Source organism: Saccharopolyspora sp. NPDC002578, assembly GCF_053592695.1.
This window is the reverse complement of record NZ_JBSFWJ010000006.1, coordinates 1-57,671: the sequence shown is the minus strand read 5'-3', so window position 1 is coordinate 57,671 and position 57,671 is coordinate 1. Positions and strand designations below refer to the sequence as shown.

General features: G+C 71.4%; 45 protein-coding genes, 1 tRNA gene and 1 riboswitch (1 of these 47 running past the window's edge). Of the genes, 29 read left to right on the top strand and 17 right to left on the bottom strand.

Annotation, left to right across the window (positions count from 1 at the left end):
• The 4 genes from ACWD38_RS05125 to ACWD38_RS05110 all read right to left on the bottom strand — a co-directional run.
• Positions 1–656 carry the 5' portion of a polysaccharide pyruvyl transferase family protein gene (locus tag ACWD38_RS05125; RefSeq protein ID WP_184477485.1) on the bottom strand. 478 nt of this gene lie to the left of the window's left edge, so the window shows 656 of its 1,134 coding nt (coding positions 1–656); its start codon is at positions 654–656; the stop codon falls past the left edge of the window.
• Positions 657–871: 215 nt separating this feature from the next.
• Positions 872–1,291, bottom strand: coding sequence for a hypothetical protein (locus ACWD38_RS05120; RefSeq protein ID WP_184477487.1), 420 nt, complete (start codon positions 1,289–1,291; stop codon positions 872–874).
• A 14-nt stretch (positions 1,292–1,305) separates the two neighbouring features.
• Complete coding sequence (locus tag ACWD38_RS05115; RefSeq protein WP_184477489.1) at positions 1,306–2,265, bottom strand: hypothetical protein; 960 nt, start codon at positions 2,263–2,265, stop codon at positions 1,306–1,308.
• Positions 2,266–2,401: 136 nt separating this feature from the next.
• Positions 2,402–3,334, bottom strand: coding sequence for an ABC transporter substrate-binding protein (locus ACWD38_RS05110; RefSeq protein WP_184477491.1), 933 nt, complete (start codon positions 3,332–3,334; stop codon positions 2,402–2,404).
• Between the two features lie 351 nt (positions 3,335–3,685).
• On the opposite strand from ACWD38_RS05110, the gene ACWD38_RS05105 reads away from it, so the two are divergent.
• The 11 genes from ACWD38_RS05105 (at position 3,686) to ACWD38_RS05055 (ending at position 21,856) form a co-directional block, all read left to right on the top strand.
• Positions 3,686–4,594 (top strand): amino acid ABC transporter permease, encoded by a 909-nt coding sequence (locus ACWD38_RS05105; RefSeq protein ID WP_184477493.1) that lies wholly within the window; start codon positions 3,686–3,688, stop codon positions 4,592–4,594.
• Positions 4,591–5,358, top strand: a complete 768-nt coding sequence (locus ACWD38_RS05100) for an amino acid ABC transporter ATP-binding protein (RefSeq protein ID WP_450123390.1) — start codon at positions 4,591–4,593, stop codon at positions 5,356–5,358. Before ACWD38_RS05105 ends, ACWD38_RS05100 begins: the two co-directional genes overlap by 4 nt.
• Positions 5,359–5,749: 391 nt before the next feature.
• Positions 5,750–7,066, top strand: coding sequence for a GNAT family N-acetyltransferase (locus ACWD38_RS05095; RefSeq protein ID WP_450123389.1), 1,317 nt, complete (start codon positions 5,750–5,752; stop codon positions 7,064–7,066).
• A gap of 526 nt (positions 7,067–7,592) precedes the next feature.
• The gene (locus ACWD38_RS05090) at positions 7,593–14,696 is read left to right on the top strand and encodes an amino acid adenylation domain-containing protein (protein ID WP_450123388.1); all 7,104 of its coding nucleotides are present in this window, start codon (positions 7,593–7,595) and stop codon (positions 14,694–14,696) included.
• On the top strand, positions 14,693–14,890 hold the full coding sequence (locus ACWD38_RS05085; RefSeq protein WP_184477497.1) for an MbtH family protein: 198 nt from the start codon (positions 14,693–14,695) through the stop codon (positions 14,888–14,890). Before ACWD38_RS05090 ends, ACWD38_RS05085 begins: the two co-directional genes overlap by 4 nt.
• Before the next feature lie 20 nt (positions 14,891–14,910).
• Positions 14,911–16,326, top strand: coding sequence for a DHA2 family efflux MFS transporter permease subunit (locus ACWD38_RS05080; RefSeq protein WP_343071216.1), 1,416 nt, complete (start codon positions 14,911–14,913; stop codon positions 16,324–16,326).
• Positions 16,327–16,460: 134 nt separating this feature from the next.
• Entirely contained in the window at positions 16,461–17,294 is an 834-nt protein-coding gene (locus tag ACWD38_RS05075; protein WP_184477499.1) for a siderophore-interacting protein, read from the top strand.
• A 63-nt stretch (positions 17,295–17,357) separates the two neighbouring features.
• The gene (locus tag ACWD38_RS05070) at positions 17,358–18,701 is read left to right on the top strand and encodes a lysine N(6)-hydroxylase/L-ornithine N(5)-oxygenase family protein (RefSeq protein WP_450123387.1); all 1,344 of its coding nucleotides are present in this window, start codon (positions 17,358–17,360) and stop codon (positions 18,699–18,701) included.
• A gap of 598 nt (positions 18,702–19,299) precedes the next feature.
• Positions 19,300–20,406 carry an LLM class flavin-dependent oxidoreductase gene (locus ACWD38_RS05065; protein ID WP_450123386.1) on the top strand — a complete coding sequence of 369 codons (1,107 nt, stop codon included), beginning with the start codon at positions 19,300–19,302 and terminating at the stop codon, positions 20,404–20,406.
• Between the two features lie 137 nt (positions 20,407–20,543).
• Positions 20,544–20,918 (top strand): DUF3817 domain-containing protein, encoded by a 375-nt coding sequence (locus tag ACWD38_RS05060; RefSeq protein WP_184477503.1) that lies wholly within the window; start codon positions 20,544–20,546, stop codon positions 20,916–20,918.
• On the top strand, positions 20,918–21,856 hold the full coding sequence (locus ACWD38_RS05055) for a heme o synthase (protein WP_450123385.1): 939 nt from the start codon (positions 20,918–20,920) through the stop codon (positions 21,854–21,856). Before ACWD38_RS05060 ends, ACWD38_RS05055 begins: the two co-directional genes overlap by 1 nt.
• Before the next feature lie 303 nt (positions 21,857–22,159).
• Here the strand turns inward: ACWD38_RS05055 and ACWD38_RS05050 are convergent, their stop codons facing one another.
• From ACWD38_RS05050 to ACWD38_RS05030, 5 genes are read right to left on the bottom strand one after another with little or no spacing between them, the layout of a single operon-like run.
• The gene (locus tag ACWD38_RS05050; RefSeq protein WP_184477507.1) at positions 22,160–22,579 is read right to left on the bottom strand and encodes a hypothetical protein; all 420 of its coding nucleotides are present in this window, start codon (positions 22,577–22,579) and stop codon (positions 22,160–22,162) included.
• Positions 22,576–23,670 carry a molybdopterin-dependent oxidoreductase gene (locus ACWD38_RS05045; protein ID WP_450123384.1) on the bottom strand — a complete coding sequence of 365 codons (1,095 nt, stop codon included), beginning with the start codon at positions 23,668–23,670 and terminating at the stop codon, positions 22,576–22,578. Before ACWD38_RS05045 ends, ACWD38_RS05050 begins: the two co-directional genes overlap by 4 nt.
• On the bottom strand, positions 23,667–24,284 hold the full coding sequence (locus ACWD38_RS05040; protein ID WP_450123383.1) for an SAM-dependent methyltransferase: 618 nt from the start codon (positions 24,282–24,284) through the stop codon (positions 23,667–23,669). Before ACWD38_RS05040 ends, ACWD38_RS05045 begins: the two co-directional genes overlap by 4 nt.
• Positions 24,281–24,979 (bottom strand): TIGR04282 family arsenosugar biosynthesis glycosyltransferase, encoded by a 699-nt coding sequence (locus ACWD38_RS05035; protein WP_184477511.1) that lies wholly within the window; start codon positions 24,977–24,979, stop codon positions 24,281–24,283. Before ACWD38_RS05035 ends, ACWD38_RS05040 begins: the two co-directional genes overlap by 4 nt.
• Positions 24,976–25,629, bottom strand: coding sequence for a glycosyltransferase family 2 protein (locus ACWD38_RS05030; protein WP_184477513.1), 654 nt, complete (start codon positions 25,627–25,629; stop codon positions 24,976–24,978). Before ACWD38_RS05030 ends, ACWD38_RS05035 begins: the two co-directional genes overlap by 4 nt.
• 205 nt (positions 25,630–25,834) lie before the next feature.
• Here ACWD38_RS05030 and ACWD38_RS05025 point away from each other — a divergent pair, with 205 nt between their 5' ends.
• Both ACWD38_RS05025 and ACWD38_RS05020 read left to right on the top strand, forming a co-directional pair.
• The gene (locus ACWD38_RS05025) at positions 25,835–26,545 is read left to right on the top strand and encodes a response regulator transcription factor (RefSeq protein WP_184477515.1); all 711 of its coding nucleotides are present in this window, start codon (positions 25,835–25,837) and stop codon (positions 26,543–26,545) included.
• Positions 26,546–26,548: 3 nt separating this feature from the next.
• A complete protein-coding gene (locus tag ACWD38_RS05020) occupies positions 26,549–27,568 on the top strand; it encodes a sensor histidine kinase (RefSeq protein WP_343071218.1) in 1,020 nt (339 codons plus the stop codon).
• 10 nt (positions 27,569–27,578) lie between these two features.
• Here the strand turns inward: ACWD38_RS05020 and ACWD38_RS05015 are convergent, their stop codons facing one another.
• The gene (locus ACWD38_RS05015) at positions 27,579–28,205 is read right to left on the bottom strand and encodes a maleylpyruvate isomerase N-terminal domain-containing protein (protein ID WP_450123382.1); all 627 of its coding nucleotides are present in this window, start codon (positions 28,203–28,205) and stop codon (positions 27,579–27,581) included.
• Positions 28,206–28,326: 121 nt separating this feature from the next.
• Here ACWD38_RS05015 and ACWD38_RS05010 point away from each other — a divergent pair, with 121 nt between their 5' ends.
• Positions 28,327–28,980 carry a Crp/Fnr family transcriptional regulator gene (locus ACWD38_RS05010; protein ID WP_184477519.1) on the top strand — a complete coding sequence of 218 codons (654 nt, stop codon included), beginning with the start codon at positions 28,327–28,329 and terminating at the stop codon, positions 28,978–28,980.
• 3 nt (positions 28,981–28,983) lie between these two features.
• Here the strand turns inward: ACWD38_RS05010 and ACWD38_RS05005 are convergent, their stop codons facing one another.
• Together ACWD38_RS05005 and ACWD38_RS05000 are read right to left on the bottom strand one after the other, a co-directional pair.
• Entirely contained in the window at positions 28,984–29,604 is a 621-nt protein-coding gene (locus tag ACWD38_RS05005) for a Pycsar system effector family protein (RefSeq protein WP_184477521.1), read from the bottom strand.
• 310 nt (positions 29,605–29,914) lie between these two features.
• Positions 29,915–30,505, bottom strand: coding sequence for a TetR/AcrR family transcriptional regulator (locus ACWD38_RS05000; RefSeq protein ID WP_450123381.1), 591 nt, complete (start codon positions 30,503–30,505; stop codon positions 29,915–29,917).
• 154 nt (positions 30,506–30,659) lie between these two features.
• On the opposite strand from ACWD38_RS05000, the gene ACWD38_RS04995 reads away from it, so the two are divergent.
• The gene (locus ACWD38_RS04995) at positions 30,660–31,595 is read left to right on the top strand and encodes an alpha/beta fold hydrolase (protein ID WP_450123380.1); all 936 of its coding nucleotides are present in this window, start codon (positions 30,660–30,662) and stop codon (positions 31,593–31,595) included.
• A 44-nt stretch (positions 31,596–31,639) separates the two neighbouring features.
• On the opposite strand, the gene ACWD38_RS04990 is transcribed toward ACWD38_RS04995, so the two are convergent.
• Entirely contained in the window at positions 31,640–32,428 is a 789-nt protein-coding gene (locus ACWD38_RS04990) for an SDR family NAD(P)-dependent oxidoreductase (protein WP_184477525.1), read from the bottom strand.
• 209 nt (positions 32,429–32,637) lie between these two features.
• On the opposite strand from ACWD38_RS04990, the gene ACWD38_RS04985 reads away from it, so the two are divergent.
• On the top strand, positions 32,638–33,087 hold the full coding sequence (locus tag ACWD38_RS04985; RefSeq protein ID WP_184477527.1) for a MarR family transcriptional regulator: 450 nt from the start codon (positions 32,638–32,640) through the stop codon (positions 33,085–33,087).
• Between the two features lie 345 nt (positions 33,088–33,432).
• On the opposite strand, the gene ACWD38_RS04980 is transcribed toward ACWD38_RS04985, so the two are convergent.
• From ACWD38_RS04980 to ACWD38_RS04970, 3 genes are all read right to left on the bottom strand, one after another.
• Positions 33,433–34,053, bottom strand: a complete 621-nt coding sequence (locus ACWD38_RS04980) for a methyltransferase domain-containing protein (protein ID WP_184477529.1) — start codon at positions 34,051–34,053, stop codon at positions 33,433–33,435.
• Between the two features lie 257 nt (positions 34,054–34,310).
• Entirely contained in the window at positions 34,311–35,537 is a 1,227-nt protein-coding gene (locus ACWD38_RS04975) for an NADH:flavin oxidoreductase (protein ID WP_450123379.1), read from the bottom strand.
• Between the two features lie 71 nt (positions 35,538–35,608).
• Positions 35,609–36,472: an SDR family oxidoreductase gene (locus tag ACWD38_RS04970; RefSeq protein WP_184477533.1), complete on the bottom strand. Its 864-nt coding sequence runs from the start codon at positions 36,470–36,472 to the stop codon at positions 35,609–35,611.
• A gap of 311 nt (positions 36,473–36,783) precedes the next feature.
• Between ACWD38_RS04970 and ACWD38_RS04965 the strand changes: the two genes are divergently transcribed.
• Complete coding sequence (locus ACWD38_RS04965) at positions 36,784–37,398, top strand: TetR/AcrR family transcriptional regulator (RefSeq protein WP_184477535.1); 615 nt, start codon at positions 36,784–36,786, stop codon at positions 37,396–37,398.
• Between the two features lie 118 nt (positions 37,399–37,516).
• On the opposite strand, the gene metE is transcribed toward ACWD38_RS04965, so the two are convergent.
• Positions 37,517–39,805 carry a 5-methyltetrahydropteroyltriglutamate--homocysteine S-methyltransferase gene (metE, locus tag ACWD38_RS04960; protein ID WP_184477537.1) on the bottom strand — a complete coding sequence of 763 codons (2,289 nt, stop codon included), beginning with the start codon at positions 39,803–39,805 and terminating at the stop codon, positions 37,517–37,519.
• A 127-nt stretch (positions 39,806–39,932) separates the two neighbouring features.
• Positions 39,933–40,171, bottom strand: a riboswitch (cobalamin riboswitch).
• 206 nt (positions 40,172–40,377) lie between these two features.
• On the opposite strand from metE, the gene ACWD38_RS04955 reads away from it, so the two are divergent.
• The 12 genes from ACWD38_RS04955 (at position 40,378) to ACWD38_RS04900 (ending at position 57,414) form a co-directional block, all read left to right on the top strand.
• Positions 40,378–40,998 carry an FG-GAP repeat domain-containing protein gene (locus ACWD38_RS04955; protein ID WP_450123378.1) on the top strand — a complete coding sequence of 207 codons (621 nt, stop codon included), beginning with the start codon at positions 40,378–40,380 and terminating at the stop codon, positions 40,996–40,998.
• Positions 40,999–41,246: 248 nt separating this feature from the next.
• Positions 41,247–41,320, top strand: a tRNA-Arg gene (locus ACWD38_RS04950).
• A gap of 299 nt (positions 41,321–41,619) precedes the next feature.
• A complete protein-coding gene (locus ACWD38_RS04945; RefSeq protein WP_450123439.1) occupies positions 41,620–42,057 on the top strand; it encodes a DUF5994 family protein in 438 nt (145 codons plus the stop codon).
• 68 nt (positions 42,058–42,125) lie between these two features.
• The gene (locus tag ACWD38_RS04940; RefSeq protein ID WP_266093065.1) at positions 42,126–42,293 is read left to right on the top strand and encodes a hypothetical protein; all 168 of its coding nucleotides are present in this window, start codon (positions 42,126–42,128) and stop codon (positions 42,291–42,293) included.
• The gene (locus tag ACWD38_RS04935) at positions 42,290–43,330 is read left to right on the top strand and encodes a fatty acid desaturase family protein (RefSeq protein WP_450123377.1); all 1,041 of its coding nucleotides are present in this window, start codon (positions 42,290–42,292) and stop codon (positions 43,328–43,330) included. Before ACWD38_RS04940 ends, ACWD38_RS04935 begins: the two co-directional genes overlap by 4 nt.
• Before the next feature lie 180 nt (positions 43,331–43,510).
• Positions 43,511–45,553 carry a cytochrome c oxidase assembly protein gene (locus tag ACWD38_RS04930; RefSeq protein WP_450123376.1) on the top strand — a complete coding sequence of 681 codons (2,043 nt, stop codon included), beginning with the start codon at positions 43,511–43,513 and terminating at the stop codon, positions 45,551–45,553.
• A gap of 158 nt (positions 45,554–45,711) precedes the next feature.
• On the top strand, positions 45,712–46,149 hold the full coding sequence (locus tag ACWD38_RS04925; protein ID WP_450123375.1) for a single-stranded DNA-binding protein: 438 nt from the start codon (positions 45,712–45,714) through the stop codon (positions 46,147–46,149).
• Positions 46,150–46,277: 128 nt separating this feature from the next.
• Positions 46,278–47,954 (top strand): energy-dependent translational throttle protein EttA, encoded by a 1,677-nt coding sequence (gene ettA, locus ACWD38_RS04920; RefSeq protein WP_450123374.1) that lies wholly within the window; start codon positions 46,278–46,280, stop codon positions 47,952–47,954.
• A gap of 111 nt (positions 47,955–48,065) precedes the next feature.
• Positions 48,066–51,074 (top strand): hypothetical protein, encoded by a 3,009-nt coding sequence (locus tag ACWD38_RS04915; protein WP_450123373.1) that lies wholly within the window; start codon positions 48,066–48,068, stop codon positions 51,072–51,074.
• A 126-nt stretch (positions 51,075–51,200) separates the two neighbouring features.
• Positions 51,201–56,132, top strand: coding sequence for an NAD-glutamate dehydrogenase (locus ACWD38_RS04910; protein ID WP_450123372.1), 4,932 nt, complete (start codon positions 51,201–51,203; stop codon positions 56,130–56,132).
• A gap of 204 nt (positions 56,133–56,336) precedes the next feature.
• Entirely contained in the window at positions 56,337–56,780 is a 444-nt protein-coding gene (locus tag ACWD38_RS04905) for a thioesterase family protein (RefSeq protein WP_184477554.1), read from the top strand.
• A complete protein-coding gene (locus ACWD38_RS04900; protein WP_184477556.1) occupies positions 56,773–57,414 on the top strand; it encodes a hypothetical protein in 642 nt (213 codons plus the stop codon). The genes ACWD38_RS04905 and ACWD38_RS04900 overlap by 8 nt, the downstream gene beginning before the upstream one ends.
• Positions 57,415–57,671 lie beyond the last annotated feature (257 nt).

Sequence of the window (57,671 nt, the reverse complement as noted above, 5' to 3'; positions counted from 1 at the left end):
ATCATCACGTCCCGCAGGTCGTCGGTGCGGTACAGCTCCGGCTCGATGCCGAAGAACATGTCGTCACCGGTCGCGGTGAGCTGGCCCGCGGAGTTGAGCAGCTCCGCGGACGGCTCGTCGCGGACGTCGATCAGCTCGAACTGCGAAGCGAGGTTGCGCACCAGCGGGTGCGCCTCCTCCGGCGCGGGCCACAGGCCCTGCCCGGTCATCACCGCGCGCCCGCCGGAGCGGCGCACCGCGGCGACCGCGCCCGCCAGCAACCCGTAGTGCCGCGGCCAGATCCCGTTGATGAACCCGCCGCCGATGATGTGCACCAGGTCGGCCCGCGCGGCGAGTTCGATGCCGGCCAGCCAGTGCGGCGCGAGCCCCGGGTTGATCATGGCGTGCTGCACGAACGACGCCACTTCCCACGGCTCGTCGGAGGGCGCGGACCAGCACAGCCGCCACAGCGTGTCGGTGAACCGGACGTGCGGGTGCAGGTGCCCCAGCAGCACCTCGCTGGGACCGGGGTTGGGGCAGTCCACCCACACCTCGCTGTCGGGGGCGACCTTGGCCAGGTATTTCAGCCAGGTCGCGGCGATCAGCTCGTCGCCGTAGTTCGGGTTCCCGGTCGTGGCGACCAGGTACAGCGTGGGGCGTGTTGCGGAACTGGTCACTGGAGATCTCCACCGTTCGGGGTCGCGGCGCGCGCGCAGGCGCCGAACCTAACAACACGGTGGGCGCGGCTCCGCTCGGAGGCATCCCGGGCCGCCGCCTGGCGGGGCGTTCAGCGGCGCCGCAGTGCTCCACTCGGCGGCGGGCGACGCAAAACGGCGACAACGACTCGGTGGTAATACCGGTGCGTTGCCGCCGTTGATCGTGTTCGGCGAATTCAGTTCTGCTCGTGCAGTTGGTTGCGGAGGCGTTCGATGCGGTCGCGGGTGCGGCGGAACTTCGCCTCGTAGTGCTCTTCGAACAGCGCCGTCGGCAGCGTCGCGACGCTGACCCCGAGCGCTCCGTCGGTTTCGGGCCGGTCAGGCAACGGCTCCGCGGAGCGGTCGGCGGCGGTCTCCTGGTGCGGGATGTCCGCACGTTCCGGCGCGGCCTCCGCTGGGCGCGCGTCCGGTTCGGCCGCAGCGGGGCGAGCGGTGTCGCCGGTGGGCTTCGCCTGCTGCTGCGGGGTGCGCAGCGCGTGCTTGCCGGTGGGCGGGGTGTCCGCGTGCGCCCGGCGGCGGGCGCGGCGCAGCAGCGGCCAGAAGATCACTGCTGCCACCACGGCACCACCGGCGAAGGAGATGACGATCAGGTCCACGTGCTCGCTCCGAATCAGTTCCGCTGGACGGCGTCGGTCGGTTCGCTGTCGGTGTCGGCGGCGGGCTCCGCGTCACCGGAGCTCGTCGGCATGAGCGGGGAACCCAGCGGGATCAGGTAGCTCTGGGTGTCCCCTCGTGGTTCCGGCAGCCACACGTGCTGCGCCGGTTCGCCGACGAGTTCGGCGTCGATGACGTTGTCGATCTCCTGCGCGCCGATCTCGTTGGTGGTGGCGCCGACCAACCGTCCGACGCTGTCCAAAGAGGACAGAACGGCGGTGCGGAGCTCCTCCATGCGGGCCTGCTTGGTGTGCAGGTCCTGCAGCACGTCGAGCCGCAGCTGCTCGGTCTCGGCATCGCGCTGCCCGCATTCCCACCGGGTGCGCGACAGCAGCTCGTCGGCCTCTTCCTTCGCGGCCGTGACCACCGCCTTGTACTCGTCCCGGATGTTGTGGCGCATGACGCGCTCGCGTTCCCGGATCTCGGCGAGGCTCTGCTCGTGCTCCCGGCGGATCTGGCGCTGCCTGGCGTCGAGCTCGTCGACCAGGCGGGAGCATTCGCTGCGCATGTCCTCGGCGGCCTGCTCGGCCGCGCTGATCAGTTGTTGGGCTTCGTATTCCGCGCTGCCACGCATGGTCTGTGCCTGGCGCTGCGCTTGTTCGCGCAGCGTCTGCACTTCCTCCTCGGCCAACGACAGCATGTTCTGCACGCGTTGCGAGGCGTGCGGCAAACCGGTGTCGGAGGCTTCGATGCGTTTGAGGCGGAGTTCGGCTTCGGCGAGGTCGTGCCGCGCGTCGTCGCAGAGGCGGCGCAGATCGGAATTCAGCGCCACCGCCTCGTTGCGATCGATGCTGACCATGCGCAGCTGATCCTCGAGCAACTCGATGTGCTCGGTGACCTGGCGGCGATGGAAACCTCGTACCTGGATGTCGAATCCGGGACGGAGCGGGACGACGGCGTGTGCGGAGTCCTCCACGTTGGACACTCCTCTCCACAGGCGAGGGTCGACTCGCCGAGGAGAGTAGGTCTGATCCGGACCCCGCGCGCGGTGGAGGAGGGCGAGCACCACCTGATCAGGTAGTGATCGGCGGGAAAACCCCGGCCGACGGTCCTCAGTGGATCTCCGGCGGGCTGACCTGTGATTCCGGGATGGCCGACGGCGTGACGCCCCACTTGGCGAGGATGCGGGCGTAGCCGCCGTCGTGGATCAGCTCGTTCACCGCCGCCCGCAGCGCCGGCGCCAGCGGTGAGCCCTTGGCCAGCGCGAATCCGACGTCGAGCCTGCGGAACTCGTTGCGCAGCTCCAGCGCGGGCTGCTGCGTCGCGGCGTAGCGCAGGCCGTTGACGGCTCCCATGATCACGTCGATCTTGCGCTGGGCCAGCGCCGAGTACAGCGCGCTGCTCTCGGAGAACACCTGCACCTGGTAGGCGGGCTCGCCGATCTCGGCGCACCGGTGGGCGTGCGCGGTGAGGGTGGCCTCGAAGGTGGTGCCCTTGGTGGTGCCGACCGTCCGCCCGCACAGCCGGGTCACGTCGGTGATCGGACCGCCGGGGTCGCCCGCGCGGACCGCGAAGCCCTGCCCGTCCTGGACGTAGGTGGCGAAGTCGATGGTCTTCTTGCGCTCCTCGGTGACGCCGAAGTTGCCGGTGCCCGCGTCGTACTTCCCGCTGCCGAGCGCGGGGAGGATCGTGTCGAAGGCGGCCTCCTGCGCGTCGAGGCGGAGACCGAGCTTGCGGGCGACCGCTTCGGCGATGTCGACGTCGAGGCCCACGGCGGTGCGGTTGTCCTCCAGGTAGAACGCGGACGGCGGTGCACCTCCGACGGAACGGCCGATGCGCAGCTCGCCGCTGTCGCGGATCGACGCGGGAAGCAGCGCTGCCGCGGCGTCGCTGCGCTGGACGCCGGAGACGACGTCGGCGCGCGCGTCGAGGCCCGGCGCGACCGCGCCCGGATCGGGGACGGGGCCGCAACCCGCGAGCAGAACTCCGCTCAACAGCAGGGCGAAACCGCCTGCGAAGGCCTTCGCGGCCGAAGAGGTGCGCATCGTGCTTCCTTTCCGGGCCCGGTCGCAGAGCGGGCCGGGCGTCGAGCGGAACGGTGCGCGGCCCGGGGTTCGGGCGCGCGTAGTCGTGCGGCACGCGCGAACGGGCGCGGGTGGCGCGGGATCGTCTCGGATCAGCGGTGGCGGCGACAGGACGCCGACCACACCAGGCCGAGGTCGATGTGGGCGCGCGTGACCAAGCACTTCCGATGCGGCACGCCGGTGAGCTTCGCCGGATCCGCCGGGAGCGTCAACGATGGCCACAGGGTGGGACGGCCGGGCTCACCGCTTGACGGACCTCCACGGCGAGATGGATGTTCGAGTTCTCGATTCCCCTTGCACGGGTGGGAGAACATGTCACATCTGCACGCCGTACCCGATGCGGTCCGGGCCGCGCCGGAGGCGGCTCCCGAGGTCGTCGCGCTGCGGCGCCCGTTCCGCTGGGTCGCGGCGGTGCTGGTGCTGGTCCTGCTCGGCGCCACCGTCGTCTCGGTCGCGACGAACCCGAACTTCCAGTGGAACGTCGTCGCCGCCTACTTCGCCACCCCGGCGGTGCTGCACGGGCTGTGGCTGACGTTGTGGCTCACCGCGGTGACCATGGTCCTCGGGTTCGCGCTCGGCACCGCGCTGGCCGTCATGCGGCTGTCCGGGAACCCGGTGCTGGCAGCGGTGGCCTGGGGGTACACCTGGTTCTTCCGGTCGGTTCCGGTGCTCGTCCAGCTGCTGTTCTGGTTCAACATCGGCGCGCTGTACCCGGTGATCGGGTTCGGGGAGTTCTCCGCGCCCACCGTCGATCTGCTCGGCGGCGTCACCACGGCGGTGATCGGCCTGGTGCTGCACGAAGCCGCCTACGCTGCGGAAGTGGTGCGCGGCGGAATCCTGTCGGTCGACGCCGGGCAGTCCGAATCGGCGCAGGCGCTGGGGATGACCCGCGCCCGCGTCCTGCGGCGGATCGTGCTGCCGCAGGCGATGCGCGCGATCGTGCCGCCCGCGGCGAACATGCTCATCGGCACGTTGAAGGGCACCTCGATCGTCAGCGTCATCGCGGTGCACGACCTGCTGCACTCGGTGCAGCTGATCTACAACCGCAACTACCTGGTGATCCCGCTGCTGCTGGTGGCGACGGTCTGGTACTTGATCGTCACCAGCCTGCTGACGATCGGCCAGTACTACGTCGAACGGCACTATTCCCGCGGAGCGCAACGAGAATCCGCGCCGACGCCGTGGCAGCGGTTGCGCGGCGCCGTGATCGGAGGTCGATGAGCGTGTCCGCGATGGTCGAAGTGCGGGGCGTGCGCAAGAGCTTCGGCGCGGTGCCGGTGCTGCGCGGGGTGGATCTCGCCGTCGGCGGGGGAACGGTCACCTGCGTCATCGGCCCGTCCGGTTCCGGCAAGAGCACCCTGCTGCGCTGCATCAACCACCTGGAGAAGATCGACGCCGGGCGGGTCGAGGTGGACGGCGCGCTGGTCGGCTACCGGGAGTCCGGCGGCAAGCTCCACGAGCTGCCGGACCGGGTGATCTCCCGGCAGCGAGCCGAGATCGGCATGGTCTTCCAGGGATTCCACCTGTTCGGCCACATGACCGCGCTGCGCAACGTGATGGAAGCGCTGCGCGGGGTGCGACGTCTGTCCAAAAAGGACGCCGAGCGGCGGGCGCTGGCGGCGTTGCGCGAAGTGGGGCTGGAGGAGCACGCGGAGTCGTACCCGCGCCGGCTCTCCGGCGGCCAGCAGCAGCGGGTGGCCATCGCACGGGCCCTCGCCATGGAGCCGAAGGTGCTGCTGTTCGACGAACCGACCAGCGCGCTCGATCCGCAACTGGTGGGGGAGGTGCTGGCGGTGATGAAGGACCTCGCCCGCGGCGGGCTCACCATGGTGGTGGTGACGCACGAGATCGGGTTCGCCCGCGAGGTCGCGGACACCGTGGTGTTCCTCGACGACGGCCGAGTCGTCGAATCCGGCCCGCCCGCCGAAGTCCTGCTGGCGCCGCGCGAACCCCGAACCCGGGAATTCCTCACCCGAGTGCTCTGACCCCGCCACCGCACCGCGTTTCCGAGTGAACGGACCGTTCGTCCAATCCGCTTGGACGAACGGTCCGTTCACTCCGACCCGGTAGCCCCGGTGGTCGACGGCCCGGGACGGCGCTGCGGCCAGGAGCGTCGAGTGAACGGACCGTTCGTCCCATCCCGTTGGGCGAGCGGTCCGTTCACTCGGCGGCGGACGGTGCGGCCGGTGTCGTCGCCCGGTCGGTGGTGCTCGGGTGGAGTGAGCGGACCGTTCGTCCAACGGGATTGGGCAGGCGGTCCGTTCACTCCGATGACGTGGTGGCGGTGAGTGATCGGGGGCACCGGGAGACGGGGGTCCGTTGACCGTTCGGCTGAGTTAGGGTCGGCTCTCCCGACTCAGCGTGAAGGGGTGGCGTGTGACAGGTGTGACCGAGAACGTGCAGGTGGATCCGCGGGCCGCGGTGTTGTTGCGAAGGTGGCTGGCGGAGACCCACACGCCGGTCGCGCTGGGTCCGCTGAAGGCGACGATCGGGCCGCTGCGGTTCACCACCGAGGTCACCTACCGCTCACCGACGGGCGCGCACGGCTTCGGCCCGATCCGGGTTGCGGACTCCGGTGCCGTCGCGGATTCGGCGCTGCTCGCCGCGGCCTGCTCGGCGGATGCGCGCGGCCGGGCGCCGGCCGACGCGCCGATCAACTCCGAGGGCGCGGGCACGTTGCTCGACTGGCTGCTGCACGCGGTGCGCACCGACGCGATCGATCCGCTGGCGGGCAACGACGACGTCGACGTGCTCGGGCAAGGCGTGTCGACGCAGGACGAGGCTCGGAGGTGGCTCGCGTCGCACGTGGAGAGCACGGTGACGCCCGCGCTGCGCAACCTCGATGGCCGCGCCGACCTGGACGAGGTGACGGCGCGGCTGCTGACCCGCCGCTCGCTGGCCGTCATCGGGCGGTTCGGCCTGCGCGGGGTGGCCGACGAGTCGGTGCTGCTGGACGCGCTGGCCCACGACTTGGCGGCGCTCGCCGAGACCTACCCGGACACCGAGCGGATGGTGCGGCACTGGCTGCACAGCGCCACCTTGACGGACCTGGCCGTGCTCAACGGCTCCGGTCTGCGCTACCTGTCCGAGGGCAAGGTGGCGGTAGCGCCGGTGCGCTACGAAACGCCGAACCCGCTGCGCGAAGTGCCGGCGGAGGCGGTGCCGGGAGTTCCGGTGCCGGTGCTCGACGAGGGCTGGTCGTTGCGGCCGGTGGTGCTGGACTCCGAGGATCCCGCGCTGGTGCACCGCTGGATGAACGAGGACCACGTCGCGGTCAACTGGAACCAGGCGTGGTCGTTGCAGCGCTGGCAGGACGAGCTCGGCGCGCAGCTCGGCGGCGAGCACTCGGTGCCGTGCATCGTGAGCCGCGACGGCCGCGCGGTCGCGTACGTGGAGCTGTACCGGGTGGTGCGGGACAAGCTCGCCGCCTGCTACCCGCTGCATCCGCGTGATCTCGGCGTGCACATCGCGATCGGGGAGAAGGACGCCGTCGGCCGCGGGCTCGGCTCGTCGTTGCTGACCTCGGTGGCGCGCGGCCTGCTCGCGGCGGATCCGGAGTGCGTGCGCGTCGTCGCGGAGCCCAACGTGCACAACGGCGCGTCGGTGGCGGCGTTCGGGAAGGCCGGTTTCGAGCGGTCCCGCGAGGTGGGGCTGCCCGGCAAGAACTCCGCCCTCATGGTCCACGCCCGCTGATCGCGGTCCTGTCCGAGTGAACGGACCGTTCGTCCAACGCGATGGGACGAACGGTCCGTTCACCAGCGCTGAGCAGCCATCGAGAGGAGCGACCCCGGCGTCACCCGGCGGCGGCCCGCTGTTCGAGAGCTCCGGAGTGAACGGACCGTTAGCCCAACCAGATTGGACGAACGGTCCGTTCACTCATATCCGCCTGCGCGGCGGCGCCGGAGGTGGGCGAGGGCTCGGGTGGAGTGAACGGACCGTTTGTCCCAAGGGATTGGACGGACGGTCCGTTCACTCGGAAACCGGCTGCGGGGACTCGGGTGCGGCGGCAGGGATGGGCGGGAGTGGGGAGTCGTCCGTTCTTGCTCGTTGGGGTGGGGTGAACGGATCGTTCGTCCCGTTGGGTTGGACGGACGGGCCGTTCACTTCTTCGTCTCCGGGGGTGGGGCTGAGAGGTAGCGCACGCGGTGGGGGTTCTGGTCACCGGGCTGCGGGTGAAATAAGGTTAGCCTTACTTTGTCCGCGTCCCGTGGGGAGAACGATGCCGGAGCCGCAGGGCGCGTCACTGCCGCTGTCCGCCGCGCAAGCGGGGATCTGGTTCGCGCAGGCGCTCGACCGCGCGAACCCGATCTACAACACCAGCGAGTACGTCGAGATCCACGGCCCGGTCGACCCGGAGCTGTTCGCCGACGCGCTGACCAGGGTGCTGGCCGAGGCCGACACGCTGCGGATCCGGGTGGTCGAGACCGAGGACGGTCCGCGGCAGCTGATCGACCGGCCGTGGGAGCCGAGCCTGCCGGTGGTCGACGTCAGCGGGGACGCGGACCCGATGTCGGCCGCGCTGCGGTGGATGCGCGGCGACCTCGCCGAGCAGGTGGACCTGGCGGTGGGGGGCCCGGAGGGCAGGCTGTTCACGGCGGCGCTGCTGAAGCCGGCCGACGATCGGTGGCTCTGGTACCAGCGGATCCACCACGTGGCCATCGACGGCTACGGCTTCTCCATCGTGCTGCGCCGGGTCGCAGAGGTCTACACGGCGCTGGTCGCGGGCGATGAGCCGGGGCGGTCCCCGTTCGGGCCGCTGGAGTCGCTGCTGGAGGCGGAGCGGGACTACCGGGCGTCGGAGAAGTTCGAGCGGGATGCGGAGTTCTGGCGGGAGCGGTTCGCCGACCGCCCCGAACCGGGCACCTTGGCGGGGCGGTCGGGCCGGACGGCGCGCACGTTCCTGCGCCGCGCGGCGGACGTGGATTCCGGAGCCGCCGACGCGCTGGCCGGGGCCGCGCAGGACAGCCGCACGATCTGGCCGGACGCGTTGATCGCCGGGTTCGCGGCGTACCTGCACCGGGTGACGGGGCAGCGCGAGGTGGTGCTGGGGCTGCCGGTGATGGGGCGGCTCGGGTCGGCCGCGTCGCGGGTGCCGGGCATGGTCGTGAACGTGCTGCCGCTGCGGCTGTCGGTCGCGCCGGATTCGACGCGCGACGAGCTGGTCGTGCAGGTGGCGAAGGCGGTCCGCCAGGTGCGCAAGCACCAGCAGTACCGGGGTGAGGACCTGCGCCGGGACTTGCGACTGCTGGGCACGGACCGGCCGCTGTTCGGTCCGATGATCAACGTGAAGGCGTTCGACTACGACCTGTGCTTCGGCGAGCACTCCGCGACGGTGCACAACCTGGCGGCGGGCCCGGTCGACGACCTGACGGTGTCGGTCTACACCGTCGGCACCGGGATGCGGTTCGAGTTCGACGCGAACCCGGACCTCTACACCGCCGACGAGATCTCCGCGCACCAGGACAGGTTCCTGCGCTTCCTGAGCCGGTTCGCGGAGGCGAACGGGACGGTCGGCGAGGTCGACCTGCTCTCCGCTGAAGAACGCCGCTTGGTGCTCGACGAGTGGAACGGCGGCCCCGTCGGAGCCGACCGCACGGGGATGACGCTGCCGGACCTGTTCGAGGACCAGGTCCGCCGCACCCCGGAGGCGGTGGCGCTGACCTGGGGCGACGAGCGGATCACCTACACCGAGCTGGACGCGCGGGCGAACCGGCTGGCGCACTGCCTCATCGACCACGGCGTCGGCCCGGAGCAGCTGGTGGCGCTGGCGCTGCCGCGTTCGGCGGAGCTGGTGGTCTCGGTGCTGGCGGTGCTCAAGGCGGGAGCGGCGTACTTGCCGCTGGATCCGGGGAACCCGGCGAGCCGCATCGCCTACATCGTCGCGGACTCCGAGCCCGCGATGCTGATCAGCGACACCGCGCACCACGCGAACCTCCCGGCCGACATCCCGCGGCTGCTGCTGGACGATCCGGCCGGAGCGGCGGAGATCGCCGAGCATTCCCAGCGCGATCCGCGCGGTGGGGAACGCGGGCCGTTGACGTCGGATCACGCCGCGTACGTCATCTACACCTCTGGTTCCACCGGTCAGCCGAAGGGCGTGGTGATCCCGCACCACAACGTGGTGCGCTTGTTCACCGCGACCGACCCGTGGTTCTCCTTCGGGGCCCAGGACGTGTGGACGCTGTTCCACTCGTACGCCTTCGACTTCTCGGTGTGGGAGCTGTGGGGCGCGCTGCTGCACGGCGGCAGGCTGGTCGTGGTGCCGCACGAGGTGAGCCGTTCGCCGCAGGAGTTCCTGGGCCTGCTGGCGCGTGAGCGCGTCACCGTGCTGAACCAGACCCCGTCGGCGTTCTACCAGCTCATCGAGGCCGACCGGAACGCTCCGGAGTTCGAGCTCGCGCTGCGGTACGTGGTGTTCGGCGGTGAGGCGTTGGACCTGTCCCGGCTGGACGACTGGTACGCGCGGCACCCGGACGACCCGAAGCTGATCAACATGTACGGGATCACCGAGACGACCGTGCACGTGTCGTACGTGGAGCTCGACCCGGAGCTGGTCGCGCGGCGCGACGGCAGCCTGATCGGCCGCGGCATCCCGGACCTGCGGGTGTACCTGCTGGACGAGAACCTGCACCCGGTGCCGCCGGGCGTGATCGGCGAGCTCTACATCTCGGGGGAGGGGCTGGCGCGCGGCTACCTGGGGCGGCGGGCGTTGACGGCGTCGCGGTTCGTCGCCGACCCGTTCGGCGAGAAGGGCGCCCGGATGTACCGCTCCGGGGACTTGGCGCGGTGGCGCTCCGGCGGCCTGCTGGAGTTCGTCGGGCGAGCCGACCACCAGGTCAAGATCCGCGGTTTCCGCATCGAGCTCGGTGAGATCGAGGCGCGGCTCGCGGCGCATCCGCAGGTCACGCAGGCCGCGGTGGTGGCGCGCGAGGACCAGCCCGGTGATCACCGGCTCGTCGGGTACGCCGTGTCGGCCGCCGAAGCCGCCGAGCTGCGATCGCACTTGGCGGCGGAGCTGCCGGACTACATGGTGCCTTCGGCGGTGGTGCTGCTGGACGCGCTTCCGCTGACCCCCAACGGAAAGCTCGACGCGAAGGCGCTGCCCGCGCCGGACTTCGCGCCGCAGGCGGCGGGCCGGGGCCCGCGCGACGCGGTCGAATCGGTGCTGTGCCGGCTGTTCGGCGAGGTGCTGGGCGTGCCGGAGGTCGGCATCGACGACGGTTTCTTCGACCTCGGCGGGCATTCGCTGCTGGCGACGCGGCTGCTGACGCGGGTGCGCGGCGAACTGGGCGTGGAGCTGTCCATCCGCACCTTGTTCGACCACCCGACCGTGGCGGGTCTGGTGCGGCGGATGGGGCCGAGCCTGCGCCCCCGCCCGGAACTGCGCCCGCGGCCCCGGCCGGACGAGGTGCCGCTGTCCTTCGCGCAGCAGCGGCTCTGGTTCCTGCACCGGCTGGAGGGGCCCAGCGCCACCTACAACCTGCCGATCAGCGTGCGGCTGTCCGGTGCGCTCGACGTGGCCGCGTTGCGCGCCGCGCTCGGCGACGTGGTGGGCAGGCACGAGAGCCTGCGCACCGCGTTCCCCGACCGCCAGGGCGAACCGCGCCAGCTCGTGCTGGAGCCGGGCGAGCCGGAGTTGCCGGTCGTCGAGACGACGGAGGCCGAGCTCGACGGCGAGCTCGCCGCAGCGGCCCGGCACGGTTTCGACCTGGCGCAGGAGCCGCCGCTGCGTGCCACGCTGCTGCGCACCGGTGAGCGGGAGCACGTGCTGCTGGTGCTGCTGCACCACATCGCCACCGACGAGTGGTCGATGGCGCCGCTGCTGCGCGACCTCGCCACCGCCTACGCGGCCCGCCGCCGCGGCGCGGAACCGGACTGGGCGCCGTTACCGGTGCAGTACGCGGATTACGCGCTGTGGCAGCGGGAACTGCTCGGTGACGAGCAGGACGAGCAGAGCCTCGCGGCGCGCGAACTCGCGTTCTGGCGGGACGCGCTGGCGGGGCTGCCCGACGAGCTCGCGCTGCCCGCCGACCACCAGCGGCCCGCGGTGCCCAGCCACCGGGGCGGCGCCGTGCGGTTCGGCTTCGACGCCGCGCTGCACCGGGACCTCCGCGCGCTGGCCACCGAACACCGGGCGAGCCTGTTCATGGTGGTGCAGGCCGGGTTGGCCGCGCTGCTGACCCGCCTCGGCGCGGGCACCGACATCCCCATCGGTTCGCCGGTCGCGGGACGCGGCGACGACCGGCTCGACGAGCTCGTCGGGTTCTTCGTCAACAGCCTGGTGCTGCGCACCGACACCTCCGGCGAGCCCACGTTCGCCGAGCTGCTGGACCGGGTGCGCCAGTCCGACCTGGCCGCCTACGACCACGCCGAGCTGCCCTTCGAGCGGCTCGCGGAGGTGCTCAACCCGTCGCGGTCGCTGGCCCGGCACCCGCTGTTCCAGGTGATGCTGGCCTACTGGGGCGAAGCGGAGGCGGTGGACGCGGAGTTCCCCGGTCTCGACGCGACCGTGGACATCGTCGACGCGGGGGCCGCCAAGTTCGACCTGGCGCTGAGCCTGCGCGAGGTCTCCGACGGCGTCGAGGGCGTCGCCCAGTTCAGCGCGGACCTGTTCGAGCCCGCGAGCGTCGAGGCGCTGACCGCGCGGTTCGTGCGGTTGCTCACCGCGGCCGCCGCGGCCCCGGACACCCCGATCGGCGACCTGGACCTGCTCGATCCGGCGGAGCGACGGCGGATCTTCAACTGGGGCGACGCGATCCCGGACCAGGACGTGCGGCCCGCGACGTTCCCCGACCTGCTCGACCAGCGGATCGCGGAGCGCCCGGACAAGGCGGCGCTGGTCTTCGAGGGCACCGAGCTCAGCTACGCGGAGCTGGGCGCGCGGGTGAACGCGCTGGCGCACCTGCTGATGGAGCGCGGTGCCGCGCCGGGCCGGATCGTCGGCGTGATGCTGCCGCGCTCGCCGGAACTGATCATCGGGTTGCTGGCGGTGCTCGCGTCCGGTGCGGCCTACCTGGCGCTGGACCCCGACTACCCGGCCGACCGGCTGGAGCACATGATCGACGACGCGGATCCGGGCCTGGTGCTGGCGTTCTCGGACCGCAGCCCGGACAACGCGCCGACGCTGCTGCTCGACAGCGCGCAGGTGCGCGCGGCCTGGGACGCCGAGCCCACTGCGACACCGCCCCGGAAGTCCACAGTGGATGATCCGGCGTACGTCATCTACACCTCCGGTTCCACCGGCAGGCCCAAGGGCGTCGTCGTCCCGCACACCGGCGTCGCCGGTCTCGTCGCCACCCAGACCCAGCGGGTCGGCATCACCGCCGAGAGCAGGGTGCTGCAGTTCGCCTCGCCGAGCTTCGACGTCGCGTTCTGGGAGCTGTGCATGGGACTGCTCTCCGGCGGCACGCTCGTCGTGGTGCCCGCCGACCGGCGGGTGCCGGGCGCGCCGCTGGCCGACTACGCCCGCGAGCACGAGGTGACGCACCTGGCGATCGGGCCGTCGGTGATGGGCATGTTCCCGCCCGACGTGGACCTGCCGCCGAACGCGACGCTGCTCTGCGGTGCCGAGAAGGTGCCCGCCGACCTGGTGGAACGCTGGTCGCGGGACCGCGTGATGCTCAACTGCTACGGCCCGACCGAGGCCACCGTGAACTCCACCCTGTGGGAGTGCGAACCCGACACCGGCACGTCGGTCCCGATCGGCGTGCCCGACCCCGGCACCCGGCTCTACGTGCTCGACGCCGCGCTGCGGCCGGTGCCGCCGGGAGTGGTCGGCGAGCTCTACGTCTCCGGAACCGGCCTCGCCCACGGCTACCTGAACCGCCCGTCGCTGACCGCCGAGCGCTTCGTCGCCGATCCGCACGGCGCGCCCGGCGCGCGCATGTACCGCACCGGTGACCTGGTGCGGTGGCGTGCCGACGGGGCGCTGGACTTCGCCGGGCGGGCCGACGACCAGGTCAAGATCCGCGGATTCCGCATCGAACCCGGTGAGATCGAGGCGTCGCTGGCCAAGCACCCCGCCGTCGGCCAGGTCGCCACCGTCGTGCGCGAGGACCGGCCCGGCGACAAGCGCCTCATCGGCTACGTCGTCGCCCAGCGGGAAGTGGAGCAGGCCGAACTGCGCGCGCACGTCGCCGAATCGCTGCCGGACTACATGGTCCCCGCCGCGATCGTGTTCGTGGACGCACTGCCGCTGATGCCGAACGGGAAGCTGGACCGGTCTGCGCTGCCCGAACCCGACCTCGCCGGCGCCGTCGGCTCCGCGGTGCCCCGCGACCCCACCGAAGAGGTGCTGTGCGCGCTGTTCGCGGAAGTGCTCGAACTCCCGCGCGTCGGCGTGCACGACGGCTTCTTCGACCTCGGCGGGCATTCGCTGCTCGCGGCCCGGCTCATCGCGCGCATCGACGAGGCGCTCGGCGTGAAGCTCAACGTGGGCAGCCTGTTCGCCGCCCCGACCGTCGCCGGGCTCGGCGCCCGCGTGCGCACCGGTGGCAAGGGCGATGCGCTGGGCATCCTGCTGCCGCTGCGCACCGAGGGCGCGAAGGAACCGCTGTTCTGCGTGCACCCCGCGGCCGGGCTGGCCTGGCCGTTCTCCGGGCTGATGAAGCACATCGACCCGCAGCGCCCGCTCTACGGCCTGCAATCGCGGGGCCTCGACGAGCCCGCGCCGGTGCTGGACGACCTCGCGGCGATGGCCGCCGAGTACCTCGACCACGTCCGCGAGGTGCAGCCGCACGGCCCGTACCACTTCCTCGGCTGGTCCTTCGGCGGCGTCGTCGCCCACGAGATGAGCACCCAGCTCCAGGACCAGGGCGAACAGGTCCGGTTCCTGTGCATGCTCGACTCGTACCCGAAGGACGTGTGGGACGAGCTGCCCACCGAGGAGGAGGCGCTCAAGGCGCTGCTGTACATGGCCGGCTACGACATGGGCCTGCTGGGCGAGCAGCCGCTGCATCGCGACCAGGTGATGGAGATCCTCTCCGCCGAGGGCAGCGCGCTGGCGAACCTCGAAGAGCACACCGTGAAGGCCGTCATCGACAACTTCGCCAACTGCGCGGTGCTGGAGAACGAGGCCGACCACGGCACGTTCCACGGCGACGTGCTGTTCTTCACCGCCACCGTCAACCAGGCCAAGGCATCCCTGACGCCCCGCATGTGGGAGTCCTACGTGGACGGAGCCGTGGAGAACCACGACATCGCCTGCGAGCACAAGGACATGACCCGGCCCGCCCCGCTCGCCGAGATCGCCGAGATCGTCCAAGATCGGCTGCGGCGCACCGAAGCCCCCGCTCCCGACCCGCGAAGGAGTTCCGGACCATGAGCAATCCGTTCGACGACCCCGAGGGCTCGTTCTACGCCCTGGTCAACGACGAGGACCAGTACTCGCTGTGGCCGGAGCGGATCAAGGTGCCCGACGGCTGGACGGTCGCCCACGGCCCGGCGGGCCGCGAAGCCTGCCTGGAACACATCGAGGTGCACTGGACGGACATCCGCCCGGTCCGCAACGGCGCGTAAGTCGGGAACCAACAGTGCGTGTGAACGACCCCAAAGTCGCGGTCTGCATCGTCTACGTCGCCGCGATGTTCATGAACGGCATGGACGCCACCATCGTCAACGTGGCGCTGCCCGCGATCGGCGCCGAGTTCGGGGTGCCGCCGAGCGCGACCAGCGCCATCAACATCGGCTACCTGGTCAGCCTCGCGGTGTGCATCCCCGTGTCGGGCTGGCTGGGCGACCGGTTCGGGACCAAGAAGGTCTTCCTGGCCGCGTTCGGCGCGTTCGTGCTGGCCTCCGCGCTGTGCGGGGCCGCTCAAGACCTGACGCAGCTCACCGCGGCCCGCGTCGTGCAGGGCGCGGGCGGCGGCGTGCTGAGCCCGGTGGCGCTGACCATGCTGTTCCGCGCCTACCCGCCGCAGGAGCGGATCAGGCTCTCCAGGGTGCTGGTGATCCCGACCGCGGTGGCACCCGCGCTCGGGCCGGTGCTGGGCGGGTTCTTCGTCGAGCAGCTCAGCTGGCGGTGGGGCTTCTTCGTGAACGTGCCGTTCGGCGTGCTGGCCCTGGTCTACGGCGTGCTGCGGCTGCGCGAACACGTCGAATCCGTGCACAAGCGGTTCGACCTGATCGGGTTCGCGCTGGCCGCGCCCGGACTGGGCCTGCTGATGTACGCGCTGGACGCGGTGTCGATGCGCGGGCCGGACTCCCCGCACTTCTACCTGGCGGGGGTGGTCGGGCTGGGCTGCCTCATCGCGCTCGTCGTGTCCCAGCTGCGGTCCCGGCAACCGATGCTGGACGTGCGGTTGTTCGGCGACGCCTCGTTCCGGCGGGCCAGCCTCATCCTGGCGACGTGCGTGGCCGGATTCCTCGGCACGCTCTACGGCTTCACGCTGATGTACCAGTCCGGCATGGGCGCCTCGCCGTGGGAGACGGGGCTGGTGACCCTGCCGAAGGCGGTCGGGCTGATGGTGGCCTCGCAGGCGGTGACCTGGGCGCACCCCAGGATGGGGCCGCGGTTGCTGATCGCCTCGGCGATGCTCGGCGCCGCCGCGTCGTTCGCCGCGATGAACCTGGTGACCGGTCCGCTGTCGGCGGGGGCCGTGCAGTTCGCCTCCGGGTTCTTCGTCGGTGCCGCGTCGATCGAGCTGCAGGTCGTGGCGTTCGCGACGATCAGCGCCACCGCCACCGGCGGCGCGTCCACCTTGTTCAACGTGCAGCGCCAGATCGGTTCGGCGCTCGGCGTCGCCGTCACGGCCGGTGTGCTCGCACTCGGCGGGGCCGGGTCGTCCGGTTCGCTCGGCGCCTACCACGTGGCGATGCTCGTCTCCGCCGGATTCGCGCTGCTGGGCGTGTTCGTGGCGCTGCGCATCAAGAATCCCGCCGCGCTGCGCGCCGATGCTGGTCACGACGTGGACGAGGGCAGCGGGTCCGGGGCGGTCCCGGCGGCCCGGAGCTGACGGCGCTCCCGGCCGGTCGTGCGTTCGGGCGAGATCTGGCCCACCGCGGGGAAGACATCCCGCCGTTCTATGGTTAGGCTAGCCTTAATTCCAGTGATCGTTCTGGAGACAGTGAGGAAGGAACGCCAGGGCCGATGACGACAGCGGACCGACCCGGACGCAGCGAACACCGCCGTCCTCCGACCCGCACGCTGGAGGTGCTCCGCACGACGGAGCTGTCGCCTTCGATGCGGCGCATCACCCTCGGCGGGGACGAACTCGCCGGGTTCCGCGAGCAGCACAGCGGGCCCAACGTGAAGGTGTTCGTCCCGCAACCCGGTCAGCACCGCCCGGTGCTCCCCGTCCTCAACGACGAAGGCCGCTACGTGTGGCCCGAAGCGCACGAACGGCCCACCATGCGCACCTACACGGTGCGCCGCTACGACGAACAGCGCGGCGAGCTCGACATCGACTTCGTCATGCACGGAGACCACGGCGTCGCCGCGTCTTGGGCGCGCGCAGCCGAACCGGGCGACTACCTCGGCGTGCTCGGCCCCGGCGGCCGGACCTGCCGGGAAGCCGACTGGTACCTGTTGGTCGGCGACGAGACCGCGATGCCCGCCATCGCCTCGATCATCGAAGGGCTGCCGCTCACCGCGCGCGGCCAGGTCTTCCTGGAAGTCGCCGGGAGCAGCGACCAGCAGCACATCGAATGCCCGCCGAACGTGCGGATGACCTGGCTGCACCGCGACGGCGTGCCAGCAGGGCGCTCCACGCTGCTGTCCGACGCCGTCCGCGACCTCGACATCCCCGACAGCCACGACGTGTCGGCCTGGGTCTCCGGTGAATCCGGGATCGTCCGCGGCATCCGCCGCCACCTGCGGCAGGACCGCGGATTCGACGCCCGATCGGTGCTCGCCATCGGCTACTGGAAAGCCGGCATGGCCGAAACCGACTACCACGACCGATACAACCACGACCGCGACTGAGCGGTCTGCGGATTCCACCGTGCCCGAGCGCGACACCGACCGGGTACCGGCGAAGGGACAACCGTGTCTGCGGCTCCGACCCCCGTGCAAGGCCACGTCCAGGACATCCTGGGCATCGGCTTCGGCCCCTCCAACTTAGCGCTGGCCGTGGCCGTCGAGGAACACAACCGCCGCTGCGACGAGGGCGAACGGCTCGACGCGAGCTTCGTGGAACGCAAGCCGAGGTTCGGCTGGCACCGCGGCATGCTCATCGAAGGCACCACGATGCAGGTCTCCTTCCTCAAAGACCTCGTGACGATGCGCGAGCCCGCCAGCGACTTCTCGTTCCTGTCGTACCTGCAGGACAAGGGCCGCCTGGTCGACTTCATCAACCACAAGACCATGTTCCCGACCCGCGTCGAATATCACGACTACCTGGAGTGGGCCGCCGGCCGGCTGGAACACCTCGCGGACTACGACGCCGAAGTCATCGACGTGCGGCCCGTGCAGGACGGCGACGTGTTCGAAGTGCTCGTGCGGCACGGGTCCGGCCAGGTCACCGCCCGGCTCGCCCGCAACATCGTCGTCGCCGTCGGACTCGAAGCGAGCCTGCCGCCCGGCGCGGAACTCGGCGACCGCGTGTGGCACAACCTCGAACTGATGCACCGCGTCGGCGAACTCGACGGCACCGAGCCACGCCGGTTCACCATCGTCGGAGCCGGGCAGAGCGCCGCCGAAGTCACCGACCACCTGCACCGCTCGTTCCCCGACGCGGAAGTGTGCTCGGTGTTCAGCCGCTACGGGCACACCCCCGCCGACGACAGCCCGTTCGCGAACCGCATCTTCGACCCCGACGCGGTCGACCACTTCTACACCTCGCCGACCGGGGTGAAGCAGATGCTCATGGACTACCACCGCAACACGAACTACTCCGTGGTGGACCTCGAACTCATCGAGCAGCTCTACGCCCGCGCCTACCAGGAGAAGGTGCAGGGCAAGGAACGGCTGCGGATGCTCAACGCCTCCCGCGTCACCGACGTCGAGACCTCCGCCGACGGCGTCGCGGTCACCGTCGAATTCCTGCCCACCGGTGAGCGCGAAGTGCTCGACTCCGACGTGCTCGTCTACGCCACCGGCTGCCGGCCCGGCGACCCCGGGCGGTTCCTCGGGCGCACCTGGGAGGAATGCCTGCAGGACGCGGACGGGCAGGTGCAGGTGGACCGCGACTACCGGGTGCGCACCACCGACGGCGTCCGCGGCGGCGTGTACTTCCAAGGCGGCACCGAGCACACCCACGGCATCACGTCGTCGCTGCTGTCCAACGGCGCGGTCCGGGCGGGCGACATCCGCGACTCGATCCTCCGGTACCGCAACACGCCCCGGGCGACCGCGCCCTCCGGCTACGCCCTCACCGCCGAACACGCCTGAGCCCCCGGCATCCCGAGCGAACGGCCCGTCCGCCCAACCCCGTTGGACGAACGGTCCGCCCACTCCACCCTGCGCAGGAACGGAAGCGAGTGAACGGCCCGTTCGTCCGACCAGCTTGGTCAAACGGTCCGCTCACCTGCGCAGAGCGGGATTGAGTGAACGGCCTGTTCGTCCAATCCCGTTGGACGAACGGTCCGCTCACCTCATTCCGGACCGGCGCGGCGCCGTCTTCTCCGGGAGCTTGCCGCCGGGGCGGGTGGAGTGAACGGACCGTTCGTCCAGTCGGATTGGGCAGACGGTCCGTTCACTCGATCAGAGGTCGTTCGTGGGTGAGGTGGCTCCAGCGGAGGTCCGGTCGGGCTGGAGGGGGTGAACGGACCGTTCGTCCAAGGGGATTGGGCGGACGGTCCGTTCACTTCGTCCCGGATCGGCGCGGTGGCGCCCGCTCTGGGGGTGTGCCGCTGGGCTGGAGGGGGTGAACGGACTGTTCGTCCAAGGGGATTGGGCGGAGGGTCCGTTCACTCGGGGCGGGGTTGTGATCACCGGCACAGGGGTGGGGTGGGAACAAAGGGCCGTGATCGGGTGGTTGGGAACGGCGATGGACACTGTCGCCAACCCGGACCGCACCGCCCTCGGGGCCCACGGTCACGCGGACCAGACCGACCCGATTCGCGGCACGGCGCGAGGGCGGTCGGCCGTGCCGCTGTCGATCCTCGACCTCGCGCCCGTCGGGGTGGAGACCACGCCCGGTGAGGCGCTGGCCACGACCACGGAGCTCGCGAGGGCCGCGGAACGCTGGGGCTTCCACCGGCTGTGGGTCGCCGAGCACCACGGCATGCCGGGGATCGCGAGCTCCTCGCCGCCGGTGGTGATCGCGCACCTGGCCGCCGCGACGAGCACGTTGCGGCTCGGCTCGGGCGGCGTGATGCTGCCCAACCACGCGCCGCTGGTCGTCGCGGAGCAGTTCGGCACGTTGCAGGCGCTGCATCCGGGTCGCATCGACCTCGGCATCGGCCGCGCGCCCGGTACCGACCAGGGCACGGCCCGCGCGCTGCGCCGCACGAGCGGTCCGCTGTCGGTCGACGACTTCCCGCAGCAGCTCGGTGAGCTGCTGCGCTTCCTCGGCGACGGTTTCACCGCCGACCACCCGTACGCCGAGGTGAACTCGATCCCGCACGGCCAGGCGCCGCCGGTGTGGCTGCTCGGTTCCAGCGGTTTCAGCGCCCAGGTCGCGGGTGCGCTGGGGTTGCCGTTCGCGTTCGCCCACCACTTCTCGGCGCGCAACACGCTGCCCGCGCTGGAGCTGTACCGGCAGTCGTTCCAGCCTTCGGAGGTGCTCGACGAGCCCTACTCGATGATCGGCGCGCAGGCGATCGCCGCCGACACCGAGCAGGAGGCGCTGGACTTGGCGCGTCCGATGGCGCTGAGCATGTTGCGGCTGCGCAGCGGCAACCCGGGGCGCATGCCCAGCCCCGAGGAGGCCCGCGAGTACCGGTACTCGGCGATGGAGCAGAGCGTCGTGGACAGCTGGCTGGCCGACGCGATCTACGGCACGCCCGAGTCGGTGCACGCGGAGCTGGAGGCGCTGCGGGAGAGCACCGAGGTCGACGAGCTGATGCTGACCGCGAACATGTACGACCGGACGGCGAAGCTGCGTTCCTACGAGCTGATCGCGCGCGCCTACGGGTTGCCGGGCGTGGACTGAACTCCTGATCCACGTCGCCTCCGACGCGCGGGCGTGGCCGGCACCACTGTCTCGCCAGGTCACGCGCAGCCGTGCGGGGGCGGTGGCGTACGGTCGATTCCGGTGTTCGTGGCAGCGGCGGGATTGAGGGATTTGTGGTGAAGCCTGGCGTTCTGGCCTTCTACCGGGTCATGGCGTACGTGACAGCGGTGCTGCTCATCTTGCTGTGCCTGACGATGGTGCTGAAGTACTTGTGGCCCGAGGGCTCGTCCATGCAGCTGCTGGGCGACCAGTGGACGACCACGATCGGCATCGGCCACGGCTACCTCTACATCGTGTACTTGTTCGTCGCGCTCGTCACCACCGTGCAGCTGCGCATCCCCTACGGGCGGATGCTGCTGGTCCTGCTGGCGGGCACCATCCCGTTCGGCGCTTTCTTCGCGGAGCGCAAGGTCGTGCTGTGGCACCGGCTGCGCACGAGCGGTGAGCCGCTGCCGTTCGAGACCGCGGCGACGTCGGAGGCGACGAGCTGATGACGGCGGTTCCCGAACAGGCTGAGACCGCGGCCCCCGCCACCACCACCGCGAAGCGGCGCGGCGTGCTCGCCGCGTACTTCGCGCTCACCAAGCCGCGGGTCATCGAGCTGCTGCTGGTCACGACGATCCCGGCGATGTTCCTGGCCGAGCGCGGCGTCCCGTCGCCGTGGCTGGTGCTGGTGACGCTGGTCGGCGGCGCCATGTCCGCGGGCAGCGCGAACGCGCTGAACTGCGTGGCCGATTCGGACATCGACGCGGTGATGCACCGCACCCGCAGCCGCCCGCTGGTGAGCTACGAGGTGCCGCGCAAGCACGCGTTGATCTTCGGGATCATGCTGGGCGTGGTCTCGTTCGCGGTGCTCGCGCTGGGCGCGAACCTGCTGGCGGCGGTGCTGTCGCTGGCGGCGATCCTGTTCTACGTCTTCGTCTACACGCTGCTGCTCAAGCGGCGGACCTCGCAGAACATCGTGTGGGGCGGTGCCGCGGGCTGCATGCCGGTGGTGATCGGCTGGGCCGCGGTGGCCGGCAAGGTCGAGTGGCCCGCGATCGTGATGTTCGCGGTGGTGTTCCTGTGGACGCCGCCGCACTTCTGGTCGTTGGCGATGAAGTACCGCGACGACTACGCGCGCGCCGGGGTGCCGATGCTGCCGGTGGTGGCGACGCCGCGGCAGGTGTCGGCGCGGATCCTGGTCTACAGCTGGGCGACGGTGGCCTGCACGCTGTTGCTGGTGCCCGCGACGAGCTGGGTGTACGTGGCGATCGCGGTCCTGTCCGGCGCGGCGTTCCTGATCGTGGCCCAGCGGCTGCACGCGTCGGTGCGCCAAGGGCGGACGACGAATCCGATGACGTTGTTCCACCTGTCGAACTCGTACCTGGCGGTGCTGTTCGTGGCGATCGCCGTCGACGCCGCGATCGGCCTCCCCACCCTCACCTGATCCACTCCTCCGCCCGCCGGCGCTGATCGGAGTGAACGGCCCGTTCGTCCCATCTGATCGGTCGAACGGGCCGTCGACCGCTGCACGCGTGGTGGTGAACGGTCCGTTTGCCCAGTGGGATTGGTCGAACGGGACGTTCACTCGGTGCTGGCGCTGTGGTGAACGGTCCGTCTGCCTAATGGGATTGGTCGAACGGGACGTTCACCCGGGACTGTCACTGGCGTGAACGGCCCGTTTGCCCGACGGGATTGGTCGAACGGGACGTTCACTCCGAAGCCGATCCTGCGCTCGCGTCGGGCGTCGTCACCGCCGACGCACCCTGGCCGCGATGGCGGTGGTGAGCGCGGTGAGCAGCACGGCGCCCCACACGACGGCCAGCGCGATGAGCAGTCCCGTCGAGTAGTCGCGGTCCAGCAGGCCGGGGTTCTGGTTCGGCGCGTAGGTGCGCCACAGGAACGGCACGGCCAGCAGCGCCAGCACAGCGCTCAGCACCATGCCGACCGCCGCGGGCGCCCGCCAGGAGCGCGGCAGCACCCGGGCCGCCGTCCATCCGACGAGTCCGGCCAGCGGCAGCAGCACCAGGTCGGTGAGCACCGGCCCGGCCGCGAGCCAGCCGAGCACCGACCACCGGATCGCTTCGTCGGCGAGCAGTTCCGCCGCGAGGTACCAGCCACCCCAGCCGATCATCGCCAGCCCGGCGGCGGCGAGCAGCGCGCGCGTCACAGGACCTCCACCCGTCGCACCCACTTGGTCTGCAGCACACCGGGCCGGTTCGGCGCGATGAGGCGGCACGGGTAGCCGTGGTCGGGGTGCAGCGGTTCGCCGCCGAGCCGCAGCGCGAGCAGCGTGAGCGGGTCGCGCGCGTGGGCGGCGGGCAGCACCGTCGACGAGTACGGGCTGCCTTCCTCCAGCGAGGAGATCCGCACCTCCGCGTCGGGCGCGGCGCCGACCTCGCGCAGCAGGTCGGCGAGCGGCACGCCGCTCCACGTGGCCTGCGCGCTCCAGCCCTCCACGCACGCGATGGGCAGTTCGGCGGTGGTCTGCGGCAGCGCCGCGAGTTCAGGGCGGCTGAAGGTGCGGGTCCCCCGTGGTCCGCTGACCTCCAGCCGCCAGCCGGGATCCCGGCTGATGTCGAGGACTCCCGCCGCGGTGGCGGTCCGGTTCACCGGCAGGCCCTGCGGGCCGTTCGGCGACCGGGTGCCCAGGACCGCGAGGTCGCGCAGCCACGGCACGGTCATCCCCGCGGTGACCGTGACGGCGGTGCCGACCGACAGCGCGGTCAGGCCGAGGAATCCTCGACGACCCACGAGGCCGCCGCGTTCGGCGGGCTCGCGAGGTTCTCCGAGCGCAGACCGGAACGCGGGGATCTTCACGGCCGCGTGCAGCAGCAGCGAGCCCACGGCGATCCAGCCGAGCGCGAAGTGCAGGTCCGGGAACGAGAAGTTCCACGGGTAGTTCTGGGAGATGTTGAACAGGCCCGTGATCAGTTCGAACGTGGCCGAGGCGATGAGCACCAGCAGCGATCCGCGTTCCAGCAGGTGCGGCAGCGACCGCACCACCGGGCGTTCGAACAGCTTCGGCGCCACGCTCCACAGCTTCGCCGCGAGCAGCGGGATCGCCGCGATGCCGCTGAGCACGTGCGTGCCCTGGGTGATCCGGTACAGGTTCACCGGCCGCGACGGCCAGTCGAACCAGCCCGGCGGGTGCTGGATGCCGTGGCTGATCAGCCCGGTGATCATGCAGATCCCGAAGGTCACCGCCAGCCACACCCCCAGGCGGCCGGCGGTGACCGGGTCCCTCCCCGCTCTGGTCATGAGGTGCTCCTCAGCTCGGCGAACCAGCGCCCGGATCGTTCGGCGACGTGCGCCACGGTGAAGCGGGTCTCGACGGCGAGTTCGGCGAGCGCGTCCACGCCGACCCACGCCCACCGGAACCACGCCCCGGTGCCGTTCATCCGCACGTTCCCGCTGCGCATGCCGGTTCCCGGCGGGTCGAGTTCGACGATGAGCAGTCCGTCGGCGCAGAGCAGCCGGTGCACCCGGTGCAGCAGTGCGACGGGGTCGCCGCCGATGCCGACGTTGCCGTCGGCGAGCAGCGCGGTCTGCCAGCGGCCCTCGCCGGGAAGGGTGCTGAACAGGTCGCGGCGCAGCGCGGCGGCGCCGCGACCGCGCGTCATGGCCACGGCGACGGGGCTCTCGTCGACGCCGAGCGAGGGCACGCCGCGTTCGGTGAGCGCGCCGACGAGGCGGCCGGGCCCGCAGCCGAGGTCCAGGGTGGGGCCGGTGCAGGCGGCGAGCACTGCTTCGTCGGCGGCGTCGGGCTCGCGGGACCAGCGCTGCACGGGCAGCCGCCACCGTTGACCTCCGCTGCCGTGCAATGCGGTCACCTCCCCGCGCAGTGCCGAGTCGAACATCGCCGTGGTGGTCATCGGGGTCCTCCGGCGGAGTGCGCGTCGGCGACGACTTCGCCGACGGCGCGGGCGAAGCGGGTCCCGGGAAGTCGTGCGGCGACGTCCCGCGCGACCTCCATCGTGTCCACATCGGACAGTTCGGCCAGCCGGTCCGGATCGCGTCCTGCTCGGCTCATCGCGGCGGCCGTGAGCGCGCCGGTGTCCGGCCGCGACATCGGCACCGCGCGCAGCGCCGCCGCTCGCAGCGGATCGCGCAACCCCAGCGCCCACCACCCGCCGTCCGAGGCGGGGCCCAGCACGGCTTCCGGGCCCGCCGGATCGGACATCCGCCGCGTCGCGTCCGCCAGCAACCGGCGGCTGACCTGCGGGGTGTCCATGCCGATCTGCACGACGGGGAGACCGGGGTGGATCGCGGCGGAGTCCTGGTGCGCGTACGCGAGCCGATCGCCGAACGCCGCGCCGCGCTGCGGGATCACGGTCAGCGACCGCAGCACCCGCCGCAGCTCGGCGGAGTCCTCGGCGGCGGCGAGGTCCCCGGTCATCGCGACCACCGGCCGCGCACCGGGCACGTCGAGCACCACGCGCAGCGTCCGCAGCAGGCTCGCCGCGGCGATGCGCGCCGCCTGCTCGGGCGTGGCCGGTGGGCACAGCCGCGTCTTGGCGAGACCGGCGACGGGCGCCTTCGCGACGACCAGCAGGATCGCGGCGCTCATCGCAGCACCCGCGCCATGTCCCGCACGGCACGAGTGGTGCCGCGCACGGAGCCGCTCACCTTCGACTTGGTGCCCGCGGTCCGCGGCCGGTAGTCGATGTCGAGCTCGTGCACCCGCCACCCGGCCCGCTCCGCCCGGAGCAGCAGCTCCAGCGGGTAGCCGAACGCGCGGTCCCGCACGTCGAGGTCCAGCAGCGCCTGCCTGCGGGCGCAGCGCACCGGCCCGATGTCGTGCACGGGCAGTCCGCGCCGCCGCAGCAGTCCGGCGAGCACCGCGTTGCCCGCCCGCGCGTGCCACGGCCAGGCGCCGCGTTCGGCCGGGACCCGGCGGCCCACGGCGAGGTCCGCTTCACCCGAGTCGACCACGTCCACCATTCGCGCCAGCACGCCCGCGTCCATCGAGCCGTCCGCGTCGAGGAAGCACACGACGTCGGCGTCGGAGGCCTCCAGCCCGGTGTGCACGGCGGCGCCGTAGCCGCGCCGCGCCTCGTGCACCACGAGCGCGCCGTGCTCGGCGGCCACGGCAGGGGAGCCGTCGCCGGAGCCGTTGTCCACCACGATCGCGCGGTGCCCGGCGGGGATCGCCGCGAGCACACCGGGCAGCGCGGCGGCCTCGTCGAGACAGGGCAAGATCACGTCCACGGAGCTCATGACCCCAAGCTAGGTCCGCCTCGGATGGCCGGAAAGCGTTGTGGCGCTTAGGAAATCATTACGGGAGCCAGGTCCTTACGGATTCGTGACGCCTCCGCCGAAGTGGCGGGGAAGCCCGCCGCGCGCCCCTAAGGTGGATCGGATGACCGGACAGGTTCTGCCAACCCGCCAGTGGCGACCCCCCGCGGTGGGCCACCATGTGCCCATGAACAGCTCCGGAACCGAGCTCGGCCGGATCCTGGTGGTCGACGACGACGCCACGGTCCGCGACGTCGTCGGCCGCTACCTGCGCCGGGACGGGCACGAGGTGGTGGAGGCCGCCGACGGGGAGATGGCGTTGCACCTGCTGCAACGGCGACCGCCGGATCTCGTGGTGCTGGACCTGATGCTGCCCGGCATGGACGGCGTCGAGGTGTGCCGCCGCATCCGGGACGCCGGCAGCACCCCCGTGATCATGCTGACCGCGCTCGGCGAGGAATCCGACCGCATCACCGGGTTGCGCACCGGTGCCGACGACTACGTGGTGAAACCGTTCAGCCCCGGCGAACTGGCGTTGCGAGTGGCGTCGGTGCTGCGCAGGGCCCGCAACGCGGTGGAGCCCAACGCGGGCGCCCGGATCGCCGACGGCGACCTCCAGGTGGACACCGGCGCGCGCACCGCCGTGCTCGGCGGCACGTCGCTGACCTTGGCGACCCGCGAGTTCGACCTGCTGGCGTTCTTCCTGTCCCACCGCGGCCACGCCTACTCGCGGACGGAGCTGCTCAGCAAGGTCTGGGGCTGGGAGTTCGGCGACCAGTCGACCGTCACGGTGCACGTGCGCCGGCTCCGGGAGAAGGTCGAGCCGGACCCGGCGAGCCCGCGCCGCATCGCCACCGTCTGGGGCGTCGGCTACCGCTACGACGGACTCGGGGACTGAACCGTGTTCGTCACCTTCTCGCACGTCGCGCCCTACGCCATCGGGTTCTCGCTACCGGTGGCGCTGCTGGGGGCGGCGCTGCTGTTCGCGATGCGGCGGCGGGCTTCGCTGGCGCTGGCCATGACGGTGCTGGTGCTGATCCCGCTGGCCGCGACGCTGGTCGGGGTGCTGGCGGTGACGGGCTTCATGTTCTCCCACCAGCTGACGATCACGGTGATCGTGTGCTTCGCGGTGGCGCTGGTGACGGTGCCGGTGGCGATCCTGCTGGGCCGGGCGTTGTCCCAGCGCACCGTGTGGGAGCAGGAGGCCCGCGACCGGGAGCGGGCCGCGGAGAGCGCCCGGCGGGAGCTGGTCGCCTGGATCAGCCACGACCTGCGCACCCCGCTGGCCGGGATGCGGGCGATGTCGGAGGCGCTGGCCGACGGAGTGGTGGACCGGCCGGACGAGGTCGTGGAGTACGCCCGCCGCATCGGCGGCGAGGTGCGCCAGCTGTCGGGCATGGTGGACGACCTGTTCGAGCTGTCCCGCATCGCGGCGGGCGCGCTGCGCATCACCCCCGCCGCGGTGCCGCTGCGCGACGTCGTCAGCGAAGTCACCGAATCGGAGCGCATCCTCGCCGGAACCCGTGGTGTGACGCTGGAGGTGCGGGCGCGGAGCTGGCCCGTCGTGTGGGGTTCCGACCCGGAGTTGGCGCGGGTGGTGCGCAACCTGGTGGGCAACGCGATCCGGCACACCCCGCGGCACGAGACCGTCGTGGTGGCGGTGCGCGAGGAAGCCGGGCGCGCGTGGCTGTCGGTGCAGGACGCGTGCGGCGGCATCGGCTCCGACGAGCTGGCCCGGGTGTTCGACGTGGGTTATCGCGGTGGGACGGCGCGGGACTCCGGGTCGGAGACGACGCGGCGCGCGGGGCTCGGCCTGGCCATCACCCGAGGTCTGGTGGAGGCCCACGACGGGCGGATCAGCGTCGTCAACGACGGGCCGGGCTGCCGGTTCGACGTCGCCTTGCCGCTGGTGCCCGCCTGAACGCGCGCTTTCAGCGCAGGACGGGGAAGACCTCGGCGCCACCGCGTCCGGTGGCCGCCTCCACGAGGTGCACCGGGTCGGCGACGGCGGTGAGCAGCGCGGCGGTCTCCCGCATCGGTTCTCCCGCGAGCGGGCCGGGTTTCGGCAGTTCCAGCGCGGTGGCCATGTCGAGGTAGTGCACCACCGCCTCCATCAGCTGGATGCGGAGCACTTCGCCCCCGGCCACGGTGCCCAGCCCGATGTACGGGACGAGCCGGTCGAGGTCCTGGCCGCGCAACCGCGCGATCGTCCGCGGTGCCACGTCGGTGAACTGCTCGACCAGTTCGGCAGGCGAACGGTCATCGGCGATGCCCGCATCGCGGATCTGGTCGGCCGCGGTGTGCGCGACTCCGCCGGGGCGCTGCATGAACGCCAGCAGCCGTGCCGCGTCCGCGAACGTCGGCGCGGTCCCGGGGGTGACGGCGTCCTCTGCGTCGAGCGCGGCTCCGACCATGGCCGGGACGTCCGCGCAGTGCGCGAACACGTGCCGCACGGTCCAGCCCTCCAGCCGCGTCGGCCGAGCCCACTGCTCGGCGTCGAGGTTCCGGCCGAGTTCCGCCCAAGCCTGCCAAGCTCGGTCGAGCACGTCCACGATCATGGTGTACTCCCAGGGCAACGGCTGTCGGGTGCCAGGAGATCACGACCGCGCACGTTTCGGTGGATGTTCGCGGACGACGATCGGTGCCGCGCGGTCATCGGCATGTCGGATGGGGGCGTGCATGGGCGAACGGTGGAATGCGGAGGCGGTGGCCGCGTTTCGGGCGGTGTCGAGGCGGCGGCGGTGGCGGGCGAGCGCCGTGCTGTTCTCGGTGGGCGACGAATCGGACCACGTGCTGCTCATCCGCAGCGGCCGGGTCAAGGTGTGGTCGATGTCGGCGCGCGGAACCGAGGCGATGCTCGCGATCCGCGGGCCGGGCTCGATGATCGGCGATTTCGCCGCGGTCGACGGGGAACCGCGCGGCGCCACGGTGACCGCGCTTGAGCAGGTCGAAGCCGACGTCGTGTCCGGCGGGGACTTCCGCCGGTTCCTGCACGAACACCCGGAGGCGATGTTCGAACTGCTCACCCGGGTCGTCGCCCGGTTGCGGGAATCGGACCGGCACCGGGTGGAGTTCGCCTCCTCCGGTGTCGCGGAACGGCTCGCCCGGCTGCTGCTGGAACTGGTGCGCGAGCACGGAGTTCCGGACGGTGCCGGGCGGCGCGCGATCGCGATCCCGCTGAGCCAGGCGGAACTCGCGAGCGCGACGAGCGCGTCCCGGGAGGCGGTGGCCCGTGCACTGCGCGAACTGCGGGAATGCGGCGCGGTCAGCACGCAGCGCAGGCAGATCGTCGTGCTGCGAGGTGACGTGCTCGCCGAGTACGCGGCGCGGTAGTGCTCAGCTCCCCGCAGCGGGCAGGAACAGGAGCAGGCCGGTCCAGAGCAGGAACGCCAGCAGCGCGGTGCAGAAGCAGCGCAACGCGTTGCGCAGCCGCCGGTACTTCGTGCCCGCGATGCCCGCGAGCGTCTCCGCCTGCTGCCACGCCTGCGCGCACAGCTCGACGGTGGTCGCCGTGTGCAGCTGCGCCGCGCTGTGCCGCTGGAAGGTGGGGAACGCGAACAGGTTCGGCCTGCCCGACGGCACGCGGGTGCGCGGGGTGAGCGCGGACGTCAGGTAGAGCAGTGCCCCCAGCGCCGCGCACAACGACACCGCCAGCAGCGCCAGCGAGGTGAACTTCGACGCGGCGTCCGACAGCGCGGGCGGCGCGGAGATCGCTTTGCTCGCGCCGCCGATGCAGATGCCGAGCGCGGAGATCAGCAGGCCCGCTTTGGTGTCCGCTCCGGCGATGGAACTGCGGAAGTCGCCCGCGGTGCGCAGCGCGACCTCCAGCTCCTGCTCTGCGGTGAGGTGACCGCCCGGTTCGGGAGCGTCCGGCCCGTCCTGCCGCAGTCCGACGCGGGTCGGGGTGGCGTGGTCCGGGGTGGTGCGGTCGATCGTGGCGAGCTGCTCGCGGGGCATGGCTTCCTCCGTGTCCGTCGGTGCGGGGTGAGATCAGCTCATCACTGTCCGTGCCTGAACACTGCGTCAGAATCCACACAACGAAAGCGCTCCACCCCACACCCACCCGGACCAACCCCCCGCCCAGCGAAGCTCCAACGGAGTGAACGGCCCGTTCGTCCAACGGCATTGGTCGAACGGTCCGTTCACTCAATTCCGGGTGTCGAGCGAGCCGCGGGGGTGGAGTGAACGGCCTGTTCGTCCAACGGGATTGGGCAAAGGGTCCGTTCGCTCCGGATGGGGTGCTCCCGCGGCGCGCGCCGCGTGGCGGTCAGGTGCGCAGGGCCGCGGCGACGTGGGAGTGCGCCATGTCGGCGACGGTGCGCAGGTCCGCCAGCGGCGTCCCGGCAAGGTGCAGCACGGTGAGCGACTGGTTCACCGCGCTCACGTACAGCGCCAGGTCGTCGAGTTCCGCCACCGACGACGTCCCTTCCGCCGGGCGCAGTGCCGCCCGTACCTCGGCGCGCTGCCCGTCGAGCGCGTTCCCCACGGCGTCGCGCACGGGATCATCGAGTTCGGCGGTCTCCGCGGCGAGCCGGGTGATCAGGCAGCCCGCCGGTACCTCCGGTTCGGCGAGCCGTTCCAGCACGGCGTCGTAGAAGGCGCGGATCGCCGCGACGGGATCGTCGGGGTGGGCGCGCAGCGCGTGCGAGAGCCGGGAGCCGAACAGCTCGGCGTAGCGGTGCAGGCTGAGCCGGAACAGCTGTTCCTTGCTGCCGAAGGTGGAGTACAGCGAGCCGCGCCCGAGTCCGGTGGCGGCGAGCAGCCTGCTCAGGCTTGCCTCGGCGTAGCCGTGTTCCCAGAACACGTGCATCGCGCCGTCCAGGGCGACGTCGACGTCGAACTGCTTGCGTCCTGCCATCCGCGCACTCCCCTCGACCATGTTTGACCGATCGTTCCAACATGGCTAGCGTAGGTCGAACCGGCCGGGTCGGGCCACTCAAGTGGGCCGTCCGCTCGGCGCCGAGCGATACCGGCCGGTCCTTCTTCTCCTTCGTCGAACACGGAGTTTCCTCGTGACCTCAACCGAAGTCCCGCACGGCCCCGGATCGGTCGCCTCGGCGCCACGACTGCCAGCGGGGTTCACCGACGTCTTCCGCGACCACTACGTGACGGTCGACGGCCTCCGGTCGCACTACCTCGCGGGTGGTAGCGGGCCGCCGCTGCTGGTGCTCGGAGGCTGGCCGCAGAACTGGTACCAGTGGCGATTCGTGCTCCTGGAGCTCGCCGAGCGGTTCTCCGTGGTGGCCGTCGATCCGCGCGGCGTGAACCTGACCGACAAGCCCGCGACCGGCTACGACTCCGGGACGCTGGCCGCCGACCTCGTGGGGCTCATGCGCGCGCTGGGGCATGAGCGGTTCGCGCTCGTCGCCCATGACATCGGGGTGTGGACCGGCTACGCGCTGGCCGCTGACCATCCCGGCGTGCTGGAGCGGGCCGTGCTCGCCGAAGCGATCGTGCCGGGGCTGTCCGATTCGCCGCCGCTGCTGGCCGATCGCCGGACCAGCGATCTCCTGTGGCACTTCAACTTCAACCGCGCGCTCGGCGTGAACGAACGGCTGGTCCAAGGGCGGGAGGAGATCTACTTCGGCCACCAGTTCGCGACCAAGGCGGCCACGCCGACGGCGATCCCCGAGCATGCCGTCCAGGTGTACGTCGACGCCGTGCGCGATCCGGAGGCGTTGCGGGCCAGCTTCGATTACTACCGCGCCATCGACGCGATCATCGAGCAGAACCAGGTGCGAAGGAAGGCGAAACTAGCCCTGCCGCTGCTCACGATCGCGGGCGCGGAGTCCGTCGGCGACCTCATGGCGGCCGAGTTCGATGCGGTGGCAGAGGACGTGACCAGCGTGGTGCTGCCGGGTACCGGGCACTACGTCCCCGAGGAGAACGCGGCCGGCATGCTGGCCGCGATGCGCCCGTTCCTCGCCGAGTACCTCGCGGCGGCCTGACGTCGGTGCGGGGCTCGCGGCTGTCCGCGAGCCCCGCACCGCGCTCAGGTCAGGGAGGGGGCGACGCCGCCGTCGACGCGCAGTGCGGCGCCGGTGGTCGCCGAGCCCGCCTCGGAGCCCGCGTAGAGCACCAGGTTCGCCACTTCTTCCGGGCGGATCAGCCTGCCGAGCAGGGAACTCGGGCGTTCCTCGGCGATGAACCGGCGTTCGGCCTCTTCGAACGGCACGTCGGCGCCGACTCGGCTGCTGATGAACTCGGCGACGCCGGGGGTGAGGGTCGGGCCGGGCAGCACGCTGTTCACGGTGACTCCGGTGCCCTTCACCTCCTGGGCCATGCCGCGCGCCACGGAGAGCTGGGCGGTCTTGGTCATCCCGTAGTGCACCATCTCGGTCGGGATGAAGATCGAGGACTCGCTGCTGATGAAGATCACCCGGCCCCAGCCGCGCTCGACCATGCGGGGCGCGTAGTGCCGGGCGAGGCGCACTCCGGACAACACGTTGACCTCGAAGAACCGGCTCCACTCGGCATCGCTGATCTCGAAGACCGGAGTGGCGGAGAAGATCCCGGCGTTGTTCACCAGGACGTCCACGTCGGGCAGCTCGGCGATGAGCGACTCGGCGCCCTCCGCGGTGCCGATGTCCGCGGCGATCCCGCGCACGGTGCCGCCGGTGTCGGCGCGCAAGGTCTCGGCGGTGGCGTCCACGCGTTCGCGGGACCTGCCGTTGACCACGACGTCGGCTCCGGCGCGGGCGAAGCTCGCGGCGATCGCCTGGCCGATTCCGCTGGTGGAGCCGGTGACCAGCGCGGTGCGGCCGGACATGTCGGTGTTCATCGATGCTCGCTTTCTCGTGGCGTCTCCCGTCGGGTGCCCAGGGCGGGCCGTCCCGACGCGCAGGGTGCGTGAGCCGAAACCACGCTTGAGCGGGTAGTTGCGCACGCTTGATAAATAGTTGCACGCGCCTTCTATCTGCGCAAGCTGCTAGACTGGGAGGGGAGATCGAGCTCACCGGCCGTGGGAGCTCACCGGTAGGAGGTGCGCGAGTGGGTATCGCCGACGACGCGGTCGAAGTGCGCGCGCAAGGCTGGCGCACGCTCGCCGCGCTGCACGGAATGCTGGAGACGGCGCTGGAGAAGGCGCTCAGCACCGGACACGGCCTGTCCGTCGTCGAATACACCGTGCTCGACGCGCTCAGCCGCCAGGACGGTTGGCACATGCGGATGCAGCAGCTCAGCCGTGCCGCCGCACTCAGCGGCAGCGCCACGACGAGGCTCGTGACCAGGCTCGAAGACCGCGGCCTGCTCACCCGCATCCTGTGCAAGGACGACCGCCGCGGCATCTACACGGAGCTCACCGACGAAGGCCGCGCCCTGCTGGAGCAGGCCCGCCCGACCCACGACGCGGCGCTGGAGAAGTCCCTCGCCGAAGCCGAACAGGTACCGGAGCTCAGCGATCTGGTCGACGCCTTCCACCGCGTCACCGCCCGCACCTGACTCCCGCCGCCCCGTCGAAGTGAACGGACCGTTCGCCCAACAGGATTGGACGAACGGTCCGTTCACTTTTCCGCCTCGATTCGCGGAGGCCGTCCGTGGGGTGAACGGACCGTTGGTCCAAGGAGTTTGGGCGAACGGTCCGTTCACTCTTTCCGGACCGCACGATTCGGGGGTGGCTCGCGGAGGCCGTTCGTGGGGTGAACGGACCGTTGGTCCAACGGGTTTGGGCGAACGGTCCGTTCACTCGCTTCGGGGCTGAATCGTGCTCGGGGCGTGGTGGCTGCCGGCGTGCTCGGGGTGAGCGGACCGTTGGTCCAGTGGGATTGGACGGACGGGCCGTTCGCTTCAGCGGGGGAGGGGCTCGGGCTTCTGCCAGGTGAGGGAGTAGCGCCAGAGCAGCAGGCGGCGGTACCGGGAGCCGGGGAGCAGCACTTGCGCGGTGCGGCGCACGTCGTCCCACGTCATCGTGGGCTCCTGGGTGGGCATGCCGGGCGGCTCGGTGACGCCGCCGTGGCGGCGGGCGAGCACGCGGTGCGCCGGGATCGCGGCGAGGTCCACCGCCCAGTCCAGCGGCGTGTGGTGCCGGGCCAGGCCGATGACCATCAGCGTGCCGCCGGGCGAGAGCATCCGCGCCATCCCGGTGAGCGCCGAGGCGAAGTCGATGTGGTGCAGCGAGGCGACGCAGCAGATGAACCCGTACTCGCCGTCGCGCGCCTTCGCCTCGAAGTCCACGAAGTCACTGTCCACAAAGGATGCGTTGGTGAGGTCGGTGGTGGCCTTGCGGGCTTCCCGGATCATCGAGCGGGAGCGGTCGATCCCGATGACGCGCCTGGTCTTGGCGGCGAGCTTGCGCACCAGGGTCCCGTCGCCGCATCCGATGTCGAGCGCGCTGTCGCAGTCGTCGGGCACCGCGTCGAGCACGCGCGGGTGGTAGTGCACGTTGTGATTCCAAGGCTCCCCAGACACTTGCTCACCCTAACCGCCTGCGCGGTGGCTTCCGGCGGGTCACCAGGGCGTGCTCCTGGGATCTGAAAACCCGCCGAGGTGGTGTCCAAGAACGGAGAATTTCGTTGCGCGGCAAGAGGATTCTCGATACCTGAGGCTGCGCCGATCACTCCTCGCCACGGTGTCCTCCCGCCCTCGGCGAACGGGACGAACCCGTCTCCTGGCGCAGACGTAGTGCAAAAGTGACCCCGCCGCCACCTGCCGTGCCGGGCATCTGTTCACACCGCGTCCCCATCGGAGCCATCCGGCAGGGCCTGCGCAGGCGCCAGCACGCACCGGGTGCGGCGCCCGAAGATGGTGGTCATGCACTTGTTGTTGTGGTTGCACAGCGAACGGGTGCGCGGCCGCTGCTGCAGCTGGTTGATCAGGTCCGGCTCGCGCAGCAACGCCCGAGCCATGGCGACGAACTGGAAACCGTCGCCCATCGCCCGGTCCATGACCTCGCGGCCGGTGACGCCGCCGAGGAGGATCAGCGGGAGGTCCACCGCGGCGCGGATCTGGCGGGCGTCTTCGAGCAGGTAGCCGTCCTCGTACGGGTAACCGCGCAGCAGGCGCGGGCCGGCGAGCTTGACGGCGCTCTTGATCGGCCCCGGCAGCTGCGCGGCGAAGTCGTGCACCGGGGCGTCACCTCGGAACAGGTACATGGGGTTGAGCAGGGAGCTGCCGACCGTCATCTCCAGGGCGTCCACCGTGCCCTCCTGCTCGAGCCACTGCGCCACCACGGCCGCCTCGTCCAGCCAGAAGCCGCCGGGCACGCCGTCGTCCATGTTCAGCTTCGCGAGGATCGCGATGCGGTCGCCGACCGCGTCCCGCACGGCCCGGGTGATCTCGAGCGCGAGGCGCGCTCGGTTCCGCAACGGGCCGCCGTAGTCGTCCTTGCGGTGGTTGAGCTTGGGGCTCAGGAAGGAGCTCGCGAGGTAGTTGTGCCCGAGGTGCACTTCGACGGCGTCGAACCCCGCCTCGATCGCCATCCGGGCCGCCGATCCGTGCGCGCGGACGATCCGCGCGAGGTCGAGGCGGCTCGCCGGTGTGGTGCGCATGGTCAGCGGGTGGAGCGTCCGGCCGGGCGACAGCGCGGGGCCGCCGGTGCTCCAGGGGTTGCCCACCGGGCCCGCATGGCCGATCTGCGCGGACGCGGCGGCGCCCTCGGCGTGCACGGCGTCGGTGAGCCGCCGCAGCCCCGGCAGCGCTTCGGGGCGCCAGTGGATCTGGTGGCCGTCGGTGCGCCCCTCCGGTGAGACCGCGCAGTAGGCCACGGTCGTCATCCCGACTCCGCCCGCGGCGTGGGCGACGTGGAAGTCGATGAGCGCGTCGGTGGCCAGGCCGCCGCGCGCCCGCTTCTCGTACGTCGCGGCTTTGATGGTGCGGTTGCGCAGCGTCAACGGCCCGAGCGCGGCGGGTGCGAACACGTGCGGCGCGCGGTGCGCCGCGGAGTGCTGGGGCATCGTCTCCTCCTTGAGCCGATGGGGTTCCGGTCGCCGGGAGCTCCCCGCGCACGGGCGCCGACGGCACCGGATCACGGTGCGGCGCGGGGCTTTCGCACGTCGGGGGACCTCAGCTTCCGGACGTAGCCGAGGAGTTCGCGCAGGCGTCCGGGGCGCGGCCAGGCGTCGGGTCGGAAGTAGGCGTCCGATCCGCCGTCGACGAACACGACGCTGCCGACGAGGAAGTCCGCGGCGTCGGAGAGCATGAAGACCACCCAGTCGCCCAGCTGCTCGGCGTCGCCGTAGCCGCCGATGGGAACGGGGAACGACTCGACGGCCCGGGACTCGGCCGGGCTCGACAGCAGCCGTTCGACCATCGGGGTCCTGATCGCGCCGGGGGCGAGGGCGTTGAGCCGGATGCCCGCGCCCGCCCACTCGGGCAGCACCGCGCGGCGGCGCACCCAGTGGCTCACCGCGAGCTTCGACGCGGCGTAGATCATCAGCGGGGCGGCTCGGCCGAAGTGCCTGACGCTGCGGATCGCCTTCTCCGGGTCGCCGTCGAGGAAGGCGGTGATCGTGCGGCGCGGGACCAGCGGGGTGGTCGTCGTGGCGTTGCTGGAGAACACGACCACCTTGGCCTTCTCCGCCGCGGCGAGAGCGGGCCGCCAGGCTTCGAGCAGCTCGACGACGCCGAAGTAGTTGACCTGGGCGACCGCCGGTCCGCTGCCGGGAGCCGGCCCCAGTCCTGCGGCGAGGACGGCACCGTCGAGGCGCCCGCCCGCCGCGCGCAGCACACCTGCCGCCGCCGCGCGCCGGCCTTCCGGTGTCGAGAGGTCGGCGGGGACGTCGGCTTCTTCGACGTCGACCCCGATGACGGTGTGGCCCGCGGCGCGAAGCTTGTCGGCCGCGGCCTTTCCCATGCCGGACGCGGATCCGGTCACGGCGTGCACGCCCATGACCCACCTCCCTGCCGGTGCGACGACACTGCGGGCCCCTTTCCGCATGACCTGCGTAGCTGGTCGCTCAGCGGCTTCCGCGCTGCCCGTTTTCCTGGTGTGGCCGCGATTTCTCGTGTGGCAGCCCTACACGGCGAAATCGCTGTCTTCGCGAGGAAGCCGCTGAGGACCCGCCGGTGGTCGTGTTGCTCAAGCCGGTCACTGCTCAGTGGCTGCGCCACTGACGAGACACCGATCAACAGACTGCGAGGACTCCCGACACCTTATTGGCTCACTGAGACAAAAACAATGGTTCGGTTATCCTCCGGGCGATGTCCACCACCGATGCGGGCGGTCCCGCTCCCCGCCGCGGTCGCCCGACGGTGCTCGATCGCGGTGCGGTCGCCACGGCCACGTTCCGGCTCTGGACCGAGCACGGTTACGACGCGGTCGGCTGGAGCGACATCGCGGAGGCGACCGGGGTCAGCGTGCGCACGCTCGTCCGGCACTTCTCCCGCAAGTCCGAGATCGCGTGGGTCGGCGTGCCCGCCGCCACGAAGCGGCTCCGCGAGGCGTTGCGCGCCACGCCGGACGACCTCCCCGTCGGCGACGCGGTCCGGCGGAGCGTCCTGGCCTCGGTCTCGCACGACCCGATGCTGGCGTCCGCCGGTGTCGATTGGGTGCGCGTCGTCTACGCGCAGGAGGAGATCGCCGGTTCCGCCGGAGCCGCCTACCGGCCGTGGATCGAGGAACTCGCCGGGTACATCGCCGGGCGCGTCCCCGAGATCACCCGGGCGGCCGCGACGGCCGTCGCGAGCGGCTACCAGGCGGCGACGTTCGCGGCGCTCGTCGCCTGGAGCGAGGGCGGGGCGCGCGGCGACGCCGTGGCCGCGACCGACGAAGCGCTGCGATGGCTGGAGATTCCGCCCCGCCCGCGAACAGGGTGAGCCACCCGGATCCGAGCGGCGCGAGAAGGGAACGGCCCCGTCCGGTTGACCGGACGGGGCCGCACGAGGGGTGCCGGGGGCGGGAGCGGTGGGAACGACTACCGCCCCCGGCTTCGGATCAGCCGGAGGCCGGGCGCACGGCCTCCGTCGCGCTGATCACGTTCTTGAGCGCGGTCTCCACCTCCGCGTAGCCGCGGGTCTTGAGACCGCAGTCCGGGTTGACCCACAGGCGTTCCGCGGGCACCGCCGCCAGCGCCGCCTTCAGCAGGTCGGTGACCTCCCCGGCTTCCGGGACGCGCGGCGAGTGGATGTCGTACACGCCCGGCCCGACCCCGCGGGCGAACCCGACCGCGTTGAGGTCGTCGAGCACCTCCATGCGCGAGCGGGCCGCCTCGATGCTCGTCACGTCCGCGTCCAGCGCCACGATCGCGTTGATCACGTCGCCGAACTCCGAGTAGCACAGGTGGGTGTGGATCTGGGTGCTCTCGGCGATGCCGGAGGTGGCGAGGCGGAACGATTCCACCGCCCAGTCCAGGTAGTCCTGGTGCGCGGCGGAACGCAGCGGCAGCAGTTCGCGCAGCGCGGGCTCGTCGACCTGGATCACCCGGATGCCCGCGTTCTCCAAGTCCTTGACCTCGTCCCGGATGGCGAGCGCGACCTGCCGCGCGGTGTCGCCCAACGGCTGGTCGTCGCGCACGAACGACCAGGCGAGGATGGTGACCGGTCCGGTCAGCATGCCCTTCACCGGTTTCTCGGTGAGCCGCTGCGCGTACTTCGCCCAGTCCACCGTGATCGGCTCGGGCCGGGACACGTCGCCGAACAGGATCGGCGGGCGCACGCAGCGCGACCCGTAGGACTGCACCCAGCCGTTGTGGGTGCTCACGAATCCGTCCAGGTGCTCGGAGAAGTACTGCACCATGTCGTTGCGCTCCGGCTCGCCGTGCACCAGCACGTCGAGGCCCAGGTCTTCCTGCAGCCGGATGACGCGTTCGATCTCGTCCCGCATCCGCTGCTTGTAGGTGGCCTGGTCGATGCTGCCGGAGCGCAGTGCGGCGCGAGCCTTGCGCACGTCGGTGGTCTGCGGGAAGGAGCCGATCGTCGTCGTCGGCAGCGGCGGCAGGCGCAGCGATTTCCGCTGCGCGGCGAGCCGTTTCGCGTAGTCCCCGCGCTGGGCGTGCTCGGGTTTGAGCGCGGTGAGCCGGGCCTGCACCCGGTCGTTGCGCACCCGTTCGGCGTTCGCCCGGTCCGCGATGCGCCGGCGGCCGTCCTCCAGCTGCTCGGACACCGAGTCGCGGCCCTGGTGCAGCGCGCGGTCGAGGACGACGACCTCGTCGACCTTCTGCGCCGCGAACGCCAGCCACGACTTCACCTGCGGGTCGATGTCGGTCTCGGCTTCGACGTCGTAGGGCACGTGCAGCAGCGAGCACGAGGTGCTCACGGCCACCTCGCCCGCGAGGCCCAGCAGCGTCGCCGCTTTCGCCAGCGCCCCGTCCAGGTCGGTGCGCCAGATGTTGCGGCCGTCGACCAGGCCCGCGACCAGCGTCTTGTCCCGGAGCCCGGAGACCGACGGCAGTTCGTCGACGGTGCGTTGACCTGCGACGAGGTCCACGCCGAGCGCTTCGACCGGCGAGGACGCCAGCACGCCCAGCGCATCGCCGAGGTCGCCGAAGTAGGAGGCGACCAGGATCTTCGGGCGCTGCGCGAGCTCGCCGAGCCTGCGGTAGGCGGTGCGCAGCGCGTCCAGGTCGGCCTGCGAGCGGTCCGCGGCGAACGCCGGTTCGTCCAGCTGGACCCACTCCACGCCCGCGCGGTGCAGCTCGCCCAGCAGTTCCGCGTAGGCCGAGACGAGCTCGTCGACCTTGTCCAGCGGCCGGAACGACGCGGGCGCGCCGTCCCGCGGCTTCGACAGCAGCAGGAACGTCAGCGGGCCGACCACGACCGGGCGGGTCTTGACGCCCAGCTCAGCGGCTTCGTGGTACTGGTCCACCACGGTCTGGTCGGACAGCCGGAACGCGGTCTCCGGGCCGATCTCCGGCACGATGTAGTGGTAGTTCGTGTCGAACCACTTAGTCATCTCCAGCGGTGGCGCGGATTCCACGCCGCGCGCCATCGCGAAGTAGGTGTCGAGCGGGCTCAGCCCCAGCTCCGCGAAGCGGGGCGGTACCGCGCCGAAGGTGACGGCGGCGTCGAGAACCTGGTCGTAGTAGGAGGAAGTGTTCCCCGGCACGGAGTCCAGACCGGCATCGCGCAGCGAGCGCCACGCGTCGGTGCGCAGCGTGCGGGCGACTTCGCGCAGCTCCGGCTCACCGATGCGGGACTTCCAGTAGTTCTCCAGTGCCCGTTTCAGTTCCCGGTTCGGTCCGATCCTGGGATACCCGAGCACGGTGGATCCGATGGTGCTGGTCAACGCTCTCTCCTCGCGAGCTGGACGACAGTTCTGCGAGGTTCGGGCAGGCGTGATCGGCACCCGTCGCCGCGGACGGCGACTCGTCGACCAGGTCCTCCCGCGAGACCTCGCAACAGCGCGCGTCGCGTGGACGCGCGCACCGGCGGCAGGTCTTCGGACTCGTGGGCGTTCCCGGAGGACCGGGGTTCCTACTGGCCGTCGCTTCCCGAGCTCGCGCCCAGTGCTGTGACCGGTCTTCTCAGACCGGTGACGGCGTTCGTTCCCACTCACCGCTGCGGGGCAGTCCCGGATTCGCACCGGGTTCCCTCTTGCCTCGCGCAGCGCCGCTTTCGCAGAGCTGTGCGAACCACCAGCACTTCGGAGGCTACTTGCTTCTGGCGGGAAGACAAGGCCTTGACGTCCCGGTCACCCGGCGTGCACGTGGCCGCGCACGCGAGGATTTCCCGGCCCGGCGGGCAACCCGCGGCGCTCGGGAGCGTCTTCAGGACAGGTGGGGGGAGCGGTTCCCGTCCTGCCGAGCAGGTGGATTCGAGAGGGAGAAAACTGTGGGGATCAACGGAATTCGAGCAACCGTGAGCATCGGCGCGTTGGCCGCGGCGATGGCCCTGGCCCCGTTCGGCGTCGCCACCGCGGATTCGACCGATACGTCCACAGTGGACTTGAACGGTGATGGGACGCCGGACACCGCGACGCTGGCCGCCGTCGGTGACGGCTCGCGGCAGGTCCTCAAGTTCACAGTGGACGGACGCGTCACCGAGGCGACGCTGACCGGTGACGCCTACGCCGGTACGCGGCCCATGCGGGTGCTCGACGTCAACCACGACGGCAAGCAGGAACTGCTGGTGAGCGAGTCCGTCGGGGCGAACACCGAGTGGTTCGGCGTCTGGGATCTCGGCGCCGACGGCGCCCCGCGCGAGATGACCACTCAGGACGGTCGGCCGCTCAAGATCAACGAAGGTGGCGGCGTCGCCGCGCGGCTCGGCTACGAGTGCGCCCCGGCCGGGTCGGACGGCCGCGTGCTGATCACCCTCGCGGCGTCGAACGAGAGCCAGACGGCCGAGCCCGCCTACGACGGCAAGCGCGTCGCCTACGACGTGCGAGACGGCGTGGCCACCCCGGTCGACGAATACCCGTTCGCCGGGGTCGGCCAGGACGACCCGGTGCTGGTCGTGGAGCCCGGCACCTGCGCGTGACCGGACGCCGGGGCCGTCGTGCCGGATTGCGGCGCGGCGGCCCCGGCGCATCTCCGCCGATCGCGCGGCCGTGACTCCTTTGTGACCGTTCAAGGGCTTCGAGCGCCCGTCGCGGGGTCTGTTCCAGGGCTGAGTTGTCGATCAGCTTGCCGTTCGATACCGGCTCTGCAACGCCGATGGCGTCGGTACCACTGTCGACGGAGAGGCCGGTTACCCTGCTTCCTGCAGCTCACGTGAGCGATGCGCGGGCCCTCGTAGCTCAGCTGGACAGAGCAAAGGACTTCTAATCCTTAGGTCGCAGGTTCGAGTCCTGCCGGGGGCGCCTTTTCACCGGTCACCGGGGATGGGGAGAATCTCGACCAAGATCACCTCTGGACCCTACCCCGGTTGCGCGACGTAGTGGCGCGTAGTGGGTGGAGCGGGATCACCCGCGAGCCGCCGAAGAAGCGTAGGATCAGGGTACCGGAGGCGTTCGACTATCCGCGGTCTCGCGGGTGCCGCTTCGGGCGCACCACGATTGTCCGGCCCGATCGGGCTTGGGACGGGGGCGCCGAGATGACCTCGGTTCTGCTTGACTCAACATCCGCACAACACCGAACTACTTCCGCGCCGCGCTTGCAGATGAAGGCCGCGGGCGTCGCCCGCGACCGTTTCGACGGCGGCTGGTGGCCGCGCACCGCGGAGCCGGTCCGCGAGTTCACCGAACTGGTGTCCGCGCTCGGCGACGAGGTCGGGCCGGTCAGCCGCGTGTCCTACCCCCTCGCTACGTGGGGCGCGGTCGACCGAAAAATGATCATCGGAGGTCGGCTGGTGCGGTTCGACGGTTTCCGGGCCATGGACCCGCGCACCGTCGCGGTGATCGGTGCGGACCGTCGGCGGGCGAGCCTGCTGGTCGTGCCACCGGGCGCCGCTGACGGCGCGGCACGGGCGGCGCTGAGTTCGGCCGCCGGACTCGCGGGCCCCGATGACGCAGCCGTGCCGGTGCCGCTCCCGCAAGGGGCGGACGGTGCGGAGCAGCGGTGGGAGGCCGAAGGAGGCCGGGTGGCAGCCGTCCGCTGAGCGGTTCGGCAGTGCCACCCACCGGAGATCGGCCGAAGGTCGGCCGATCCAGCGCAAGAGGAGTTTCATTGACCAGTACCTACACCCCTTCGTCCACCGCCGACGGCGTCGAGCCCGCGGTGTTCAGCCACCCCGAGGACCAGCATCCGCCCGCCCGCCCGGTGGCAGGTGGGCGAACCGATCGTCGCTCCCGGGACATCCGCTTCTCCGAGCAGTCGGCCAACGCGGGTCGATGAGCGAGTCGCCGCCGAGTACCGGAGAACGCACCGGTAGCGAGTTCGCCGAGCTGTCCCGCGAGGTTCGCGAGGCGGGACTGCTGCGGCGCAGGCACGGCTACTACGGGTTGAAGATCGCGGGGAACCTGCTGGCGTTCGCGGGCCTGTGGACGGCGTTCGCCTTCCTCGGCGACAGCTGGTGGCAACTCGTCATCGCAGCGCTGCTGGCGGTCGCGTTCGCGCAGCTCGCCTTCATCGGCCACGACGCGGGGCACAAGCAGATCTTCCGGGGCCGCCGTCCCAACGACGTGCTCGGCACGGTGCACGGCGGCTTGGTCGGCATGAACTTCCAGCAGTGGGTCAGCGGGCACAACCGCCACCACGCCAACCCGAATCACGAGGAGCACGATCCGGACCTGGACGTGCCCGCCGTCGTGTTCACCGGCGCGCAAGCACGCCTGCGGACCGGTTTCCTCCGCTGGATGGCCAAGCACCAGGCGGTGCTGTTCTTCCCGCTGCTCACGCTCGAAGGTCTCAACCTGCACGTCTCCGGGATCCGGGCGGTGCTGAGTGGGGAGACGAAGCGCCGTCGAGTCGAAGGCGCGGTGCTGGCGACGCACGTCGTGCTGTACCTCGCGGCGGTGTTCCTGGTGCTCTCGCCCGGGCTCGCCGTCGTGTTCATCCTCGTGCACCAGGCGTTGTGGGGCGTGTACATGGGTTGCGCGTTCGCGCCCAACCACAAGGGCATGCCCACCATGACCGGAGACAAGATCGACTTCATGCGCAAGCAGGTGCTGACCTCGCGCAACATCCGCGGTGGGCCGATCACCGATTTCGTCCTCGGCGGGTTGAACTACCAGATCGAGCACCACTTGTTCCCGAACATGCCCAGGCCGCACCTGCGCCGAGCGCAGCCCATCGTGCAGCGGTTCTGCGCCACGCACGGGATCTCGTACACCCAGGCCGGAATCGCGCAGTCCTACCGCCACGTGCTGCGGCACCTGCACGAGATGGGCGCGCCCCTGCGGGCCGCCGACCGGGTGCGGCGCGCGGCTTGATGAACCCGCCGGTGCCGGGGCGGAACGTCCCGCCCGGCACGGGCGCCGGTGCGCGGGGCCGCCTGCGCTGACGACGCCGGTCCGGAGCCGGTGTCCGGGAACGAGCTGGGCACCGGGGCGGCGAACCGGTCACGGCGCACCCGAAATCGCAGGTCAGAGTGCAGAAGTTAGGCTCGTTCCGTGGCTTCTGAGACCGTTACGCCCGATCCGCGCACCAGGTCCACCACCGTCGGGATCTTGGTCGTCACGGCCGGGATCCTCGCCGCGGTGGTGGCCGCGGCGCTCACCGCGATGTCGGCGAGCGGCTCCTACGCCGCGTACGGGCTGCCCGATCCGGGAACGGTCACCAGCCTCGGGCTCCCGGTCGTCCGGGTGTTCGCCGAGGCCGGTGCGGTCGTCTGCATCGGCTCGTTGCTGCTCGCCGCGTTCGGCATCCCGGCGCGGCGCTCCGGGCCGCTGCTCGCCGACGGCTACGCCGCGGTGCGCACCGCGGGCTGGGCCGCGGCGGTGTGGTGCGCCGGTGCCGCGTTGCTCGTGCCGTTCACCGCCGCCGACGCCACCGGCCGCCCGATCCACGAAGTGCTCAGCGCCGAGGTGCTGTTCGGGCTCGTCGACGCCCTGGAAGAGGCCAAGGCGTGGCTGCTGACCGCGGGGATCGCGCTGGTGCTCGCCGTGGGCTGCCGGGTCGTGCTGTCCTGGGGCTGGACGGTCGTGCTCTTCGCGATCTCGCTGCTCGGCCTGTTCCCGGTGATCGCCACCGGCCACTCCGCCAGCGGCGGCGCCCACGACATCGCGACGAACAGCCTGCTGTTCCACCTCTTCTCGGCCACGTTGTGGGTCGGGGGACTGGTGGCGCTGCTGGCGCACTTGGCGCGCAACGGCGCGCACGCCGGGTTGGTGGCGCGGCGGTTCTCCCGGATCGCGTTGGTGTGCTGGATCGTCATGGCCGTCTCCGGCGTGCTGAACTCCTTCGTGCGGGTTGCGCCGGACCAGCTGGTCACGACGACCTACGGGCTGCTGGTGCTGGCCAAGATCGTGCTGCTGGCCGTGCTCGGCGTCATCGCCTACTTCCAGCGGGAGCGGGCGGTGCGGCGCGTCGAGGAGGGCGGGGACACCCTGCTGCGCCTGGGTGCGATCGAAGTGCTGACCATGTTCGCGACGATCGGGGTGGCCGTCGCGCTCGGCCGCACCCCGCCGCCCGCGGAGCTGGGAGCGGCCCCGGACCGCACGGAGCTGCTGATCGGCTACCCGCTGGACGGGGCTCCGACGGCGCTGAAGCTGTTCTTCGACGGCCGGTTCGACCTGGTCTTCGGCACCTTGTCGCTAGTGCTGGCCGGGCTGTACCTCTACGGCGTTCGCGTGTTGCGCCGCCGCGGCGACCGGTGGCCGGTGGGCCGGACCGCGGCCTGGCTGTGCGGTTGCGCCAGCATCCTGTTCGCCACGTCGTCGGGCATGGGCCGCTACGCGCCCGCGATGTTCAGCGTGCACATGGGCCAGCACATGATCCTGTCCATGCTCGCGCCGGTGCTGCTGGTGCTGGCGGGGCCGACGTCGCTGGCGCTGCGGGCCCTCGAACCGGCGGGGAAGGGAGCGCCGCCGGGAGCCAGGGAGTGGCTGCTGGCGTTCCTGCACTCGCCGGTGACCCGGTGGTTGACCAACCCGTTCGTGGCGCTGGCGTTGTTCGTCGGATCGTTCTGGGCGCTGTACTTCTCCGGGCTGTTCGACGCGGCGCTGCCGGAGCACTGGGCGCACCTGCTGATGAACGCGCACTTCCTGCTGGCGGGCTACGTCTTCTACTGGCCGGTGATCGGCATCGATCCCGCGCCGCGGCCGTTGCCGTCGCTGGCGAAGGTGGGGCTGGTGTTCGCCTCGATGCCGTTCCACGCGTTCTTCGGCATCACCTTGATGATGTCGAAGAACGTGATCGGGTCGGACTTCTACCGGGGCCTGTCGCTGCCGTGGGCGCCGGATCTGCTGGCGGACCAGAACCTGGGCGGCGGGCTCGCGTGGGCGTCGGGCGAAGTGCCGCTGGTGGTGGTGATGCTGGCGCTGTTGATCCAGTGGTCGCGCGCCGATGATCGGGAGGCCCGGCGCTACGACCGCAGGGCCGCCGCTGACGGGGACGCGGATCTGGTCGCCTACAACGAGATGCTGCGGCGGCTCTCCGGTGGTGATGCCGCCGGTTCGGGTTCATCGGGCTCCCAATCTCGTTCCGATGGGTGACCCACGAAGGTGGAGTCCGTTTCGATTCCCGGTGCGGTTGTCCACAGGCGCTCGATCTGTGCACAGATTGTGAAAACGGGGTAGCGCGGCGTGATCGCCGCGGCGCACTCTGGAGTCGGGCCGAGGGACGGCTCCGATGCTCCGAAGGGTGGGCCGTGATGTTCGAGACGACCGTGGCAGTGGTGGGGACCGTGCTCACCGAGCCGAAGATCCGGGAGACGTCCCGGGGTGAGCGGGTCGTCAGCTTCCGGCTGGCGGGCAATTCCCGGCGCTACGACAAGGAAGCCGAGAAGTGGGTCGACGGTGACCGCTTGGTGGTCACCGTCAACTGCTGGCGCCGGGTGGCCGACGGAGTGATCGGCATGGTGGGCAAGGCCACGCCGGTGCTCGTGTCCGGGCGGCTGCACACCCGCGAGTACGAGTCGGCAGGCGGCTGGCGCACCTCCGTCGAGGTGGAGGCCGCGGCCGTGGGGCTGGATCTGGCGCGGGGCAACCGTTTTCCCGGATCCGCGGATCGGCTCGCCGCCGAGCTCGATGTCGTCCAGGGCGAATCCGGGTTCGACAGGTCTCGGCCCGCGGCGGCAAGGAGCGGGTGACCTGCGGGGCTGCGGGGCGGTCCGGTGACCAGCGGTGAAGCCGGGCGAGCAAGGGACGTGCGCAGCCAGTGGAGCGGCAAGCGACGGCGGTGCACGGGCCGACACGGGTCGCAACTACGATTCAGGGCATGGCCGAGTTCATTTACACCATGAAGAAGGTGCGGAAGGCGCACGGGGACAAGGTCATCCTCGAGGATGCGACCATCCAGTTCCTCCCCGGTGCCAAGATCGGCGTCGTTGGCCCGAACGGCGCCGGCAAGTCGACCGTGCTCAAGATCATGGCGGGACTCGAACACCCGAACAACGGTGAAGCGTTCCTCTCGCCCGGTTACACCGTCGGCATCATGCAGCAGGAGCCTCCGCTCAACGAAGACAAGACCGTCCTCGGCAACGTCGAGGAAGGCGTCGGCGAGATCATGGAGAAGCTGCACCGCTTCAACGCGATCGCCGAGCAGCTCGCCACGGACTACACCGACGAGCTGATGGAAGAGATGGGCAAGCTCCAGGAGGACCTCGACCACGCGGACGCGTGGGAGATCGACTCCCAGCTCGAACAGGCGATGGACGCGCTGCGCTGCCCGCCGCCGGACGCGGCGGTCACCCAGCTCTCCGGCGGTGAGCGCCGCCGGGTCGCGCTGTGCAAGCTGCTGCTGAGCAAGCCCGATCTGCTGCTGCTGGACGAGCCGACGAACCACCTGGACGCCGAGAGCGTGCTGTGGCTCGAGCAGTTCCTGGCGACCTACCCGGGCGCGGTCCTCGCCGTGACGCACGACAGGTACTTCCTGGACAACGTCGCGGGCTGGATCCTGGAGCTCGACCGCGGGCGCACCTTCCCCTACGAGGGCAACTACTCCACGTACCTGGAGAAGAAGCAAGAGCGGCTCGCCGTGCAGGGCAAGCGCGACCAGAAGCTCCAGCGCCGCCTCAAGGACGAGCTGGAGTGGGTCCGCTCCAACGCCAAGGCCCGCCAGACCAAGTCGCGCTCCCGGCTGGAGCGCTACGAGGAGATGGCGGCCGAGGCGGAGAAGACCCGCAAGCTCGACTTCGAGGAGATCCAGATCCCGCCGGGCCCGCGACTGGGCAACCAGGTCGTGGAGGTGGAGAACCTCAAGAAGGGCTTCGGCGACAACCTGCTCATCGACGGCCTGACGTTCGACCTGCCGCGCAACGGCATCGTCGGCGTCATCGGTCCGAACGGCGTCGGCAAGACGACGCTGTTCAAGACCATCGTCGGCCTGGAGCAGCCGGACGCGGGCACCGTCAAGGTCGGCGACACCGTGCGGCTGTCGTACGTCGACCAGAACCGGTCCAACATCGACCCGAAGAAGAACGTGTGGGAGGTGGTCTCCGACGGTCTCGACTACATCCAGGTCGGCCAGGTCGAGATGCCTTCCCGCGCGTACGTCAGCGCGTTCGGCTTCAAGGGCCCGGACCAGCAGAAGCCGGCGGGCGTGCTCTCCGGTGGCGAGCGCAACCGGCTCAACCTCGCCCTGACCCTCAAAGAGGGCGGCAACCTGATCCTGCTGGACGAGCCGACGAACGACCTCGACGTCGAAACGCTGGGCTCGCTGGAGAACGCGCTCGAACAGTTCCCCGGTTGCGCCGTGGTGATCTCGCACGACAGGTGGTTCCTGGACCGCGTCGCGACGCACATCCTGGCTTGGGAAGGCGACGACGAGAACCCGGCCAAGTGGTACTGGTTCGAAGGCAACTTCGAGGGCTACGAGAAGAACAAGATCGACAGACTGGGGCAGGAAGCCGCCCGTCCGCATCGTGTCACCCACCGGAAGTTGACCCGGGGCTGATCCTGGCGGGGAGGCGTCTTGGCCAGCGTGCACGGAGCTCAACCGGGCGGTGCGCAAGAGTTGTTCGAACCCGCTTGGCAGATGCGTTGGCGGGTTCCCGAGCTTGCCCTGATGCTCGGCGATCAAGCCGTGGCACAGGCCAGACGTGTCGGAGATCGTTCGCTGCGGCTCCGTGCCGAGGCGGTGGCGCTGTTCGCGTCCAACCGCCTCGGGCACGGCGTCGCGGTGACCAACCGGGCCATCACGGCGGTGCGCGACGCGGAGCGCGCGGGTGATCACGAGATCGCCGCGGAGCTGCGCGTCGAACTGGCCTGCTGCGCCCGTACCGCCGGTGGGCACGAGGTCGCGCTGCGCGTGCTGCAGCCGGTGCTGGAGCGCGAGCGGATCGAACCGTCGCTGCGCGCGCACGCACTGCTGGAGTTGGCGGCGGCCCTGCCCGGCAAGCAGCGGGAAGCGGAACGCTCCGAGGCGCTCGACGAGGCCGATCGGCTCTACGCCGCCGCCACCGAGCTGAACCGGGACACCAGCAGGCTGCTGCTGGCGCGGGTGCGCACGGCACGGGCCGGGCACCTGCGGCGCAACGGGGACTTCGAACAGGCCGCGCGCGCCGCCGAGGCAGGGCTGGCGCTGCTGGACCGGCTCGGCGATCCCGCTGCGGAGAGCGGCGAGATCCGGGCGCGCCTGGTGCTGGAACGAGTGCACTCGCTGCTGGACCTCGGTCGTCGCGTCGAGGCCGTCGAAGCCGCCTTCCCGGTGATCCGCACGCCCGTCCGGGCTGCGGCGGCCGGGCCGTCGGGGTGGCTGCGGCTGGCGTTGGCGACCCGCGTGCACCTGCCCTCCGGCGAGCTCGCCGCGGCGGTCAGGTTGCTCAACGACGCGGCGGCCAACGCCGAACGGCACAAGCTGGACTGCCTGCTCGCCGAATCGCTGAGCATGTCCTCGCAGACCCACGAGCGGGCCGAGGAGTACGTCGAGGCCCTGGCCATGCTGCGACGCGCGTACGCCGCCGACCGGCGGTGGCGTACCGCGGTGCACTCGGCGCGGGTCCGGCTGCTGGAGGAGTTCCCGGCGCTGGCGACCGCGAACCCGGCAGCGCAGGGCACCGCGGCGCGGCCCGCCGAGCCCGCGGAACCCGTCGTGCCCGCCGCCGAAGCGGGCGCCGGGCAGGCCGCCGAAGCGGTCGCCGAACCCGCGCCGGAACGCCCCCGGCGAGCGCGTGCCGCCGCCGAGCCCGTCAACGAGACCACCGCGCACGACTCGGACGGTGCGGGAACGCACGGCACCGACGTCCCCGCACCGCGGCAGACCGCCGGGCGCCGCCGCGCTGACGGCACCGGTCGCCCGCAGCGCCTCGCGGACCCCGAACCGCAGGCCTTCCCCGCCTCGGCCGCACCGCCGGAGACCTCCTGGCCGGAGCCCGAGCCGGAACCCGAACCCGAAGCGCGCACCGAGCAGCAGTCCCCGTCGGGCGACCCGCTCGACGAGTACCGCAAGCCGGGGGAGAGCAGCGTGCGCGACGCCGCGCGCAGGCTGATGGACACGCTCACCAGCCGCGTGGCCGACGACCGCAGGCCGCACTCGGACACCGCGGACCAGGACCGGCCCACCCCGGCGTCGGAGACCGCGGGCACCGCGATGCCCGAGCCCCGCGCGCCGGAACCCGCCGCGCCGACCGCGGGCGCCGCGGGCTCCGGCGGCAAGCGCCGCGCGCCGGAACCGGAACCGCCCGCCGCGGAAGGCCGTCACGGCGGCGTCGACGTGCCCGTCGGGCGCGTCACCGCCGCGCCGTTCGGCGAAGGGTTCCCGGTCTACGACTTCGGGTCCGGTGGCGCGGCCGACCGGGGCGCCGAGAGCAGCGCCGAGGACTTCCCGGAGTTCCGCACCCGGGGAGCGCGACGCGAGGAACCCGTCGCCGACGAGCAGCCCGCCGACATGGGAGCCCCTTGGGATCGGAGCCCGGCCGCCGAGCCGGTCGCGCCGCCGGACGTGACCGCGATCATGCCGGTGATCTCCATCCCGGACGACGAGCCGCCGGCCCCCGCGGGGCAGGTCGGCGCCGTGGAGCACCTCGACGACTCCGCCGTGCCGCGCGGCCCCGAGCGGTGGTCGGCCGATCCGGGCCCGGCCACGCCGGAATCCTTCGGCGCGGCCCCGCCCGCGGCGTACGAGGAAGGCGGTCGCCGGTCCCGCGGCCGGTCGCTCGCGGAGATCCGCGAAAGCCTCGCGGAGATGCAGCGCCACGGCCGGGAGGACACCGGGCAGGACGCACCGCGCCGGGCCGCCCCGGATCCGCTGGACTCCGATCCGCTGGACTCCGATCCGCTGGGCGACCGGGCCGACGACCCGCCGCGATCCGGCGCGTCGTGGGCGGACCGCTACTTGGGCGCGTACCTCGACGGCGATCCGCAGGAGTCCGCGCCGGAGCCGCGCTCCGGCGGCAGGCGCCGCGCCCGGCACGCCGATCCCGACGAACAGCCCGACACCCCCGCCCTGCCGGAGACGCCGCGCTGGGGGGCCGAGCCGGAGGCGTACCGGGATTCCCCGCAGTGGGGCTCGAACGCGACGCGGTCCGGCACGTCCGACCCGCTCGGAACGGCCGATTCGGGGTTGCCGCCGAACTTGGGCGCGCTGTCCGAATCTCCCTACGCCGAGCCGTACTACGCCGGAACGTCCTACGCGGAGTCCGTGTTCGCGGATCCGGGCGACGACGCGTCCCCGCACGACAGGACCCGTCCCGAGTTCGGCCCGGCGCATTCCGCGGGCGCCGACTCCGCCGGTTCGGCGCTCGCCGATCCCGGCCGCCCCGCCGCGGAACGGCTCGAATCGGCCGCGGAACTGCTGGCGCGCCACCGCGACGGCGGAACCGAGCAGTCCTCCGACGACGAGCCCGGCAACGAGGTCGGCCTGGCGGACCTGCTGGCCGAAGCGCTGCTCGCCTACGAGAACGGCAGACGCGGCCAGGACGACACCGACGGTGCGGGAAGGCACGGGCAGCCCACGGCGAACGGGCACCCGATCGGCCTGCCGCACCCGCACGACGCGGAGCCGGAAGATCCCGGCACGCCACGCCATCGGCGGCCCGCGTCGCACCACGAGCCCTGGTCGTCATGGGGCCACTGAACGTTGTGCCGGGGGGTCTCCCCAGGGGGCGGTGCCGCTCCCACCTGATCCGCTCTCAGCCTGGCAGGCTTAGGGTGGAATCCGTGTTGGCACAACGCGGTGCCGTCAAGCGTGGAGCAGCTGAAGATGACCTCGAAACCCCGATCCGCCATCCCTGACGCCGACACCGTCAGGCCTGCCGTGCTGGAGAATCCGGAGGCCTCGAAGGCCTGGTTGCTGGATCGCTCCGCCGAAGCCGCCGGGGAGCTCGGCGAGCTGTTGCGGACCTACTTTCGGCATGTGCCTGCCGAAGAGCTCGCGGGCGACGAACCGGCGGAACTGGTCGCGGCCCTGCGGTCGCACCACGCGCTGGCCGGTGTGAGAGCGGCGGGCCGTCCGCTGGTGCGGATCGTGAACCCCAGCCTCGAACCGGACGGCTGGCGGAATTCGGCGACCGTGCTGCAGCTGGTCACCGACGACATGCCGTACCTGGTGGACAGCGTGATCGCCGAGCTGACCCGGCACGGCGCCGAGGTGCAGCGCATCATCCACCCGATCGTCGTGGTGCGCCGCGACGCCGCGGGCGAGCTGCTCGAAGTGCTGCCGCAGGCCGATCCGGGCGACCCGCCGCAGGACGCGCTGGCCGAGTCGTGGATGTTCGCCGAAGTCGACCGGATCACCGACGCCGACCGGTTGCAGGCGCTGGAGCAGGGCCTGCTCACCGTGCTCAGCGACGTCCGGGAGGTCGTCGAGGACACCGAGCGGATGCTGGCGAAGGCCCGTTCGGTGGCCGACGAGCTCGAAGCGCAGCGCGGCCAGCAGGCGCAGGACGGCGCGGGGCTGCTGCGCTGGCTCGCCGACGGCCACTTCACCTTCCTCGGCTACCGGCACAACGAACTCGCCGAGCAGGACGGCCGGCCGGAGCTGAGCCCGGTGCTCGCGTCCGGGCTGGGCGTGCTGCGCAGCGACGCGGTGGCGGCCGAGGACCTCACCACCGGCCCCGACGTGCTCACCAGCACCGGGTCCGGAGAGCCGCTGGTGCTCACCCAGGCCAGCGCACCGTCCACTGTGCACCGTTCGGTGCACCCGTTCTACGTCGGCGTGCTGACCTACGACGAGGGCGGCGCGGTCAACGGGGAACACCGCTTCCTCGGCATGTTCACCACCACGGCACTGCACGAGAACGTGCTCGACATCCCGTTCATCGAGCGCCGGGTGCGCAAGGCGATCCACGGCGCCGGGTTCCCGCTGGAGTCCTACTCGGGGCAGCGGATGCTGGAGGAGATCCAGAACTACCCGCGCACCGAACTGTTCTCCACCGACCTGGAGATGCTGCGCGACACCGTGACCGGTGTGCTGGCGCTCGCCGAACGCCGCAAGCTCAAGCCGTTCGTGCGCCGCGACCCGTACGGCCGGTTCTTCTCCTGCCTGGTGTACCTCCCGCGGGACCGCTACACGACCCGTTCCCGGCTGGCGATGCAGGAGGTCCTGCTGGCCGAGCTGGGCGGCGGCAGCGTCGAGTACAGCACCCGCGTCGGCGAGTCGGCGCTGGCCCGCGTGCACTTCGTGGTGCACACCAAGCCCGGCGGGCAGGCCCCGGAGCCGGACTTGGCGCGCATCCAGCAGCGGCTGTCCGAAGCGATCCACACCTGGGAAGACCAGATGGTCGACGAGGTGGAGATCGCCCCCGCCGGCGGCGAGGAGCCGCGCCGGGTGCGCCGCTCGGAGGCCGCGAGCGAAGCCGCCCAGCAGTACGCCGCCTCGTTCCCCGAGGCGTACAAGGAGGACTTCAGCGCGGGCGAGGGCCTGCTGGACCTGCGCAAGCTGGAGTCGCTGTCCGGCGAGCACGACCTGCGGATGTCCTTCTACACGCCGCGCGACGCGGCGCCGGGCGAGCGCCGGTTCAAGATCTACGTCGCCGGTGAGCGGGTGACGCTCTCGCGCGTGCTGCCGGTGCTGCAGAGCATGGGCGTCGAGGTCGTCGACGAGCGCCCCTACGAGGTGGTGCCCGAGACCGGCGAGCAGTGCTGGATCTACGACTTCGGCCTGCGCCTGGAGGCGGGGCTGCTCGAAACCGAGGGCGCCGAGCGGCTGGACACGTTGCGCGAGCGGTTCGAGGACTCGTTCCGCGCCGCCTGGCAGGGCGAGGCGGAGGTGGACCGCTTCAACTCGCTGGTGCTGCGGGCCGGGCTCAGCTGGCGCCAGGCGTCGGTGCTGCGCGCCTACGCGAAGTACCTGCGCCAGACGGGCGTTCCCTACAGCCAGGAGTTCATCGCCGACGTCATCCTCACGCACCGGGCGACGACGGTGGCGCTGACCCGGCTGTTCGAGGTGCGCTTCGACCCGAAGCTCGGCGAGGAGGACCGCGCCGCGCGCCAGGAGGAGCTGCACACCCAGATCACCCGGTTGATCGACGATGTGACCAGCCTCAACGCCGACCGGATCCTGCGCAGCTACCTGAGCCTGATCACCGCGACGCTGCGCACGAACTACTACGCCGACGGCGCGCGGGAACGTTCCTACCTGGCGATGAAGCTGGAGCCGAAGGGGATCCCCGGGCTGCCCGAACCGCGGCCGGAGTACGAGATCTTCGTGTACTCGCCACGCGTGGAGGGCGTGCACCTGCGCTTCGGTTCGGTGGCCCGCGGCGGGCTGCGCTGGTCGGACCGGCTGGAGGACTTCCGCACCGAGATCCTCGGCCTGGTCAAGGCGCAGGCGGTGAAGAACGCGGTGATCGTGCCGGTCGGTGCGAAGGGCGGCTTCGTGGTGAAGCGCCCGCCGCTGCCCACCGGCGACCCCGGCAAGGACCGGGAGGCGAGCCTGAACGAGGGCATCGCCTGCTACCGCATGTTCATCTCGGGCCTGCTGGACCTGACCGACAACCTCGTGGCCGGTGAGGTCGATCCGCCGCAGGGCGTGGTGCGCCACGACGGCGACGACACGTACCTGGTGGTGGCCGCGGACAAGGGCACGGCGGCGTTCTCCGACATCGCCAACGAGGTCGCCGGTTCCTACGGCTTCTGGCTCGGTGACGCGTTCGCCTCCGGTGGTTCCGTCGGCTACGACCACAAGGCCATGGGCATCACCGCGAAGGGCGCGTGGGAGAGCGTCAAGCGGCACTTCCGCGAGCTGGACATCGACACGCAGCGCGAGGACTTCACCGTCGTCGGCATCGGCGACATGGGCGGTGACGTGTTCGGCAACGGCATGCTGCTGTCCGAGCACATCCGGCTGGTCGCGGCGTTCAACCACATGCACGTGTTCATCGACCCGGAGCCGGACGCGGCGAGCTCGTTCGCGGAGCGCCGCAGGCTGTTCGAGCTGCCCCGGTCCACGTGGGACGACTACGACCGCAGCAAGATCAGCGAGGGCGGCGGCGTGTGGTCGCGGTCGTTGAAGTCGATCCCGCTGGGCGACAAGGTCCGCACCGCGCTCGGCATCGACTCCTCGGTGACGGCGCTGCCCCCGGCCGAGCTGATCAAGGCGATCCTGCAGGCACCCGCCGACCTGCTGTGGAACGGCGGCATCGGCACTTACGTGAAGGCCGGTACCGAGACGCACGGCGAGGTGGGCGACAAGGCGAACGACGCGGTCCGCGTCGACGGCGGCCAGCTGCGGGTGCGGGTGGTCGGTGAGGGCGGCAACCTGGGCCTGACCCAGCTGGGCCGCATCGAGTTCGCCCGCGCGGGCGGCAAGGTCAACACCGACGCGCTGGACAACTCCGCCGGGGTGGACTGCTCGGACCACGAGGTCAACATCAAGGTCCTGCTGGACCACCTGGTCTCCGAGGGCGCGCTGGACGGGGCGCAGCGCAACGAGCTGCTGGCGGAGATGACCGACGAGGTCTCCGACCTGGTGCTGGCCGACAACTACCGGCAGAACGCGGTGCTCGGCATCTCCCGCGCGCACGGCGCCGAGATGGTATCGGTGCACGCCAGGCAGATCACCGCGCTGGAGGACAACGGGCTCGACCGCGAGCTGGAGGCGCTGCCCGGCAAGAAGGAGCTGCGCGACCGGGAGAAGAACGGAACCGGCCTGAGCTCGCCGGAGCTGGCGACGCTGATGGCGCACGTGAAGCTCTCGTTGAAGGCGCAGGTGCTGGCCAGCGACCTGCCGGACGCGGACGCGTTCAGCGGGCGGCTGCCGGACTACTTCCCGAAGCCGCTGCGGGAGCGCTACGCCGACGCGATCCCCGCGCACCCGCTGCGCCGCGAGATCACCTCGACGCTGCTGGTCAACGAGGTCGTCGACGGCGCGGGCGTGTCCTACGCGTACCGGTTGTCGGAGGAGATCTCCGCCACCGCCACCGACGCGGTGCGGGCGTTCGCCGTGGTCACCGGCGTGTACGACCTGCCGGAGCTGTGGCGGCGGATCGACGAGCTGGACAACGTGGTGCCCAGCCGGGTCGCGGACGAGATGGTGCTGCAGGTCCGCAGGTTGCTGGACCGGGCCGCCCGCTGGCTGCTGTCGAACCGGCCGCAGCCGTTGGCGATCGGTGCCGAGATCAGCCGGTTCCGGCCGGTCGTGGCGGAGCTGTCGGCGAGCGTGCCGGGCATGCTGCGCGGCCGGGCGGCGGCGGGTGCTCAGGAGAAGGCCCAGCGGCTCATGGCCGAGGGCGTGCCCGCGGACTTGGCGGAACGCATCGGGGCGCTGCTGGACACCTACGCGCTGCTGGACATCACCGAGGTCGCCGAGCTGGCCGAGCGCGACGCCGGGTTCAGCGCGGAGCGCAGCCCTCGGGAGAGCGCGGAGCTGTACTACGTGCTCTCCGAGCACCTCGACATGGAGCGGCTGCTGCTGGCGGTCAACGGGCTCGAACGCGGCAACCGGTGGCATTCGCTGGCGCGGCTGGCGCTGCGCGATGACCTCTACGCCTCGTTGCGGGCGTTGACGATCGACGTGCTCAGCACCAGCGACCCGGAGGAACCGGCGGCGGACAAGATCGCCCAGTGGGAGGCCACCAACGCTTCCCGGATCGGGCGGGCCAGGACCTCGCTGGAGGCGATCAAGCGCTCCGGCACCTTGGACCTGGCGACGTTGTCGGTGGCCACCCGGCAGTTGCGCAGCATGGTGCGGTGATGCCGGCCGCCGCTGCGACGGGTGCGGCGGTGTGAGCGCAGGAGGGGTGGGCCGGGAGGCCCGCCCCTCCTCGCGTCCGCGCCCGGCGATCCGGCGCGGGGCGCGACTGTGCGAGGCTCGGGGCGCGAGGCCGATCGTGCGCACCGGCGTGCGGACTACGATCTGGGTGAGCCTCAGCCATCACCACGGAAAGGACACCGACGAGTGGGTGCGTTCGTAGCCGATGTTCCGCTGCGCTGGTCCGACATGGACGCGTTCGGGCACGTCAACCACGCCAGGACGGTGACCCTGCTGGAAGAGGCCCGGGTGGAGCTGCTGTTCACCGAAGCGGGCAGGCAGGGCCTGCTCGGCATGGCCGAAGGCATGGTGGTGGCGCGCCTCGCCGTCGACTACCGGATCCCGGTGGCGCATTCGGCGGGCACCTTGCAGGTGCGGTTGTCGGTGCGCGACCTCAAATCGGCTTCGTTCGTCATCGACTACTCGGCGTCCACGAGCGGTTCCGCCGAGGTCGCCACGGCCGAGACGGTCATGGTGCCCTACGACCTCAAGGCCGGGCGTCCGCGCAGGCTCACCTCCGACGAGCGGACGTTCCTCGCCGAGTGGCAGCTCACCCTCGCGGCGTCGGAAGCGGGGCACGACCATGCCTGAGCTGCGGATGCCGGATCCGGTGGAGCGCGACGACCTGGGCGCGTTCGTGGCGCGGTCGGTGCGGCTGGACTCGCAGACGGCGATCCGGCTGCGCAACCGCCGCGACACCGGTCGCATCGACGTGTGGGCGGCGACGCCGTTCGACGCGTTGTGCACGCGCTCGGTGGAGGGCGAGGCCGATCCCGCGGACCTCACGGTGTCCGGCAACGAACTGCTGGCCGCGCTGACCGTCGCGGGCGGCCCGAAGATGGATCCGGGGCCGCCGCGGGACCTGCTGTGGCGTTCCGAGCTGCCGCCGCCGGAAGGCTGGCGGCGGGTGGACGACCTGCCCGCGAAGCTCGTCGGCGAGGTCGCCGATCGCGGGATCGGAGTGGCGAAGGAGAACGTGGGGCCGAAGGGCACCCCGCCCGCGTCGCTGCTCGATCAGGAGGTGTTCACGGTCAGCGGTGCCGGGCTGGACGTGAAGGTCCCGCTGCGCTGCCTGTTCGTGCTCTCCGGCATGGGTTTCCTGGTCTCCGACCCGGCGGAGTCGGAGATCGTGCGGGTCAGCGCCACCGATTCCTGGCTGCGCCTGGACTCCCGCTTCGGCGCAGTGGTCCGCCGCCGCCACGCACTCCTACCCCTGCTCATGTGACCGAAACCCCGCACCCGAACGCCGTGCCTGGCGGCGAAGCCGTGCAGTAGGGCGGGCGAAGCCACGCCTGCCTTGCGGCCGAAGGCCGTGCCTGTATGTGCGAAGCACATAGCCCACGTCGAAAAGGTGACCACCGGCGGGTTCTCAGCGTTCTTCTCGCGAGGACAGCTTTTTCCCTCGTGGCGGAGCCACTTGGGAAAAAGATCCCGCAGCGAGAAGAACGCTGAGGTTCCGCCACCCGGACACCAGAGCACAAC

Excerpts from the sequence above, each read along its gene's own strand:
- ACWD38_RS05110 (WP_184477491.1), bottom strand. The coding sequence starts at position 3,334 with ATGCGCACCTCTTCGGCCGCGAAGGCCTTCGCAGGCGGTTTCGCCCTG.
- ACWD38_RS05105 (WP_184477493.1), top strand. The coding sequence starts at position 3,686 with ATGTCACATCTGCACGCCGTACCCGATGCGGTCCGGGCCGCGCCGGAG.
- ACWD38_RS05100 (WP_450123390.1), top strand. The coding sequence starts at position 4,591 with ATGAGCGTGTCCGCGATGGTCGAAGTGCGGGGCGTGCGCAAGAGCTTC.
- ACWD38_RS05090 (WP_450123388.1), top strand. The coding sequence starts at position 7,593 with ATGCCGGAGCCGCAGGGCGCGTCACTGCCGCTGTCCGCCGCGCAAGCG.
- ACWD38_RS05085 (WP_184477497.1), top strand. The coding sequence starts at position 14,693 with ATGAGCAATCCGTTCGACGACCCCGAGGGCTCGTTCTACGCCCTGGTC.
- ACWD38_RS05075 (WP_184477499.1), top strand. The coding sequence starts at position 16,461 with ATGACGACAGCGGACCGACCCGGACGCAGCGAACACCGCCGTCCTCCG.
- ACWD38_RS05065 (WP_450123386.1), top strand. The coding sequence starts at position 19,300 with ATGGACACTGTCGCCAACCCGGACCGCACCGCCCTCGGGGCCCACGGT.
- ACWD38_RS05055 (WP_450123385.1), top strand. The coding sequence starts at position 20,918 with ATGACGGCGGTTCCCGAACAGGCTGAGACCGCGGCCCCCGCCACCACC.
- ACWD38_RS05045 (WP_450123384.1), bottom strand. The coding sequence starts at position 23,670 with ATGACCAGAGCGGGGAGGGACCCGGTCACCGCCGGCCGCCTGGGGGTG.
- ACWD38_RS05040 (WP_450123383.1), bottom strand. The coding sequence starts at position 24,284 with ATGACCACCACGGCGATGTTCGACTCGGCACTGCGCGGGGAGGTGACC.
- ACWD38_RS05035 (WP_184477511.1), bottom strand. The coding sequence starts at position 24,979 with ATGAGCGCCGCGATCCTGCTGGTCGTCGCGAAGGCGCCCGTCGCCGGT.
- ACWD38_RS05030 (WP_184477513.1), bottom strand. The coding sequence starts at position 25,629 with ATGAGCTCCGTGGACGTGATCTTGCCCTGTCTCGACGAGGCCGCCGCG.
- ACWD38_RS05025 (WP_184477515.1), top strand. The coding sequence starts at position 25,835 with ATGAACAGCTCCGGAACCGAGCTCGGCCGGATCCTGGTGGTCGACGAC.
- ACWD38_RS05015 (WP_450123382.1), bottom strand. The coding sequence starts at position 28,205 with ATGATCGTGGACGTGCTCGACCGAGCTTGGCAGGCTTGGGCGGAACTC.
- ACWD38_RS05010 (WP_184477519.1), top strand. The coding sequence starts at position 28,327 with ATGGGCGAACGGTGGAATGCGGAGGCGGTGGCCGCGTTTCGGGCGGTG.
- ACWD38_RS05005 (WP_184477521.1), bottom strand. The coding sequence starts at position 29,604 with ATGCCCCGCGAGCAGCTCGCCACGATCGACCGCACCACCCCGGACCAC.
- ACWD38_RS05000 (WP_450123381.1), bottom strand. The coding sequence starts at position 30,505 with ATGGCAGGACGCAAGCAGTTCGACGTCGACGTCGCCCTGGACGGCGCG.
- ACWD38_RS04990 (WP_184477525.1), bottom strand. The coding sequence starts at position 32,428 with ATGAACACCGACATGTCCGGCCGCACCGCGCTGGTCACCGGCTCCACC.
- ACWD38_RS04975 (WP_450123379.1), bottom strand. The coding sequence starts at position 35,537 with ATGCCCCAGCACTCCGCGGCGCACCGCGCGCCGCACGTGTTCGCACCC.
- ACWD38_RS04970 (WP_184477533.1), bottom strand. The coding sequence starts at position 36,472 with ATGGGCGTGCACGCCGTGACCGGATCCGCGTCCGGCATGGGAAAGGCC.
- ACWD38_RS04965 (WP_184477535.1), top strand. The coding sequence starts at position 36,784 with ATGTCCACCACCGATGCGGGCGGTCCCGCTCCCCGCCGCGGTCGCCCG.
- ACWD38_RS04945 (WP_450123439.1), top strand. The coding sequence starts at position 41,620 with ATGAAGGCCGCGGGCGTCGCCCGCGACCGTTTCGACGGCGGCTGGTGG.
- ACWD38_RS04935 (WP_450123377.1), top strand. The coding sequence starts at position 42,290 with ATGAGCGAGTCGCCGCCGAGTACCGGAGAACGCACCGGTAGCGAGTTC.
- ACWD38_RS04925 (WP_450123375.1), top strand. The coding sequence starts at position 45,712 with ATGTTCGAGACGACCGTGGCAGTGGTGGGGACCGTGCTCACCGAGCCG.
- ettA (WP_450123374.1), top strand. The coding sequence starts at position 46,278 with ATGGCCGAGTTCATTTACACCATGAAGAAGGTGCGGAAGGCGCACGGG.
- ACWD38_RS04915 (WP_450123373.1), top strand. The coding sequence starts at position 48,066 with ATGCTCGGCGATCAAGCCGTGGCACAGGCCAGACGTGTCGGAGATCGT.
- ACWD38_RS04910 (WP_450123372.1), top strand. The coding sequence starts at position 51,201 with ATGACCTCGAAACCCCGATCCGCCATCCCTGACGCCGACACCGTCAGG.
- ACWD38_RS04900 (WP_184477556.1), top strand. The coding sequence starts at position 56,773 with ATGCCTGAGCTGCGGATGCCGGATCCGGTGGAGCGCGACGACCTGGGC.